General features: G+C 73.6%; 58 protein-coding genes (1 of these 58 running past the window's edge). 19 read left to right on the forward strand and 39 right to left on the reverse strand.

What is annotated here, in order from left to right:
• Window positions 1-423, forward strand: a 423-nt coding sequence (locus tag BN344_RS19885; RefSeq protein ID WP_040339092.1) for a CAP domain-containing protein, incomplete at its 5' end; no start/stop codon positions are given.
• Window positions 424-500: 77 nt separating this feature from the next.
• Here BN344_RS19885 and BN344_RS10595 read toward each other — a convergent pair.
• From BN344_RS10595 to BN344_RS10615, 5 genes are all read right to left on the reverse strand, one after another.
• Window positions 501-1,382, reverse strand: a complete 882-nt coding sequence (locus BN344_RS10595) for an endonuclease domain-containing protein (RefSeq protein WP_040338478.1) — start codon at window positions 1,380-1,382, stop codon at window positions 501-503.
• Between the two features lie 180 nt (window positions 1,383-1,562).
• Entirely contained in the window at window positions 1,563-2,777 is a 1,215-nt protein-coding gene (locus BN344_RS10600; RefSeq protein WP_040338479.1) for an NADP-dependent isocitrate dehydrogenase, read from the reverse strand.
• Between the two features lie 101 nt (window positions 2,778-2,878).
• Entirely contained in the window at window positions 2,879-3,832 is a 954-nt protein-coding gene (mdh, locus tag BN344_RS10605; protein ID WP_040338480.1) for a malate dehydrogenase, read from the reverse strand.
• Between the two features lie 70 nt (window positions 3,833-3,902).
• Window positions 3,903-4,208 carry a DUF3017 domain-containing protein gene (locus BN344_RS10610; RefSeq protein ID WP_040338481.1) on the reverse strand — a complete coding sequence of 102 codons (306 nt, stop codon included), beginning with the start codon at window positions 4,206-4,208 and terminating at the stop codon, window positions 3,903-3,905.
• A complete protein-coding gene (locus BN344_RS10615; protein WP_040338482.1) occupies window positions 4,205-5,074 on the reverse strand; it encodes a bifunctional methylenetetrahydrofolate dehydrogenase/methenyltetrahydrofolate cyclohydrolase in 870 nt (289 codons plus the stop codon). Before BN344_RS10615 ends, BN344_RS10610 begins: the two co-directional genes overlap by 4 nt.
• A gap of 99 nt (window positions 5,075-5,173) precedes the next feature.
• On the opposite strand from BN344_RS10615, the gene BN344_RS10620 reads away from it, so the two are divergent.
• Complete coding sequence (locus tag BN344_RS10620; RefSeq protein ID WP_040338483.1) at window positions 5,174-5,698, forward strand: hypothetical protein; 525 nt, start codon at window positions 5,174-5,176, stop codon at window positions 5,696-5,698.
• A gap of 115 nt (window positions 5,699-5,813) precedes the next feature.
• Here BN344_RS10620 and BN344_RS10625 read toward each other — a convergent pair whose 3' ends face one another.
• The 7 genes from BN344_RS10625 to sucC all read right to left on the reverse strand — a co-directional run bounded on the left by BN344_RS10625 (window position 5,814) and on the right by sucC (window position 13,162).
• Window positions 5,814-6,482, reverse strand: a complete 669-nt coding sequence (locus BN344_RS10625; protein WP_051515794.1) for a pentapeptide repeat-containing protein — start codon at window positions 6,480-6,482, stop codon at window positions 5,814-5,816.
• 9 nt (window positions 6,483-6,491) lie between these two features.
• Entirely contained in the window at window positions 6,492-8,045 is a 1,554-nt protein-coding gene (gene purH / locus BN344_RS10630; protein WP_040338485.1) for a bifunctional phosphoribosylaminoimidazolecarboxamide formyltransferase/IMP cyclohydrolase, read from the reverse strand.
• Window positions 8,042-8,656, reverse strand: a complete 615-nt coding sequence (purN, locus tag BN344_RS10635) for a phosphoribosylglycinamide formyltransferase (RefSeq protein WP_040338486.1) — start codon at window positions 8,654-8,656, stop codon at window positions 8,042-8,044. The genes purH and purN overlap by 4 nt, the downstream gene beginning before the upstream one ends.
• A 44-nt stretch (window positions 8,657-8,700) precedes the next feature.
• Window positions 8,701-9,894, reverse strand: a complete 1,194-nt coding sequence (locus BN344_RS10640; RefSeq protein ID WP_040338487.1) for a cell division protein PerM — start codon at window positions 9,892-9,894, stop codon at window positions 8,701-8,703.
• Between the two features lie 145 nt (window positions 9,895-10,039).
• Window positions 10,040-10,768 (reverse strand): hypothetical protein, encoded by a 729-nt coding sequence (locus BN344_RS10645; protein WP_040338488.1) that lies wholly within the window; start codon window positions 10,766-10,768, stop codon window positions 10,040-10,042.
• 270 nt (window positions 10,769-11,038) lie between these two features.
• Complete coding sequence (sucD, locus tag BN344_RS10650) at window positions 11,039-11,917, reverse strand: succinate--CoA ligase subunit alpha (RefSeq protein WP_040338489.1); 879 nt, start codon at window positions 11,915-11,917, stop codon at window positions 11,039-11,041.
• Window positions 11,918-12,001: 84 nt separating this feature from the next.
• Window positions 12,002-13,162, reverse strand: a complete 1,161-nt coding sequence (sucC, locus tag BN344_RS10655; RefSeq protein WP_040338490.1) for an ADP-forming succinate--CoA ligase subunit beta — start codon at window positions 13,160-13,162, stop codon at window positions 12,002-12,004.
• Between the two features lie 170 nt (window positions 13,163-13,332).
• Between sucC and BN344_RS10660 the strand changes: the two genes are divergently transcribed.
• Window positions 13,333-15,183 (forward strand): CocE/NonD family hydrolase, encoded by a 1,851-nt coding sequence (locus tag BN344_RS10660; protein WP_155858839.1) that lies wholly within the window; start codon window positions 13,333-13,335, stop codon window positions 15,181-15,183.
• 7 nt (window positions 15,184-15,190) lie between these two features.
• Here BN344_RS10660 and BN344_RS10665 read toward each other — a convergent pair whose 3' ends face one another.
• Both BN344_RS10665 and BN344_RS10670 read right to left on the reverse strand, forming a co-directional pair.
• Window positions 15,191-15,583 (reverse strand): cobalamin-dependent protein, encoded by a 393-nt coding sequence (locus BN344_RS10665; RefSeq protein WP_040338492.1) that lies wholly within the window; start codon window positions 15,581-15,583, stop codon window positions 15,191-15,193.
• Window positions 15,584-15,658: 75 nt separating this feature from the next.
• Window positions 15,659-16,600, reverse strand: a complete 942-nt coding sequence (locus tag BN344_RS10670) for a hypothetical protein (protein ID WP_051515909.1) — start codon at window positions 16,598-16,600, stop codon at window positions 15,659-15,661.
• Window positions 16,601-16,851: 251 nt separating this feature from the next.
• Between BN344_RS10670 and BN344_RS10675 the strand changes: the two genes are divergently transcribed.
• Window positions 16,852-17,748, forward strand: a complete 897-nt coding sequence (locus tag BN344_RS10675; RefSeq protein WP_040338493.1) for an alpha/beta fold hydrolase — start codon at window positions 16,852-16,854, stop codon at window positions 17,746-17,748.
• Between the two features lie 226 nt (window positions 17,749-17,974).
• On the forward strand, window positions 17,975-18,811 hold the full coding sequence (locus BN344_RS10680) for a M23 family metallopeptidase (RefSeq protein ID WP_231486721.1): 837 nt from the start codon (window positions 17,975-17,977) through the stop codon (window positions 18,809-18,811).
• A 78-nt stretch (window positions 18,812-18,889) separates the two neighbouring features.
• On the opposite strand, the gene pcrA is transcribed toward BN344_RS10680, so the two are convergent.
• Window positions 18,890-21,187, reverse strand: a complete 2,298-nt coding sequence (gene pcrA / locus BN344_RS10685) for a DNA helicase PcrA (RefSeq protein ID WP_040339095.1) — start codon at window positions 21,185-21,187, stop codon at window positions 18,890-18,892.
• 271 nt (window positions 21,188-21,458) lie between these two features.
• On the opposite strand from pcrA, the gene BN344_RS10690 reads away from it, so the two are divergent.
• Window positions 21,459-21,740 carry a chorismate mutase gene (locus tag BN344_RS10690; RefSeq protein ID WP_051515795.1) on the forward strand — a complete coding sequence of 94 codons (282 nt, stop codon included), beginning with the start codon at window positions 21,459-21,461 and terminating at the stop codon, window positions 21,738-21,740.
• An 87-nt stretch (window positions 21,741-21,827) separates the two neighbouring features.
• Here the strand turns inward: BN344_RS10690 and BN344_RS10695 are convergent, their stop codons facing one another.
• Entirely contained in the window at window positions 21,828-22,121 is a 294-nt protein-coding gene (locus BN344_RS10695; RefSeq protein ID WP_040338494.1) for a hypothetical protein, read from the reverse strand.
• 93 nt (window positions 22,122-22,214) lie between these two features.
• Here BN344_RS10695 and BN344_RS10700 point away from each other — a divergent pair, with 93 nt between their 5' ends.
• Genes BN344_RS10700 through BN344_RS10710 form a run of 3 tightly spaced genes read left to right on the forward strand, consistent with a single transcriptional unit; the run spans window position 22,215 to window position 24,411 of the window.
• Window positions 22,215-22,766 carry a carboxymuconolactone decarboxylase family protein gene (locus tag BN344_RS10700; protein ID WP_040338495.1) on the forward strand — a complete coding sequence of 184 codons (552 nt, stop codon included), beginning with the start codon at window positions 22,215-22,217 and terminating at the stop codon, window positions 22,764-22,766.
• On the forward strand, window positions 22,763-23,674 hold the full coding sequence (locus BN344_RS10705; protein ID WP_040338496.1) for an RNA polymerase sigma-70 factor: 912 nt from the start codon (window positions 22,763-22,765) through the stop codon (window positions 23,672-23,674). Before BN344_RS10700 ends, BN344_RS10705 begins: the two co-directional genes overlap by 4 nt.
• Window positions 23,671-24,411: a PIG-L deacetylase family protein gene (locus BN344_RS10710; RefSeq protein WP_081788544.1), complete on the forward strand. Its 741-nt coding sequence runs from the start codon at window positions 23,671-23,673 to the stop codon at window positions 24,409-24,411. Before BN344_RS10705 ends, BN344_RS10710 begins: the two co-directional genes overlap by 4 nt.
• Before the next feature lie 124 nt (window positions 24,412-24,535).
• Here BN344_RS10710 and BN344_RS10715 read toward each other — a convergent pair whose 3' ends face one another.
• Together BN344_RS10715 and BN344_RS10720 are read right to left on the reverse strand one after the other, a co-directional pair.
• Window positions 24,536-25,192 (reverse strand): response regulator, encoded by a 657-nt coding sequence (locus BN344_RS10715; RefSeq protein ID WP_040338497.1) that lies wholly within the window; start codon window positions 25,190-25,192, stop codon window positions 24,536-24,538.
• Window positions 25,189-26,385: an ATP-binding protein gene (locus tag BN344_RS10720; protein ID WP_040338498.1), complete on the reverse strand. Its 1,197-nt coding sequence runs from the start codon at window positions 26,383-26,385 to the stop codon at window positions 25,189-25,191. Before BN344_RS10720 ends, BN344_RS10715 begins: the two co-directional genes overlap by 4 nt.
• 123 nt (window positions 26,386-26,508) lie before the next feature.
• Here BN344_RS10720 and BN344_RS10725 point away from each other — a divergent pair, with 123 nt between their 5' ends.
• The 3 genes from BN344_RS10725 (at window position 26,509) to BN344_RS19070 (ending at window position 29,255) form a co-directional block, all read left to right on the forward strand.
• Window positions 26,509-27,441, forward strand: coding sequence for a PspC domain-containing protein (locus tag BN344_RS10725; RefSeq protein WP_040338499.1), 933 nt, complete (start codon window positions 26,509-26,511; stop codon window positions 27,439-27,441).
• Window positions 27,434-27,688, forward strand: a complete 255-nt coding sequence (locus BN344_RS10730) for a hypothetical protein (protein ID WP_051515796.1) — start codon at window positions 27,434-27,436, stop codon at window positions 27,686-27,688. The genes BN344_RS10725 and BN344_RS10730 overlap by 8 nt, the downstream gene beginning before the upstream one ends.
• A 79-nt stretch (window positions 27,689-27,767) precedes the next feature.
• Window positions 27,768-29,255, forward strand: a complete 1,488-nt coding sequence (locus BN344_RS19070) for an META domain-containing protein (protein ID WP_208091986.1) — start codon at window positions 27,768-27,770, stop codon at window positions 29,253-29,255.
• Window positions 29,256-29,324: 69 nt separating this feature from the next.
• Here the strand turns inward: BN344_RS19070 and guaA are convergent, their stop codons facing one another.
• From guaA to guaB, 3 genes are read right to left on the reverse strand one after another with little or no spacing between them, the layout of a single operon-like run.
• Complete coding sequence (guaA, locus tag BN344_RS10740; RefSeq protein WP_040338500.1) at window positions 29,325-30,887, reverse strand: glutamine-hydrolyzing GMP synthase; 1,563 nt, start codon at window positions 30,885-30,887, stop codon at window positions 29,325-29,327.
• The gene (locus BN344_RS10745) at window positions 30,887-32,023 is read right to left on the reverse strand and encodes a GuaB3 family IMP dehydrogenase-related protein (protein ID WP_040338501.1); all 1,137 of its coding nucleotides are present in this window, start codon (window positions 32,021-32,023) and stop codon (window positions 30,887-30,889) included. The genes guaA and BN344_RS10745 overlap by 1 nt, the downstream gene beginning before the upstream one ends.
• Window positions 32,023-33,537: an IMP dehydrogenase gene (guaB, locus tag BN344_RS10750; protein ID WP_040339100.1), complete on the reverse strand. Its 1,515-nt coding sequence runs from the start codon at window positions 33,535-33,537 to the stop codon at window positions 32,023-32,025. Before guaB ends, BN344_RS10745 begins: the two co-directional genes overlap by 1 nt.
• A 134-nt stretch (window positions 33,538-33,671) precedes the next feature.
• Here guaB and BN344_RS10755 point away from each other — a divergent pair, with 134 nt between their 5' ends.
• Window positions 33,672-34,070 carry a DUF5319 family protein gene (locus BN344_RS10755; protein WP_040338502.1) on the forward strand — a complete coding sequence of 133 codons (399 nt, stop codon included), beginning with the start codon at window positions 33,672-33,674 and terminating at the stop codon, window positions 34,068-34,070.
• A gap of 111 nt (window positions 34,071-34,181) precedes the next feature.
• On the opposite strand, the gene BN344_RS10760 is transcribed toward BN344_RS10755, so the two are convergent.
• Window positions 34,182-34,907: a response regulator transcription factor gene (locus BN344_RS10760; protein ID WP_155858841.1), complete on the reverse strand. Its 726-nt coding sequence runs from the start codon at window positions 34,905-34,907 to the stop codon at window positions 34,182-34,184.
• A gap of 353 nt (window positions 34,908-35,260) precedes the next feature.
• Here BN344_RS10760 and BN344_RS10765 point away from each other — a divergent pair, with 353 nt between their 5' ends.
• Complete coding sequence (locus BN344_RS10765) at window positions 35,261-35,560, forward strand: WhiB family transcriptional regulator (protein WP_040338503.1); 300 nt, start codon at window positions 35,261-35,263, stop codon at window positions 35,558-35,560.
• 164 nt (window positions 35,561-35,724) lie between these two features.
• Here BN344_RS10765 and groL read toward each other — a convergent pair whose 3' ends face one another.
• A complete protein-coding gene (groL, locus tag BN344_RS10770; RefSeq protein ID WP_040338504.1) occupies window positions 35,725-37,368 on the reverse strand; it encodes a chaperonin GroEL in 1,644 nt (547 codons plus the stop codon).
• Window positions 37,369-37,466: 98 nt separating this feature from the next.
• Window positions 37,467-37,775, reverse strand: a complete 309-nt coding sequence (gene groES / locus BN344_RS10775) for a co-chaperone GroES (RefSeq protein WP_040338505.1) — start codon at window positions 37,773-37,775, stop codon at window positions 37,467-37,469.
• 210 nt (window positions 37,776-37,985) lie between these two features.
• On the opposite strand from groES, the gene BN344_RS10780 reads away from it, so the two are divergent.
• On the forward strand, window positions 37,986-39,218 hold the full coding sequence (locus tag BN344_RS10780; protein WP_231486724.1) for a class I SAM-dependent methyltransferase: 1,233 nt from the start codon (window positions 37,986-37,988) through the stop codon (window positions 39,216-39,218).
• Window positions 39,219-39,242: 24 nt separating this feature from the next.
• Here the strand turns inward: BN344_RS10780 and tsaD are convergent, their stop codons facing one another.
• Genes tsaD through tsaB form a run of 3 tightly spaced genes read right to left on the reverse strand, consistent with a single transcriptional unit; the run spans window position 39,243 to window position 41,360 of the window.
• On the reverse strand, window positions 39,243-40,280 hold the full coding sequence (tsaD, locus tag BN344_RS10785) for a tRNA (adenosine(37)-N6)-threonylcarbamoyltransferase complex transferase subunit TsaD (RefSeq protein ID WP_040338506.1): 1,038 nt from the start codon (window positions 40,278-40,280) through the stop codon (window positions 39,243-39,245).
• Entirely contained in the window at window positions 40,273-40,707 is a 435-nt protein-coding gene (gene rimI, locus BN344_RS10790) for a ribosomal protein S18-alanine N-acetyltransferase (protein WP_231486727.1), read from the reverse strand. Before rimI ends, tsaD begins: the two co-directional genes overlap by 8 nt.
• Window positions 40,708-40,724: 17 nt before the next feature.
• Window positions 40,725-41,360, reverse strand: coding sequence for a tRNA (adenosine(37)-N6)-threonylcarbamoyltransferase complex dimerization subunit type 1 TsaB (gene tsaB / locus BN344_RS10795; protein WP_040338508.1), 636 nt, complete (start codon window positions 41,358-41,360; stop codon window positions 40,725-40,727).
• 108 nt (window positions 41,361-41,468) lie between these two features.
• On the opposite strand from tsaB, the gene BN344_RS10800 reads away from it, so the two are divergent.
• On the forward strand, window positions 41,469-41,882 hold the full coding sequence (locus BN344_RS10800) for a GtrA family protein (RefSeq protein ID WP_197022304.1): 414 nt from the start codon (window positions 41,469-41,471) through the stop codon (window positions 41,880-41,882).
• A gap of 9 nt (window positions 41,883-41,891) precedes the next feature.
• On the opposite strand, the gene BN344_RS10805 is transcribed toward BN344_RS10800, so the two are convergent.
• The 11 genes from BN344_RS10805 to rplM form a co-directional block, all read right to left on the reverse strand.
• The gene (locus tag BN344_RS10805; protein ID WP_040338510.1) at window positions 41,892-42,149 is read right to left on the reverse strand and encodes a hypothetical protein; all 258 of its coding nucleotides are present in this window, start codon (window positions 42,147-42,149) and stop codon (window positions 41,892-41,894) included.
• 107 nt (window positions 42,150-42,256) lie between these two features.
• Window positions 42,257-42,703, reverse strand: a complete 447-nt coding sequence (tsaE, locus tag BN344_RS10810; protein ID WP_040338511.1) for a tRNA (adenosine(37)-N6)-threonylcarbamoyltransferase complex ATPase subunit type 1 TsaE — start codon at window positions 42,701-42,703, stop codon at window positions 42,257-42,259.
• A complete protein-coding gene (locus tag BN344_RS10815; protein WP_231486730.1) occupies window positions 42,700-43,293 on the reverse strand; it encodes a uracil-DNA glycosylase in 594 nt (197 codons plus the stop codon). Before BN344_RS10815 ends, tsaE begins: the two co-directional genes overlap by 4 nt.
• Window positions 43,294-43,340: 47 nt before the next feature.
• The gene (locus BN344_RS10820) at window positions 43,341-44,516 is read right to left on the reverse strand and encodes an alpha/beta fold hydrolase (RefSeq protein WP_040338512.1); all 1,176 of its coding nucleotides are present in this window, start codon (window positions 44,514-44,516) and stop codon (window positions 43,341-43,343) included.
• A complete protein-coding gene (alr, locus tag BN344_RS10825) occupies window positions 44,516-45,661 on the reverse strand; it encodes an alanine racemase (protein ID WP_040338513.1) in 1,146 nt (381 codons plus the stop codon). The genes BN344_RS10820 and alr overlap by 1 nt, the downstream gene beginning before the upstream one ends.
• Window positions 45,658-47,169 carry a bifunctional ADP-dependent NAD(P)H-hydrate dehydratase/NAD(P)H-hydrate epimerase gene (locus BN344_RS10830; RefSeq protein WP_040338514.1) on the reverse strand — a complete coding sequence of 504 codons (1,512 nt, stop codon included), beginning with the start codon at window positions 47,167-47,169 and terminating at the stop codon, window positions 45,658-45,660. The genes alr and BN344_RS10830 overlap by 4 nt, the downstream gene beginning before the upstream one ends.
• Window positions 47,166-47,570 (reverse strand): holo-ACP synthase, encoded by a 405-nt coding sequence (locus BN344_RS10835; RefSeq protein WP_040339104.1) that lies wholly within the window; start codon window positions 47,568-47,570, stop codon window positions 47,166-47,168. Before BN344_RS10835 ends, BN344_RS10830 begins: the two co-directional genes overlap by 4 nt.
• 127 nt (window positions 47,571-47,697) lie before the next feature.
• Entirely contained in the window at window positions 47,698-49,575 is a 1,878-nt protein-coding gene (gene glmS, locus BN344_RS10840) for a glutamine--fructose-6-phosphate transaminase (isomerizing) (protein WP_081788546.1), read from the reverse strand.
• An 87-nt stretch (window positions 49,576-49,662) separates the two neighbouring features.
• Entirely contained in the window at window positions 49,663-51,006 is a 1,344-nt protein-coding gene (gene glmM, locus BN344_RS10845; protein WP_040338516.1) for a phosphoglucosamine mutase, read from the reverse strand.
• A gap of 11 nt (window positions 51,007-51,017) precedes the next feature.
• Window positions 51,018-51,437 (reverse strand): 30S ribosomal protein S9, encoded by a 420-nt coding sequence (rpsI, locus tag BN344_RS10850; RefSeq protein ID WP_081788547.1) that lies wholly within the window; start codon window positions 51,435-51,437, stop codon window positions 51,018-51,020.
• Entirely contained in the window at window positions 51,434-51,970 is a 537-nt protein-coding gene (rplM, locus tag BN344_RS10855) for a 50S ribosomal protein L13 (RefSeq protein ID WP_462475927.1), read from the reverse strand. The genes rpsI and rplM overlap by 4 nt, the downstream gene beginning before the upstream one ends.
• 157 nt (window positions 51,971-52,127) lie before the next feature.
• Between rplM and BN344_RS10860 the strand changes: the two genes are divergently transcribed.
• From BN344_RS10860 to BN344_RS10870, 3 genes are read left to right on the forward strand one after another with little or no spacing between them, the layout of a single operon-like run.
• Window positions 52,128-53,060: a fumarylacetoacetate hydrolase family protein gene (locus tag BN344_RS10860; protein ID WP_197022305.1), complete on the forward strand. Its 933-nt coding sequence runs from the start codon at window positions 52,128-52,130 to the stop codon at window positions 53,058-53,060.
• Between the two features lie 11 nt (window positions 53,061-53,071).
• Complete coding sequence (locus BN344_RS10865; RefSeq protein ID WP_231486732.1) at window positions 53,072-54,004, forward strand: MBL fold metallo-hydrolase; 933 nt, start codon at window positions 53,072-53,074, stop codon at window positions 54,002-54,004.
• A gap of 32 nt (window positions 54,005-54,036) precedes the next feature.
• Entirely contained in the window at window positions 54,037-56,019 is a 1,983-nt protein-coding gene (locus tag BN344_RS10870) for an acetoacetate--CoA ligase (protein WP_155858843.1), read from the forward strand.
• Here the strand turns inward: BN344_RS10870 and BN344_RS10875 are convergent.
• Window positions 56,016-56,142 carry the 3' portion of a beta-class carbonic anhydrase gene (locus tag BN344_RS10875; protein ID WP_040338519.1) on the reverse strand. It continues 359 nt past the right edge of the window, so only the last 127 of its 486 coding nucleotides appear in the window; its start codon lies off the right edge, out of view; it ends in the stop codon at window positions 56,016-56,018. The two genes, BN344_RS10870 and BN344_RS10875, sit on opposite strands and share 4 nt — an antisense overlap.

Raw genomic sequence — 56,142 nt, forward strand, 5'->3', positions numbered from 1 at the left:
AGTCCGACTCGGACGACCTCGGCCGGCACCCCCGCTCCGGCGCCGCCGGCCGGCGGGGACCGCGCGGCGCAGGTCCTCGCGCTGGTGAACCAGGAGCGAGCGAGCGCCGGCTGCCGCCCGCTCAGCGCCGACGGCGGCCTGGCCGCCGTGGCCGCCGCGCACAGCGCCGACATGCGCGACCGCGGCTACTTCGACCACGTCAGCCTGTCGGGACTGAGCCCCTTCGACCGGGCCGACGCCGCGGGTGTCTCCGCCCGGGCGGAGAACATCGCCCGCGGCCAGGCGGATCCGGCGGCGGTCATGGAGTCCTGGATGAACAGCCCCGGCCACCGGGCGAACATCCTCGACTGCAGCCTCACCCGGCTCGGCGTCGGCATCGCCGACGGCGGCGGCGGCCCCTGGTGGACCCAGCTCTTCGGCTGACCCGCCGGGCCACCTGGTGATCACCACCGCTGCAGCGGGGTCTCGATCCGTTCGAGGCCCCGCTGGACCGGTGGTGATCACTGAGCGAGGGCCGCGCCGATCCGGCGGACAAGGCGATCGGGTTCCCGCAGGTCCGCGGCGGTGACGTGGATGACCCTCCAGCCCGCCGCCACCAGGCGGTTGAGCCGTCGGCGGTCCTTGGCGAACTGGCCGGGTTCGGCGTGCCAGGCACCGTCGTACTCGATCGCCACCTTGAGCTCGGGATAGGCGAAGTCGACGCGCGCCACGAACCCCTCGTCGTCGAAGACCCGGTACTGCGCCGTCGGCACGGGGAGCCCGGCCCGCAGCAGCAGGAGCCGGAGCCGGGTCTCCTGTGGCGATCCCGCGAGCCCGTCGGCGAGTTCCGCGATCTCCCGGGCCAGTCGGCTGCCCCGACAGCGCGGGAGTGCCGCCACGGCGTCACGGACGTCGCGGAGGTGGACGACGCCGGCGGTCACGAGCCGGTCCAGCAGGACGATGCCGTCGTCCACACGCCCCCGTCGGACGAGGTCGACAGCCGTCCGCACCCGTGACGTGCGTGGCAGCCCCCGGGGTGGCCTGACCACGTCACCGTCGAGCGACGCCGTCCGCACCACCACCCCCGGGGACGGACGCCAGCGCACACCCGGGGGGACCACCACCTCCACCGGGACGTCGGGGTCGGCGAACGAGTCGCCGGCCCACAACGCCGCGGCGGTGAGCCCGCCGAAGACGGCCTCGGGAGGGGCGACGAGGTGGACACCGGTGGCCTGGACCAGGTGGGTGACCTCCCGACGCGCATCCACGTAGACGTCGCGCCGCAGCCGCCGCCACGCGGAGCTGCGGAGCTGGTCCTCGGAGAGCAGCCCGCGCCGCACCGCCCAGGTCCCGCGGAAGACCTTGCCCCGGAGGCGCTCGGGACTGGCAGGCGGGACGGGCACCCGCGGAGCGTGCCCGAATGCGGGCGAGCGCTGCGGACGCCGTCCACAACCATGATCAGCACCGCTCCACCGGGCCCTCAGCGCCACTGAGACCCCGCTGGACCGGTTCTGATCATGTGCCGAACGCGCAGCGACCCCCGCGCCCGAAGGTGCGGGGGCCGCCTGCGTTCGGCGCCTACGTCAGGCCATGGCCTTCTTGAGGTTGGTGTCGATGGCCGCCAGGAAGTCCTGGGTGGTGAGCCACGGGCTGTCCTTGGAGATGAGCAGCGCGAGGTCCTTGGTCATCTGACCGCTCTCGACGGTCTCGATGCAGACCCGCTCGAGGGTCTCCGCGAAGGCGGTGACCTCCGGGGTGCCGTCGAGCTTGCCGCGGTGGGCCAGGCCCCGCGTCCAGGCGAAGATCGACGCGATCGGGTTGGTCGACGTCTCCTTGCCCTGCTGGTGCTGGCGGTAGTGCCGGGTCACCGTGCCGTGCGCGGCCTCGGCCTCGACGGTGCGGCCGTCCGGGGTCGCGAGCACAGAGGTCATGAGGCCCAGCGAGCCGAAGCCCTGCGCCACGGTGTCGGACTGCACGTCACCGTCGTAGTTCTTGCAGGCCCATACGTAGCCGCCCTCCCACTTGAGCGAGGCGGCGACCATGTCGTCGATCAGCCGGTGCTCGTAGGTGATGCCGGCGGCGTCGAACTTCTCCTTGAACTCGGCCTGGAAGACCTCCTCGAAGATGTCCTTGAACCGGCCGTCGTAGGCCTTGAGGATCGTGTTCTTCGTGGAGAGGTAGACCGGGTAACCGCGGTCCAGGCCGTAGTTGAGCGAGGCCTTCGCGAAGTCCCGGATCGAGTCGTCGAGGTTGTACATCGACAGCGAGACGCCGGCGCCCGGGGCCTGGAAGACCTCGTGCTCGATGGGCTCGGAGCCGTCGGACGGCGTGAAGGTCACGGTCAGCGTGCCCGCGGAGGGGAACTTGAAGTCGGTGGCGCGGTACTGGTCACCGAAGGCGTGACGGCCGACGATGATCGGCTTGGTCCAGCCCGGCACCAGACGCGGGACGTTCTTCATGATGATCGGCTCGCGGAAGATGACGCCGCCGAGGATGTTGCGGATCGTCCCGTTCGGGGAGCGCCACATCTTCTTGAGGCCGAACTCCTCGACCCGCGCCTCGTCCGGCGTGATCGTGGCGCACTTGACGCCGACGCCGTGCTTCTTGATGGCGTTGGCGGAGTCGATGGTGATCTGGTCGTCGGTCGCGTCGCGCGACTCCATGCCCAGGTCGTAGTACTCGAGGTTCACGTCGAGGTACGGGAGGATCAGCTGGTCCTTGATGAACTGCCAGATGATCCGGGTCATCTCGTCGCCGTCGAGCTCGACGACGGTGCCCTCGACCTTGATCTTCGCCACGTGCGCGTTCCTTCTCTCTGCTGGTGGTGACCCTCTGGAACGGCCCCCGTCCCGGGGCCCGCCCCGAGCGTGCGAGGGGTGGGGAGGACGGGGGTCCTTCGTCAGAGGTCGGCTATGTCAGCCTGCTTGGCGCGCACGGCCTCGGCTGCTTCGCGCAGCCCGGCCAGCTCGCTCTCGGAGAGGTCGCTCTCGACGACCTTCCGCACTCCTTCTCGGCCGATCTCGGCCTCCACACCCAGGTAGACGCCGTTGATCCCGTACTCGCCGTCGACCCACGCGCAGACCGGCATGACGGCACCGGAGTCCTCGATGACCGCCTTGGCCATCCGGGCGGCCGCCGCCGACGGCGCGTAGTACGCCGAACCGGTCTTGAGCAGGGCCACCACCTCGGCACCGCCGTTGCGGGTGCGGTCGACCAGGTGGTCGATGCGGTCCTGCGCCATCACGTCGGACAGCGGCTTGCCGTCGACGGTGCAGCGCGAGGGCACCGGCACCATGGTGTCGCCGTGCGAGCCCAGGGTCAGGGTCTTCACCGAGGAGACCGGGACGCCGAGCTCCTCGGCCACGTTGTCGGTGAAGCGGGCGGTGTCGAGCATCCCGGCCTGCCCCATGACGCGGTTCTTGGGGAACTGCGTGGCCAGCTGGGCGAGCGCCGTCATCTCGTCGAGCGGGTTGGAGACGACGATGACGACGGCGTCGGGCGACGTGGCCGCGATGTTCTCCGCGACCTGCCGGACGATGCCGGCGTTGGTCTCGATGAGGTCCATCCGGCTCATGCCCGGCTTGCGTGGGATGCCCGCCGTGATGACGACGACGTCGGACCCCTCGGTGCCCTCGTAGGAGCCACCCCCGACGCCCACCACCCGGGTCTCGAAGCCCTCGATCGGGCGGGATTGGTTCATGTCGAGGGCCAGGCCCTCGGGCTTGCCCTCCACGATGTCGGTGAGGACGACTGTCTCGAAGATGTCGTACTCGGCGAGACGGAGAGCTGTCGTGGAGCCGTAGAACCCGGCGCCCACCACGGTGACCTTGCCGTTCCGAGGCTTGTCTGCCATGGCCGCCAACCTAGCGCCGGGGGCGCCACCTCGCCTCAGCGGGTGCACGGATCGCGTGCCGGGACCGTCCTCAGGCGGACGGGATGGCCACCGAGACGACGACGAGCGCGAGCCCGGCGCCGGACATGAGGACGACGTCCATCGGGCGGCTGCGGACGGCGAGGAAGCCGACCCGGCGCACCGGCAGGAACAAGCGCAGCAGCGCGCCGCCGACCAGCGCCAGCCCCATAACGATCAGACCCATGCGCCAGTGCTCGATGGTCACCAGCGCGAGCCCCACGGCCACCGCCGCCAGCACCGCCAGGAGCGGCAGCTGCCGGATCAGCCCGGCCAGGAAGGGCCGGCGGACGTAGAGGGGCGGGCGCGTGGTGGTCACGCGGAGAGGGCCTCGGTGGCGGCAGCCTGCTCGGCGGCCAGGACGACGTTCTGCAGCAGCATCGCCCGGGTCATCGGGCCGACACCGCCCGGGTTGGGGGCCACGAACCCGGCGACGTCGACGACGTCCTTCGCGACGTCGCCGGCGATCTTGCCGTCGACCCGGCTCACGCCGACGTCGAGCACGGCGGCACCGGGCTTGACGAGGTCCGCGGTGACCAGACCCGGCACGCCCGCGGCGGCCACGATGACGTCGGCCGTCCGGAGGTGCGCGGCGAGGTCCCGGGTGCCGGTGTGGCACAGGGTCACCGTGGCGTTCTCCGACCGACGGGTCAGCAGCAGCCCGAGCGGGCGGCCGACGGTGATGCCCCGGCCGACGACGACGACCTCGGCGCCGGCGATCGGCACCTCGTAGCGGCGCAGCAGCTCGACGATGCCGACCGGGGTGCAGGGCAGGGGGCCGGGGACGTTGAGGACCAGACGGCCGAGGTTGACCGGGTGCAGCCCGTCAGCGTCCTTCGCCGGGTCCATGGCCTCGAGGATCCTGCTCTCCTCGATGCCCGCCGGCAGGGGCAGCTGCACGATGTAGCCGGTGCAGTCGGGGTCGGCGTTGAGCTCGTCGACGACGGCGAGCACCTCGGCCTCCGTCGCGGTGGCCGGCAGCTCCCGCTGGATGCTGGCGATGCCGACCTGGGCGCAGTCGGAGTGCTTGGCGTTGACGTACCAGCGGCTGCCGGGGTCGTCGCCCACGAGCAGGGTGCCGAGCCCGGGGCGGTGCCCCGCGGCGGTCAGGGCGGCCACCCGCCCGGTCAGTTCGGAGCGGATCGCCGCCGCCGTCGCCTTGCCGTCCAGGATCGTCGCGGGCACGCGGACAGTGTGCCCGAGGACTGCCCACGACGGTCGGCACGGTCCTAGGCTCGGTCGTGGCGGGCGCTGCCGACGCCCCGCTCGAGCCGGAGGTGCGCCATGACCGAGCGCGATCAGAGCTTCGGAGGGGCGAGCGCCGCCTCCGGTCCCCCGACGGACACGACGACGCCGGTCTACTCGGCCGAACCGGTGGCGGTGCGCGGTCCCTCCAGCCTCGCTGGGCTGCTGCTCATCCTCGCCGGCATCGCGGCGGCGATCAGCCTCGTCCTCGACTGGGTGGACGGCGAGGACACCACCGCCCTGGACCTGGTGCGCGAGGGTTTCGAGGACCTCGGGGGGATCGTCGACAACGGGCTGTGGCAGCCGATGGCCGTCGTGCTGGGCGGCGGCGTGCTGCTCGTGCTCGGCATCCTGATGTGGCTGCCCGCGCGGTCGCACCGCTTCCTGGGCCTGCTCGGGCTGATCGTCAGCGGCCTGGTCACCTGGGCGGTGCTCGTGCCGCTGTACGAGGCCGACTGGGAGCTGGCCGTCTTCGGTCCCGGCTTCTGGTGCGCGATCGCCGTCGCCGTCCTCGGGCTGCTGGGCAGCCTCAAGGCCCTGCTCACCGGCAAGCGCTACCGATGACACCGTCGTCCTCCGGACGACACCGCATCCAGGAGCCGTCCCCCATCGGCGACGAGCGCGTCAGTCGCTCGATCGCGGGACCCTCCGGGCCCCACTCCTCACGACGCCGTTCCGGCTAGTCGGCCACCTGCGCCCCATGGGCGCGGGCGAACTCGACCGCCTGGGCGATGTCGAGCCGCACGCCGGTCAGCTCGAAGGACCGCCAGTTCACCTCGTCCATCGACGCGCCGCGCAGGTCGGCACCGCGCAGCTTGGCCGACTGCAGCCGCGCGCGGTCCAGGTCGGCGTTGGTCAGCGTCGAGCCCCGGAGGTCGGCGTCGGTGAGGTCCGCCTCGCGGAGGCGCTGACCGGACAGGTCCAGCTCGGCGAGGTCGGCGCCACGCAGGTTCGTGTAGCTCCAGTCGCACTCGGTCGCCGTCATGGGCCGCAGCACGGCACCGGGGAACTGCGAGCCGGTCAGCTTGCAGCCGTCCCAAGTGACGTCGACGAGCTTCGCGCGGTCGAACCGGCAGGACAGGAACGCCGAGCCGAGGTGGCGCGACCCGGCCAGCCGCGCGCCGGTCAGGACGCACTCCTCGAACACGCAGCGCCGGGTGACCAGCTCCTCGAGGGAGGCGTCGTCGAACCGGCACCGGGTGAAGGTGACGCCGTCGAGCTCGGCATCCCACCAGTCCACCCGCGCGAAGTCCTCGCCCTCCAGCACGGATCCCGCAGCCGGAGGCCGGACGTGCGGCTTCGGCCCCGTGTAGGGACCCGAGCCGAGCTTGCGAGGTGTGGGGGGCACGGGGTCCTTCTAGTGGGCGAAGTGGCGGGTGCCGGTGAGGTACAGCGGAACGCCCGCCGCGGCCGCCGCGGCGATGACCTCCTCGTCGCGCACGGACCCACCGGGCTGGACCACCGCGCGCACCCCGGCGTCGAGCAGGACCTGCAGCCCGTCGGCGAAGGGGAAGAACGCGTCGGAGGCCGCGACGGAACCGGCCGCCCGCTCCCCCGCCCGCGAGACGGCCAGCCGAGCGGAGTCCACCCGGTTGACCTGGCCCATGCCCACGCCCACGGTGGCGCGGTCGTGGGCCAGCAGGATCGCGTTGCTCTTCACCGCGCGGACCGCCCGCCAGGCGAACACCAGGTCGTCCAGGCCGGCCGCGTCCAGCGGCTCCCCCGTCGCCAGCGTCCAGGTCGTCGGGTCGTCACCGGCGGCGTCGATGCGGTCGGTGGTCTGGAGCAGCAGCCCGCCACCGATCGGGCGGAGCTCGGCGCCCGCGGCCGGCAGGTGCGGGAGGCGCAGCAGGCGGATATTCTTCTTGCCGGTCAGCACCTGCAGGGCGTCGTCGGTGAACGACGGCGCGACGACGACCTCGGTGAAGACCTCGGACACCTGCTCGGCCATGGTCAGGTCGATCTCGCGGTTGGCCGCGATGACCCCGCCGAAGGCAGACAGCGGGTCGCAGGCGTGCGCCTTGCGGTGGGCAGCGGCGATGTCCGGGCCGACGGCGATCCCGCACGGGTTGGCGTGCTTGATGATCGCCACGCACGGGTCGGCGTGGTCGTGCGCCGCCCGCCAGGCGGCGTCGGTGTCGACGTAGTTGTTGTAGGACATCGCCTTGCCGTGCAGCTGTTCGGCGTGGGCGAGGCCGGGCACGGCGGCGCCGCGGTACAGCGCGGCGCCCTGGTGCGGGTTCTCGCCGTAGCGGAGCACGTCGGCCCGCTCCCAGCTCGCGGCCACCCACTCCGGGAAGTCGCTCTCCGGGTCGGGGGCGAGGACGTTGCCCATCCACGACGCGACGGCGATGTCGTAGGAGGCGGTGTGCCGGAAGGCGGCGACGGCCAGCCGTTGCCGCTCGGCCAGCGTGAAGCCGCCGGCAGCGACGGCGCCCAGGACGTCGGCGTAGCGCGCCGGGTCGACGACGACCGCGACCGACGGGTGGTTCTTCGCCGCGGCCCGCACCATCGCGGGCCCGCCGATGTCGATCTGCTCCACGCACTCGTCCGGCGAGGCGCCCGAGGCGACCGTCTCGGTGAACGGGTACAGGTTGACCACGACGAGGTCGAAGGCGGCGATGCCGAGTTCCTCGAGCTGCGTCACGTGCTCGGGCCGGCGCCGGTCGGCGAGGATGCCCGCGTGCACGGCCGGGTGCAGCGTCTTGACCCGCCCGTCGAGGCACTCGGGGAAGCCCGTGACCTGCTCCACCGGCGTCACCGGGATGCCGGCGTCGGCGATGCGCCGTGCGGTCGCCCCGGTGCTGACCAGCTCCACGCCGGCCCCGGCCAGCCCGCGCGCCAGCTCTTCGATGCCGGTCTTGTCGTACACGCCGAGGAGGGCGCGACGGATCGGGTTGCGGTCGCTCATCGGAGCTCTCGTCCTCTCGTTCCGGTGGTCACCAGCCGGGCCACCGTCTCCACCAGGAGCTCGCGCTCCACGGCCTTGATGCGTTCGTGCAGTCGGGCCTCGTCGTCGTCGGGCAGCACCGGCACCTCGCGCTGCGCCAGGACCGGCCCGGTGTCGACCCCGGCGTCCACGAGGTGGACGGTCGAGCCGGTCACGGTCGCACCGGCGGCCAGGGCGTCGCGCACCGCGTGCGCGCCCGGGAACGCCGGCAGCAGCGCGGGGTGGGTGTTGATCAACCGGCCGCCGAAGGCGCCCAGGACGGCGGGTCCGACGATCTTCATGAAGCCGGCCGAGACCACGAGGTCGGGCTCGAACGCGGCGATCTCGGCGGCCAGCGCCCGGTCCCAGGCGGCGCGGTCGGCGTGCTCGCCCACCGGGCAGACGAACGTGGGCAGACCGTGGCGACGGGCGTGCTCCAGCCCGGCGGCAGGGCGGTCGGCGCCGACGGCGACGACGTCGGCGGGATAGCCGGGCTCGTCGGTCGCGGCGAGCAGCGCCGCGCAGAGCGATCCGGCGCCCGAGATGAGGACGACGACCCGTGCCCGAGAGGTCGATCGCCCGGGCCCGCCCACGCCGCGACACTATCCGCCGCTGCGGAGACCTCCGCGGGGCGGCATCAGCCGGGGTTCCGCCACCGGGTGACCGCGGCCGCCAGTGCCGCCGCGATGCCGGCCTGCGCCGCGATCGCCAGGCCCGTCGCGATGGGCGGTGCGCCGACGTCGGCGAGGGCGCCGTCGCCCAGCGAGCCGCCGGCCGCCCAGACCACGACGCCGCACACCACGCCGACGAGCACGCCGGCCAGGACGCCCGTCAGCCCGGCCACCACCGAGCCGCCGTCCCGCGCGGAGAACCGGCGGGCGACGGTGAACCCGGCGACGAGCCCGGCGAGCGCGGGCACCGCCTGCGAGGCGAACGCCAGCAGTGGCACCGCCTGGGTGTCCGGCAGCGCGGCCAGGAGCGGGAGTGCCGGCACCGGGCCGAGGGTCACGCCGTGGACCGAGATCAGCGTCCCGCTGCCCACGGTGAAGCCCGGGCCCGCGGCCAGTCCGAGCACCGCGGCCGCCGCGTTGGGCAGCAGCAGCACGCCCAGCAGGAGGAGACCGAGCGCGCCGGCGCCGGCGCCGCCGAGCTGTCCGGAGACGGCGGCGTACCCGCCCGCGTCCGCGGCGAGGGCGATCGCCACCACGGCGAGGCACAGGGCCAGGGCGGCCAGGACACCGGCGAGGACACCGCTCAGGAGCGGGCGGGTGGGGCCGGGCAGGCGGTCGAGAACCGCGTCCAGGACCCCGGACTCCCGGCCGACGCCCCATCCGGCCGACACGACCGCGAGCAGCGCGGCACCGCCCACCGCGCGGAGCAGTCCCACCTCGGCGCCGGGCCCGTCGACCGCCAGCGACGTGACCGCCGTGAGGGCGACGTGCACACCGGCGACGGCGCCGGCCAGGCGCAGCGCCTCCGCCGTCCCGAGCCCGTCGGCCCCGGCGACCGCCCGGCCGGCCCGGGACAGCCCCCAGGCGATCCCGAGGGTCAGCAGCAACGGGGCCAGCGCGATCGGACCGGACGAGACCGTGATGTCGGCGCCCTGGGCGAGCACCCACAGCCGGCCGGCGAGGGTCACCGATCCGCCGAGCGCCAGGCCCCCGGTCGGGTCGAGGGTGGAGACGACGCCGACGGCGAGCGAGAGGCCGGCGAGGCCCGCCGCCGTGACGGCCACCGCCGCCGCGAGCGCGAGCCAGACGCGCGGGATCGCGGGCCCCCCGTCGCCACCGTCGGCACCCCGGGAGGGCAGACGCGCGAGGAGGGAGACCACGGGCCCACTCTCCCAAGTCATGCGGCCCGGGGCCGGGCGTACGCGCCGGTGGACGCTCGGGCCCCGTCAACGCGCACCGGCGCGTCCCCACGCAGAGCGATGCGAGGGGACGCGCCGGGTTCGGACGCGCTCGTGCGTGGGGCGGTCAGACCCCGGTCGAGGGACCGGCCGGCGGCGGCGGGGGCGGCGGCGGGCCCTGCTGACCGTAGGTCTGACCAGGCTGTCCCGGCTGCCCGGGACCGGAGGCGGGCCGGTTCGCCCACTGCGCGGCTCCGCCCAGCGCACCGGGGAGCGCCGGCCCGTTGCGCAGTTCGGGCAGCAGCGACAGGACGGCGAACAGCAGGATGGCCGCCGCGGTAATCATGCCCAGCAGCGCGAAGACCGAGAACTCGTACAGCTCGTCGAAGGTGTCGAACCAGGCAAGCAGGGCGAAGAGGAAGCCCAGCGCCGCCAGGGCCACCGTGATCCACGACCGCGGGAAGCCCAGCTTGATGTCGGTGAACGCCGGGAGCACGGTCCAGACCGTGGCGAGGAGGAACAGGAAGAAGGCGAGCTTCACGTCGCCGTTAGCCCAGCCCCTGACGCCGAAGTCGCCACCGAAGAAGTCTGCATCGAGGGTGTACCACTTGAAGAGGCTGAGGACCAGGAAGAGCAGGGTCAGACCGGCGATCGCGTAGTCGGCCATCCTGAGCCGCTTGGCGTCGAACGAGACGCCCGATCCGCCGGTCCCGGCGGGCTGCCCGTGGGCACCCGGGCCCGGCGTGGGGGGCTGCTGCCCCGGAGGGGGGCCGTACCCCGCGGGCTGCTGCGGGGGCTGCTGCCCGTGCGGGGGCTGACCGCCCACGGGCGGCTGCGGAGGCTGGCTGGACGTCATCGCGGGGCTCTCCTCGCAGAGGGTCGGATTGGCGCGAGGCGCATGGTTCTCGCACCTGCCCGTCCAGCGCAACCACCCTGTGCGCCCCGTCACCCGCTCGTGATCATCCGTCACCCTCGGGCACGGAACAGCAGGGGTTTCCTCGCAGCGCGTCACTCGACCCGGTCAGCGGAAGCGGTCGACGCCGGCCAGCCGGCGGAGGAGGCCGGTCCGAGGAACGACACGGGCCCGGCCCCTCGAACGAGGGACCGGGCCACGTGGGCGGGGACGTCAGCCCCCGATGATCTCCCGCATGAGCTGCGCGGTCTCCGACGGCGTCTTGCCGACCCGGACACCGGCGGCCTCGAGGGCCTCCTTCTTCGCCTGGGCGGTACCGGCCGAGCCGGACACGATCGCGCCGGCGTGGCCCATGGTCTTGCCCTCGGGGGCGGTGAAGCCCGCGACGTAGCCGACGACCGGCTTGGTGACGTTGGCCTTGACGAAGTCGGCGGCCCGCTCCTCGGCGTCGCCACCGATCTCGCCGATCATCACGATCGCCTCGGTCTCCGGGTCCTCCTGGAAGGCCTGGAGGGCGTCGATGTGGGTGGTGCCGATGACCGGGTCACCACCGATACCGATCGCGGTGGAGAAACCGATGTCCCGCAGCTCGTACATCATCTGGTAGGTCAGCGTGCCCGACTTCGACACCAGGCCGATCTTGCCCTGCTTGGTGATGTTGGCCGGGATGATGCCCGCGTTGCTGCGCCCGGGGCTGATCAGGCCGGGGCAGTTCGGGCCGATGATGCGCGTCGCGCCACCCTGGGCGTGCGCCCAGAAGTAGGTCGAGTCGTGCACCGGGATGCCCTCGGTGATGACGACGGCGAGCCCGATCTGGGCGTCGACGGCCTCGATGACCGCGGCCTTCGCGAACGGCGGCGGCACGAAGATGACGCTGACGTCGGCGCCGGTCTCCTTCATGGCGTCGGCGACGTTGCCGAACACGGGCACGCTGGTGCCGTCGAAGTCGACGGACGTGCCGGCCTTGCGCGGGTTGACGCCACCGACGATCGCGGTGCCGGAGGCGAGCATGCGAGCGGTGTGCTTGCTGCCCTCGGAGCCGGTCATGCCCTGGACGATGACCTTGCTGTTCTCGTTGAGGAAGATCGACATTCTGGTGTCCTTCGAAAGGTTTTGGAGGCCCCCTCCAGGGGCCCGCCGCGAGCTTGCGAGTGGTGGGGAGGAGGGGGTCCTTCCTCAGGCGGCGAGTTCGGCGGCCCGGCGCGCGGCGCCGTCCATCGTGTCGACCACGGTCACCAGGGAGTGGTTGGCCTCGGCGAGGATCCGCCGGCCCTCCTCGACGTTGTTGCCGTCGAGTCGGACGACCAGCGGCTTGGTCGCCTCGTCGCCGAGGATCTCCAGGGCGGAGACGATGCCGTTGGCGACCGCGTCACAGGAGGTGATGCCGCCGAAGACGTTGACGAACACGCTCTTCACGGCCGGGTCGGACAGGATGATCTCCAGGCCGTTGGCCATGACCTCGGCCGAGGCGCCGCCACCGATGTCGAGGAAGTTGGCCGGCTTGACGCCGCCGAACTCCTCACCGGCGTAGGCGACGACGTCGAGGGTGCTCATGACCAGGCCGGCACCGTTGCCGATGATCCCGACCTCGCCCTCGAGCTTGACGTAGTTGAGGTTCTTCTCCTTGGCGCGCGCCTCGAGCGGGTCGGCCGCGGCCGCGTCCTCGAGCGCGGCGTGCTCGGTGTGCCGGAAGCCGGCGTTCTCGTCGAGGGTGATCTTCGCGTCCAGGGCGAGGACGGTGCCGTCCGGCGCCTTGGCCAGCGGGTTCACCTCGACCAGCGTGGCGTCCTCCTTGCTGAAGACGTCCCACAGCTGCACGGCAATCGCGATCACCTGGTCGCGCACCTCGGCGGGGAAGTTCGCGGCGTCGACGATCTCGGCGGCCTTCTGCGCGTCCACGCCGACGGAGGCGTCGACGCGGATGCGGGCCAGCGCCTCGGGGCGCTCGACGGCGAGCTGCTCGATCTCCATGCCGCCCTCCTTCGAGGCCATCGCCAGGAAGGTGCGGTTGGAGCGGTCGAGGAGGTAGGAGAAGTAGTACTCCTCGGCGATGTCGGACGCCTGGGCGACCATCACCTTGTGGGTGATGTGCCCCTTGATGTCCAGACCGAGGATGTCCTGGGCGCGGGCGCGCGCCTCGTCGGCGTCGGCGGCCAGCTTGACGCCGCCGGCCTTGCCGCGGCCGCCCACCTTCACCTGCGCCTTGACGACGACCTGCTGCCCGATCTCGCGGGCGATCGCCTCCGCCTGCTCCGGCGTCTCGGCGACGCCGCCGGGGAGCACGGGGACACCGTGCGAGGCCAACAGGTCACGGGCCTGGTACTCGAAGAGATCCACGATCAGGCACCGTAGCCCGCCCGTAACCGAGTTGCCCCCTCGGGCGTTGTACGAAGCAGGCAGGCGTGGGACGCATCACACGGTGCGTCACCCCATCGCGGCAGGTCCGGCCCCGTCCGGGTGGCCGCACCGGCGCCGGCCACCGCGTCCCGACGTCGAGGAGCCCACACGTGCGCCGAGCCATGACCGTCCTGGTCACGACCCTGCTGACCGCAGGGGGGATCGTCGCGTCGGCCCCGTCCGCGGTGGCCACGGGGATCGCCGTGCGCGACCTGACCATCACGGTGACGGGGATCGGCCCGGAAGCGCGGACCTGCCAGATCGACGCCGATCTCTACGTGCCCGCCGGCGTGAACCGGAAGAACCCCGCGCCGGCCCTCCTGGCCACGAACGGCTTCGGCGGGGAGAAGGGTGACCAGGCCGACCTGGCGCACGGCTTCGGCGAGCACGGCTACGTCACGCTCTCCTACACCGGGCTGGGCTTCGTCGACGGCGACCCGTGCCCGATCACCCTCGACGACCGCGAGCACGACGGGGAGGCGGCCAGCCAGCTGCTGCGCTTCCTGGGCGGGGACCCGGCCATCGAGGCCGTGGACGACGCCACCGGCGAGCGGGTCGTGGTCGACCAGGTGATCCGCGAGGACCGGCGCGGCAAGAAGACCTACGACCCGCAGGTCGGCATGGTCGGCGGGTCCTACGGCGGGCAGATCCAGTTCGCCGCCGCGGCCGTCGAGCACGCTGCCGGGACGAACCGGCTGGACGCGATCGTCCCCATGATCACGTGGAACGACCTCTCCTACTCCCTGAACCCGGACAACAGCGGCCTGCCCGGCGGCACGGCGCAGAGCGGCTCGATCGCCTCGGCCACCACCGGGGTCTTCAAGTACCAGTGGTCGCTGTTGTTCACCGCCCTGGGCCTCGCCAGCGGGCTGCAGGACCTGCCGGCCTTCTCCGACCCCGCCCAGGTGCAGAACGCGGCCCGCGAGAACTGCCTGAACTTCGACGCACCGGTGTGCCAGGCGCTCCTGGAGGTGGCAGCCGTCGGCTACGCGAGCCAGGAGTCCGTGGAGTTCCTGCGGTCCAACTCGGTGGGCAGCTACACCGAGCACGTCCGCGTGCCGACCCTGATCGCCCAGGGGCAGGCCGACACCCTCTTCAACCTGCAGGAGTCGGTGGCCACCTACACCGCGCTGAAGGCGCAGGGCACGCCGGTCTCGCTGGTCTGGCACTCCTGGGGCCACAGCGGCCTGGGTCCCCAGCCGGGCGAGTACGACCCGCGCCACCCCGCCGACTCCTACCAGGGCCGGCAGGTGCTGGCCTGGTTCGACCACTACGTCCGCGGCAAGGGCACGGCCCCGGAGCCCGTCTTCGAGTACTACCGCGACTGGGTGATGGAGGAGACCGGCGACGTCTCCGCGGCGTACGCCTCGGCGCCGTCCTACCCGGTGGGCCAGGAGCAGACGCTGCACCTCTCGGGCGGCGGGCTGAGCGAGGGCACGCTCGTGTCCGATCCGAACGCCGTCGCCCCGGGCGTCAGCTCCTACAGCAGCGTCGCGCCCGTCGGCCCGAACTACACCGAGACGGCGTTCCTCGACCAGTCGGGCCCGGTCACCGACCCGCCGGGGACGGCGATCCGGTTCGCGACGCCGCCGCTGGCGCAGCCGTTGGACGTCGTCGGCTCCCCCCGGCTGACGGTGCAGCTGGACGCGCCGTCCGTCGCGGCGACCCAGGGCACCGGCCCGGGCGGGCAGCTCGTGGTCTACGCGAAGGTCTACGACATCGGTCCCGACGGTGCCGTCGAGCTGCCGCACCGGCTGATCTCACCGGCCCGCGTCGCCGACGTGACCCAGCCGGTCACCATCGAGCTGCCGGGCATCGTGCACCGCTTCGAGGCGGGGCACCGGCTCGCCGTGGTCCTGGCCGGTGGCGACCTCGCCTACCGAGGCTCCACGCTGCCCCAGCCGGTGAGCCTGGCGACCGGCCCGGGCCGCACGCAGCAGCTCACCGTCCCGGTCGCCTGACGACCCCTCAGGCCGAGGTCAGCCGCCCGCGGAGCCAGTCGGCGATCTCGGTCGGAGCGGTACCGGGAGGGAAGACCCGCCCCACGCGCTCGAGCCCGGGCCGGTCCTCCTCGGGGACCGCGCCGCCGGCGAAGACGGCGACGTCCTCGACCCCGCGCTCGGCCAGCACCTCGACCAGGCGGGTGAGCCACGTCAGGTGCGCCGCGTCGGCGACCGCGACACCGAGGGCGTCGGCGTCCTCCTGGACCACGGTGGCGGCGAGCTGCTCCGGGGTCTGGTCCAGCCCGGTGTAGACGACCTCCATGCCGGCGTCGCGCAGGACGCGGGCCACCACCTCGGCACTCGGCTCCGGCCCGCCGGGGCCCGGTCCGGCGACGACGACCCGGATGCGCTCCTCCACGAGCCCACCGTAGTAAAGGGACCCCGCTGCCCCCACCACTCGCGAGCTCGCGGTGGGTCCCTGCAGCGGGGCCTTCTAGGTGCGGCGGCGGAGGCGCCAGGTCAGGGCGGTGAGCGCCACGAAGCCCAGACCGGCGACGAGCAGCCCGGCGCCGGGCAGCGTCCAGTCCAGGTCGTCGGAGACGACGGCGTCCCGGAGCCCCGAGAGCCCGAGGGACAGCACCGTGACGGCGATGGCGAGGAGAGCGCCCACGGCGGCCAGACGGGGGCGCAGCGACGGGGCGACCACCGAGCAGAGCACCAGCGCCCCGGCGAGCAGCAGTCCACCGAGGAGCGCCAGTCCGGGACGCTCCAGCAGCGCCTGCGGCCCCTCCCGGGTCACGACGACCTCGAGGCCACTGATCGGGTCGGTGACCAGGTCGTCCGGGACGTCGGCGGCCGGGAGCGTCAGGCAGAGCACCGTGCCCGCCCCCAGCAGGAGGGAGGCGCCGCCGAGCGGGCCGCGGACGGCGTCGAGCGCGCCGCCGTCGTCCATCACGGTGCGCCCCCAGACGGCGACGGCGACACCTCCGGCGAGCACCGTCAAGGCGAGCGCGACGACGCCGAGCACCCAGCCGGGCCCGATCTCGATGCCACTGGTGAGCACCCGCTCGCCGGCGAACACCTCCACCCCGGGGCGGTCGACCGAGCTCCTCCCCCGGTAGACCTCGATGAGCAGCTGCCCGAGGGCGAGGGCTCCGGCGACGGCGGCGTACGCCAGACCGAGCTTCGGGAGCACCTGGCGCGCGAGCGAGACACCCATCGCGGCCGTAACCACGGGCACGAGCAGCACGACCAGCGCCTCGCCGATGCTGCCGGCCTGGACCAGCGTGCGACCGCCCACCTCCAGGTAGGTGGGAAAGGCCGAGGCCGCACCCGCCAGCGCGGCGAGAACGAGGAGGATGCCGACCACCCGGACGCCTGGCGGCACGGTGCCGACGACGAGGCCTTCTCCGGCGAGGGTGCCGGACCGGCGCACGTCTGGACGGTTCTCCCGCCGTGCGGTCGCCGGCCGGCCGCTGCGCCGGGCCGTCGCGGTACGGACCTCGCGGGGCACGGTCCTCCCTTCAGTTCGGTCACGAACCGGCCTCGATCGGCCGTTCCCGGGGGGCGTTCATGTGACGCCCGCCACACCCGGGCATTACCGTCGGGTGAACGGACACAACCAGTGCAACGACACCGGCGCGGTCGAGCCCAGGCACCGCCGGCGGCACACACGGGGAGCAGGCCATGCAGCCGACGAACATCCGGGGCTCCGAACCAGCGTCGCACACCACGGCGGCTCCGGAGGGTGCGCCACGAGGGGCGCTGCGGGCCCTGTGCAGCCCCGCCGCGCTGGCCGGTGGACTCACCGAACTGGCCTGGGTGGGCGCACACGTCCTCATGTATCCCCTGGGCACCCGGACCGAGCAGTGGCGCCCCGATCTCAGGCATCGGCCCGGGGCGCAGTCCCCCGCCGTCCGGGCGCTCTTCGCCGCCGATCCGCTGGCCGCGCGCACTCCCGTCCTGCTCGTCCACGGCCTCGTGGACAACCGCTCGATCTTCGCCGTGATGCGCCGCAGCCTGCGCCGGCGGGGCTTTGCGTCGGTGTGCTCCTGGAACTACAGCCCGCTGCTGCGCGACGTCGGGCGTGCGGCCCAGGACCTCGGCGACCACATCGAGCGCATCTGCGCGCAGACCGGGCACGACCGCGTGCACGTGGTCGGGCACAGCCTGGGTGGCCTCATCTCCCGCTACTACGTCCAGCGCCAGGGCGGGGACCGGCGGGTCGACTCGCTGGTCACGCTCGGCACTCCGCACGGCGGGTCGCTGCTGGCCCACGCCCTGCCGACGCCGCTGGTGCGGCAGCTCCGGCCCGGGTCGCCGGTCCTCCAGGAGCTGGCCGAGCCCGTCGACCGGTGCGACACGCAGATCACCGCCGTCTACAGCGACCTGGACCAGATGGTGCTGCCGACGTCGGCAGGCCGGTGCGACCACCCCGACCTCGCGGCGCGGAACCTGCTCTTCCGGGGCGTCGGGCACATGTCACTGCCCATCCACCGGGGCGTGCTGGACGAGGTCGCCCTGACCCTGGCCGGGGCCGGTCGCAGCGTCGCGGAACGCTCGCCGGTGCACGCCGTCGCCTGAAGAAGCACCCCTTCCTCCCCATCCCTCGCAAGCTCGGGGCGGGCCCCTGGAAGGGGCCGCGACACGTGCCACGCGGTGCTTGGTGACGCCCTCACGCCCCGTTACGGTTCGGTCACGGCGCCGGTAATCACCGGCGGGCGACCGCTCCGCGACCGCCCCCGCCGCCCTCGCTCCCCCGACGGGCCGCCACGGACCACGGGGAAGCACTCGCCCGGGAAGGTGCGCCGTGTTCCCCACCAGTGCGCCCCCGCTCCTCGAGCGGCCGGCGAGCGGGAACGACACCGGCCGCGCGCGACTGCCGATCCCCGCCCCGCGCTCGGAGGCCGTCCTCGGCGACGACGTCGTGCGCCCCGAGCCCGTCGAGCAGGCCGAGCCCGCTGCCGGCCGCCGCCTCCCCGGGCTGTCGCGGCTCGCTCGGGTGCCGCACCCTCCTGGCCGCCGCGCACCGCTGTGGTTCGCCGCCCTGGTCGCCGGGGCCCTGGTGGCCGGCGCTCCCGCCGTCGTCGGCGGCCCCGACCCGGTCTCCGTCACCGCGTCCGAGCTGGGCCTGGGCGGCGCCGAGCACAGCTTCAGCGGTGGCCTGGACGACGCCGGTGTGCGTCGCGGCATCACCGAGGCCGAGGCGCAGGCCCGCCTGGGCGAGCTCGCCGCCTCGCGTGCCGCCCGCCAGCCGAAGACCGTCCTCCCGGTGAGCGGCCGGCTGACCACCTGCTTCTGCAAGCGCTGGGGCACGATGCACTACGGCCTCGACCTGGCGGCTCCCCTGGGCACGCCGATCTACGCGGCCTCGGACGGCGTCGTCATCAAGGCCGGGCGGGCCTCCGGCTACGGCAACGCCGTCTACATCCAGGACGCCGACGGCAACGTGCACATCTACGGGCACATGCGCTACTACAGCGTCGCGGCCGGCGACATCGTGCACGCGGGCGATCAGATCGCCAAGGTCGGCAACGAGGGCCAGTCCACCGGCCCGCACCTGCACTACGAGATCCACCGTGGCGGCATGGACGGCCGGCCCACCGACCCCAAGGTCTGGCTGGCCGACCGCGGCGTCAGCATCTGAACCCAGCGTTGAACCCCTGAGGCCCAGAACCTGTCCGGTTCTGGGCCTCAGGGGTTCAACGGTCCGGAGGAATGCTCCTCAGAGCTTGACCAGCGGGGCGTAGCGGAGGACGAGGCGCTTGGTGCCGCCGGAGCCGAAGTCCACGGTCGCCTGCGCCTTGTCGCCCACGCCGTTCACCTCGACCACCGTGCCCAGCCCGAAGGCGTCGTGGCTCACGCGGTCGCCGACGTCGACCGAGATGACGGCCCGGTTGCCGACACCGCCGCGCAGCCCGCCCGTGGACAGGCCTGTGGCCGCCACCCGGGACTGCGCCGACTTGTAGCCGGTCGACGGGGCCGGGGTCGGGTCGAGCCGCTCCCAGTGGATGGTCTCGGCCGGGATCTCGTCGAGGAACCGGGACGGCGGGTTGTAGGAGGGCTGGCCCCAGCTGGTGCGCACCTGGGCCCGGGAGATGAACAGCCGCTGCTGCGCGCGGGTGATGCCCACGTAGGCCAGCCGGCGCTCCTCCTCCAGCTCCCGCGGGTCGCCGAGTGCCCGCAGGTGCGGGAACACGCCGTCCTCGAGGCCGGTGAGGAAGACGACCGGGAACTCCAGGCCCTTGGCGGTGTGCAGGGTCATCATCGTGACCACGCCGGCGTCGTCGCCCGTGACGGGGATCTGGTCGGCGTCGGCGACCAGGGAGACCTGCTCGAGGAAGTCGGTGACCGTGCCGTTCGGGTTGGCCGCCTCGAACTCGGCAGCCACCGAGATGAGCTCGTTGAGGTTGTCGACCCGGCCCTCGTCCTGCGGATCGGTGCTGGCCTGCAGCTCGGTCAGGTAGCCGGTGCGGTCGAGGATGCTCTCGAGCAGCGCGGCCGGCCCGGAGCCGGTCTCGACCAGCTGCTCGAACTCCTCCAGCAGCGCGACGAACTCCTGGATCGCCTTCAACGAGCGGGTGGCGAGCTCGCCCACCTCGGCGCAGCGGCGCAGGGCTCCGGCGAACGGGATCCGCTCGCGGTCGGCGAAGTTCTCGATGCACGCCTCGGCCCGCTCGCCGATGCCGCGCTTGGGGGTGTTGATGACCCGGCGCAGGCTGACGATGTCGGTCGGGTTCGCGACGACCTTCAGATAGGCCAGGGCGTCGCGGACCTCCTTGCGCTCGTAGAACCGGACGCCGCCGACGACCTTGTAGGGCATGCCGACCCGGATGAAGACCTCTTCGAAGACACGGGAGGCGTTGTTGGTCCGGTAGAAGACCGCAATGTCCTTCGGCTGGGCCACGCCCTCGTCGACCAGCGCGTCGATCTGCTCGGCGACCCAGGCGGCCTCGTCGTGCTCGTTGTCGGCGACGTAGCCCTCGATCAGCTCGCCGTCGCCGGAGTCGGTCCACAGGTTCTTGGGACGGCGGCCGGTGTTCTTGGCGATGACCGTGTTCGCGGCCTTGAGGATGCGCTGGGTCGAGCGGTAGTTCTGCTCCAGCAGGATCGTCGTGGCCTGCGGGTAGTCGCGCTCGAACTCGTCGATGTTGCGGATCGTCGCGCCACGGAAGGCGTAGATCGACTGGTCGGCGTCGCCGACGACGCACAGCTCGGCCATCGGCACCGGCCCCTCGCCGGTGCCGACCAGCTCGCGCACCAGCATGTACTGGGCGTGGTTGGTGTCCTGGTACTCGTCCACCAGCACGTGCCGGAACCGGCGCCGGTAGTGCTCGGCGACGTCGGGGAACGCCTGCAGCAGGTGGACGGTGTTCATGATCAGGTCGTCGAAGTCCATGGCGTGCGCCTGGCGCAGCCGCTGCTGGTAGAGCGTGTAGGCCTCGGCCAGCACCTTCTCCGGCGCCGTCCCCGGGACGTAGCTCTCCTCGTCGATCAGCTCGTTCTTCAGGTTCGAGACCTGGGCGGCCAGGCTCCGGCCGGGGTAGCGCTTGGCGTCGAGGTCGAGGTCGCGGGCGACCATGGTCATCAGCCGCACCGAGTCGCCCTGGTCGTAGATCGTGAACGACGACTTCAGGTTCAGCTTGGCGGCCTCGGCGCGCAGGATGCGCACGCACATCGAGTGGAAGGTCGACACCCACATCGCACGCGCGCGCGGGCCGACGAGGGCGGCGACGCGCTCCTTCATCTCGCCGGCGGCCTTGTTGGTGAAGGTGATCGCGAGGATCTCGCCGGGCTGGGTGTTCCGGGCGCCCAGCAGGTAGGCGATGCGGTGCGCCAGCACCCGGGTCTTGCCCGAGCCCGCCCCGGCGACGATGAGCAGCGGCCCGCCCTCGTGGACGACGGCCTGACGCTGCGGGCCGTTCAGGCCGGCCAGCATCCGGTCGAGCTCGCGCCCCACCTGGCCCTTGGCCGATCGCTGGAGGGCGGCTGTTCCCGGCAGGGCTTCCTGGACGCTGCTCATGACCACATCACTGTAAGCCGGACGGGCGACACTCCCCCGCCGTCGTCCACGCCTGACCCACCTGTCCCAGGAGCGGACCTGGCGTCCTGGCCATGGCCTGTGGCAGACTCCCCGCCGTGCTCGCCACGGTTCGCTTTTTCTACGGTCACCGGGATCCGGTGTCCGTCACCGCTGGCTGAGCACACGCCGCAACAGACGCCCCGGGCCCGAGGAGCCCGGGGCGTTTCTCGTTCCCGGGGCCCGACGGCCACCCGCACCCGGAGGACGACCCATGAGCACCCTCACCCCATCCGCCGCCGTGACCGGTTCCCACACCGACCGGATCGGCGAGCTGCGCCAGGAGATCGACGCCTGCGACGCCGCGATCATCGAGCTCGTGCAGCGCCGGCTTGCCGTCTCCCAGGAGATCGGCGCGCTGCGTAAGGCCTCCGGCGGTACCCGCCTCAGCCTGGCGCGCGAGCAGCAGGTCATCGCCCGGTTCCAGGAGGCGCTCGGCCCGGACGGTGCGGCGCTCGGGATGTTCCTGCTGCGGCAGGGGCGCGGCCGACTCTGAAGAAGGACCTCGCTGCCCCCGACCACTCGCACGCTCGCGGCGGGTCCCTGCACCGAGGCCGTCAGAGACACGACTCGAGGCCTTCACTCAGAGCCAGGCGCGCCAGACCAGCGAGTCGTCGTCGCTCAGCGCCGCCGTCTCCAGGACGTCGCCCGGGCAGCGCTCGCCCAGCTCGTCCCCGAGCGCGTGCGCCTGCTGGAGCGCCGCCTCCAGGTCCGCGGCGTCGCACTCGGTGGAGGCGCGCAGCGCGGCGCGGTCCGGCTCGCGCCAGACCCGCAGCTCACCGTCGCCGGGGCGCAGCCCCGCGGCGACCGCGTCGACGGTGGTGTCGTCCACCGGCGTGGTGGCCCGCAGCACGGCGTAGATGGTGAAGGTCGGCACGCCCGGAGTCTGCCGGGCCGCCGGGTGATGTCACACCGGCGGGTGCTGCGTCGTCCTCATGGTCAGCATCCCGCCGACCGAGAGGTTCCGACCATGGCCCGCATCCCGCTCGACCCGCCCCGCTCGCTGTTCATCCGGCTGACGGAGTGGTACTCGCGCCGCACCTACGGCGCCGTCCTCGACCCGGGGATGGCCATCGCGCACAACCCCCGGGTCCTGCGCACCTACGTCCGGCACGAGCTGTCCGTGGCCCGCTGGAACCGGTTGGACGACACCCTGACGTCGCTGGCCGTCATGGCCTCCGCCGCCACCATCGGCTGCTCGTGGTGTCTGGACTTCGGCTTCTGGGAGAGCACCACGCGCGGCATCGACGCCGCCAAGCTGCGCGACGTCCCCCGCTGGCGGGACAGCGACCTGTTCACCGACCTCGAGCGGGACGTCATGGCCTACGCCGAGGCGATGACCGCGACTCCGCCGCAGGTGACCGACGAGATGGTCGCCGGACTCCGCCGGCACCTGGACGACGCGGAGCTCGTCGAGCTGACCATGATGATCTCCGTGGAGAACTCCCGGTCGCGCACCAACAGCGCCCTGGGCCTGACCAGTCAGGGGTTCCGCGACCGCTGCGAGATCCCGGCCCGATGAGCGACGTCCTCGACGTCTTCGGCCGTCACCGGAGGCTGCTGTTCTCGGTGGCCTACCAGATGCTCGGCAGCGTCGCGGACGCCGAGGACGCCGTCCAGGACGCGTGGCTGCGGTGGTCGGCCGCCGAGCGGAGCGACGTCGCCGACCCCCGCGCCTACCTGGTGCAGGTGATCACCCGGCTCGCGCTCGACCGGCTCGACTCGGCGCGGGCGCGGCGGGAGAGCTACGTCGGCCCCTGGCTGCCCGAGCCCCTGCTGACCGGCCGGCAGACCGTCGCGGCCGGACCGGCACCCGCGGAGCCGACCGACGTGGCCGAACTGGGCGAGCAGCTCTCGCTGGCGCTGCTCGTCGTCCTGGAGACCCTCTCGCCCGCCGAGCGGGCGGTCTTCGTGCTGCGGGAGGTCTTCGGGCTCCCGACGGCCGAGGTGGCCGCCGCTCTGGGCCGCACCGAAGCCGCAGTCCGGCAGACGGCGCACCGGGCGCGGGACCACGTGCAGGCCCGCCGCCCCCGCTTCGACACCGACCGCCGCGCGCAGCAGGAGGTGACCGAGCGGTTCGTCGCCGCCTGTGCCGGTGGGGACCTCGACGCCCTGCTGGCCTGCCTGGCCCCCGGCGCGGTGCTCGTGAGCGACGGCGGCGGCAAGGCGAGGGCCGCCCTGCGGCCCATCGTCGGAGCGGACAAGGTGGCCCGCTTCGCCGTGGGTGTCGCGGCCCAGGGCCTCGCCCTGCCCGACGTCCGGATCGAGGTGGCGGAGGTGAACGGCAGCCCCGGCGTCGCCGTCTGGGTGGGCGGCGAGCCGTTCCTCGCGCTGTCGCTCGTCATCGCCGGAGGCGCCGTCGAGCAGGTGCTCATGGTCCGGAATCCGGACAAACTCTCCGGCCTCCGCCCCCTAGAGTCGCGCGGGTGACCTTCCCGCTGCCCACGCAACCGGCCGAGCACGTCGACCGGGTGCTGTGCGTCCTCGCCCATCCCGACGACGTCGACTTCGGCTCGGCGGGCACGGTGGCGACCTGGACGGCGGCCGGCACCGAGGTCACCTACTGCATCGTCACCGACGGCGACGCCGGTGGCTTCGACGAGACGCCCCGCGAGCAGATGGGCCCACTGCGTCAGGCCGAGCAGCGCGCAGCCGCGAAGGAGGTCGGGGTCACCGACGTCCGGTTCCTCGGCTACCCCGACGGGCGGCTGGAGCTGACGCTCGACCTGCGCCGTGACATCAGCCGGGTGATCCGGCAGGTGCGGCCGCAGCGGGTGCTCACCAGCTCGCCGGAGCGGTTCTGGGAGCGCATCGGCGCCAGCCACCCCGACCACATGACCGTCGGCGAGTCGACGCTCCGGGCGGTCTACCCCGACGCCCGCAACCCGTTCGCCTTCCCCGAGCTGCTCGCCGACGAGGGCCTGGAGGCGTGGACGGTGTCGGAGGTCTGGCTGGGTGCCAGCCCGCGCGCCGACCACGCCGTCGACGTCACCGAGGTGGTGGAGCAGAAGTTCGCGGCGCTGAGCAGTCACATCAGTCAGGTCGGCCACTGGCCGCAGGGGCAGCTGCAGGAGTTCGTCGGCGGCTGGATGCGGCAGACCGCGCAGCGGTTCGGCCTGCCGGAGGGCCGGTTCGCCGAGGCCTTCCACGTCGTGCACACCGCCTGAGCCGATCAGTTCCGGCCGGCCACGCGGTCACTCCCCCGACGACAGGGACCGTCCGACGCCGACGAGATCTGCACACTCGCCCCCTTCAGACGCTGAGAAGGGGCGAGTGTGCAGATCTCGTCGGTCAGAGCAGGCGGTTGGTCGCCGCCCAGCGGGTGAGCTCGTTGCGGTTCGACAGCTGCAGCTTGCGCAGCACGTTGGAGGCGTGGGACTCGACCGTCTTCACCGAGATGAACAGCCGCGACCCGATCTCCCGGTACGTGTAGCCGCGGGCCAGCAGCTGCATGACCTCGCGCTCGCGGGCGCTGAGCAGGTCCAGCCCCGGGTCGGTGGCCTCCTCCTCGGCGGGCGCGGCCGGAGCCGGGCCGGCGGCGGAGAAGGCGTCGAGCACGAAGCCGGCCAGGCGCGGGCTGAAGACGACGTCGCCCTCGGCCACCCGGCGGACGGCGTCGAGCAGGTCCGGCCCGGAGATCGTCTTGGTGACGTAGCCGCGCGCCCCGGCGCGGATGACGGCGATGACGTCCTCCGCGGCGTCGGACACCGACAGCGCGAGCCACTTCACCTCGGGCAGCTCGGCGCGCAGCGCCTCGAGCACCGCGCGCCCGCCCCCGCCGGGCAGGTGGACGTCGAGCAGGACGACGTCGGGGCGGGTGGCGCGGATGCCGCTGATCGCGCTGTCGGCGTCCGCCGCCTCCCCCACGAACTCCACGGCGTCGCCGAGCTCGGCGCGCACGCCGGTGCGCACCATCGCGTGGTCGTCGACGATGAACACGCGGGTCACGTTCGGCTCCCTGGGTTGCTCCTGGGCAGTTCGAGCTCCACCTCGGTCCCCTCTCCCGGCGCCGAACGGATCTCCGCCGTCCCGCCCAGTCGGATGATGCGGCCGGTGACCGAGTCGCGCAGCCCCCGCCGGTCGGGCGGCACGGCCTCGACGTCGAACCCCCTGCCCCGGTCGCGCACGAAGACCGACACCCGCTGCGGCGTCACCTCCGTGTACAGGTCCGCAGCGGTGACCCCGGAGTGCTTGGCCACGTTGACCAGCGCCTCGCGGGTGGCCGCGCCGAGGGCGGCGAGGGCGTCGTCGACCGGGGCGTCGCCGACCACCACGGGATCGACGATCAGCGCGTGGTCGCTCTCGACCTCGGCCACCATGCCGGCGACCAGCCCGGCCCAGGTGCCGCCCTCCCGCACGACCTCGGGGTCGTAGAGCCAGGCGCGCAGCTCCCGCTCCTGGCTGCGGGCGAGGCGGCTCACCGCCTGCTGGTCGCCCGCGTGCCGCTGGATGAGGGCCAGCGTCTGCAGCACCGAGTCGTGCAGGTGCGCGGCCACGGCAGCCCGCTCCTCGGACCGCGCCCGGGCGGCGCGCTCCTCGTCGCGGGAGTCGACCAGGCGCCGCCACAGCGGGGCCGTGGCCAGGACGACGCCGGTCAGCACGACCAGGGTGGCCGCGAAGCCGTTGCGGGCGTTGGCGAACTGCCCCGTCGTCACCAGGAGGAACACGAGGCCGAAGCCGGCGAGCACGACACCGCCTGCCAGGGTCCAGCGGGTGCCCGCGACGGCGAGCGTGCGGTCGGTGTCCAGCTGCCGCCAGATCACGGCGAGGCCGGCGCCCACGAGGATCAGCGGCAGGACGACGTCGGAGCTGGTCCACCGGGTGAGCTGACCGAGCAGGCTGGCCAACACCAGGCCGAGGACGACCGTGGCGATCCACTGCCGCGCCCCCGAGGGCCGCCAGCCGGGGATGGGGGGCGCCTCGTCGTCGCCGGGCGCGGCCACCGGCATGGTCAGCCACAGCAGGGCGTACGCCACGATGCCGATGCCCGTCGTCGCCAGGACGGCGAACCCCACGCGGACCACCAGGGGGTCCTGCCGCAGGTGCGCCGCCGTGCCCGCGGCGACGCCGGCGATGGCGCGCCCGGAGCGGGGGCGCGCCAGCGGCGGGCGCGGCGGAGCCCCGGACACGGTGGCGGTCACGGAGCGATCGTCGCACCGTCCGATCCGGTGTCGGTACCGGTGATCACCCCGGAAGAGGAACCAGGGTCCGGTGGGGGCGTTCCCTGATGGTCCGCGGCCCAGGCGCTCGGCATCGTTGCTGCCATGACATCGGCAACTCCTCCGCCGCCGGCCCCGCCGCTCGAGCCGCCCGCCTGGCAGCCACCCCCGCCCCCGCCGGGGCCCGCCCCGCGCCCGCAGCTGCGCCGCAGCCGTTCCGACAAGGTGATCGGCGGCGTCGGAGGCGGCCTCGCCGAGTACAGCGGCGTGGACGCGCTGCTCTGGCGGGTGGGCTTCGTGGCCCTGGCCCTCGCGGGCGGGACCGGCGTCCTGGTCTACCTGCTGCTGTGGCTGCTCATGCCGGCCACCCCGGTCGGCGAACCCGGCGCACCGGCCGCACCGCGTCCGCCGGCCGGCCCCCGCTCCCCGGTGCCCGGCGTGACGATCGCCGGTCTGCTGATCGTGCTCGGCTCGCTCGCGCTGATCGCCCGGTTCAGCGACTGGGACATCCACCCCACCGCTTACATCGGCGGCGCGCTGCTGGTCGTCGGCGCCGGCCTGGTCGCCGCCGCCTTCACCGGCGGCCGCACCGCCCGCGGCGGCCTCATCGCGCTGGGCGCCGTCCTGTCGCTGGCGCTCATGGCCTCCGCAGCGGTGCCGTGGGACGAGGTGGACGGCGGGATCGGCGACCGCACGTTCGCGCCGACCAGCCCCGCCGAGGTCCGGGACCACTACGACGGCGGCGTGGGCAACATGACCGTCGACCTGTCCGAGATCGACGTCAGCGACCTCGACGAGCCGATCCGGACGTCGGTCGGCCAGGGGCTCGGCGACGTCGAGATCATCCTCCCCCGCGACGCCGACGTCCGGGTGAGCGTCGACTCCGGCCTGGGCGACGTGCGGCTGTTCGGCCGGAAGGGGCTCACCGAGGGCACCTTCGACGGCAGCGGCTCCGGCTCCTGGGTCGGCGACGACGAGGCCGAGATCTACCTGGACGTCGATGCAGGCATCGGGAACGTGGAGGTGAACCGTGGCTGAGAGCTGGGAGACCACGCCGCTGGAGACCGGTCCCGCGGAGACCGGGGACACGCAGCCCCGCCGCCGCCCGGACCTCGGTGCGCTCATCCCCGGGCTGCTGTTCATCGCCCTGGCGATCCTGCTGATGTCCCCGGCCGATCTCCCCCGGGAGCTGTTCGACGGGGTGCTGGTCTGGGCCGCCGTGGTGATCGCCGGTGTGGCGCTCCTGGTGAGCGAACTGCGCAGGGGGCGGCGCCGGCGTCGCTAGCAGCGGACGACGGAGGGCCCGGGAGGATCTGCTCCCGGGCCCTCCGTCGTGCCGGCGCCTGGAACCCGAGCGGGGCGCCGTGCGTCGAGGGAGTGTGCACCGCTTCGTGCTCCTCCTCGTCGGCATGCTGGCGCTCGCCGCCTGCGGCTCGGCTCCCGCCGGGTCGGGGCCTGTGGATCCGGCCACGGACGGCGAGTGGCAGCTGGTTGCCGGGACGGTCGACGGCCAGGACCTGGTCGCACCTCCCGGGGCCACCGCGACGCTCGACCTGGCCGACGGGGAGGCCCGCGGGATCTCCTTCTGCAACCACTGGTTCGCCACCTATCGCGCCGACGCGGCCGCACTCTCCTTCGACGGGATCGGCGGCACCGAGATGGGCTGCGACCCGGACGTCATGGCCGCCGAGAGCGCATTCCTGCGGGCGCTGGGCGAGGTGCGCGAAGCGGCTCTCGACGGTGAGGACCTGGTGCTCACCGGCGACCGGGTCGAGCTCCGCTTCTCCCCCGTCGCACCGGTTCCGGACAGCCCGCTCGCGGACACCCGCTGGGTGCTGGACACCCTGGTCGACGGCGAGGTCGCGAGCACGACGCTCGGGGAACCAGCTGTGCTGATGCTGCGGGCAGACGGCGGCCTCCAGGGATCCACCGGATGCCGGTCGCTCACCGGGAGCTGGCTGCTCGAGGAGGGGTCCCTGGCCGTCGACGACCTGCTGTCCGACGACGCCGCGTGCCCACCCGACGTCGAGCGCCAGGACGAGCACGTGACCGGCGTCCTCGCCGCCGGTCCGGAGGTCGAGATCCACGAGGACCGGCTCACCCTCACCGCCGACGCCCGGGGGCTGATCTACCGGGCCCAGCCCGGGACGGCCGACCTCCTCGGCAGCTGGGCGCTGGTCGAGGGCACCTCGGCCACCGGTCCCCTGCCCGTCCCGGACGGCGCCCGGGGCACGCTGACCCTCTCCCCCGGGTCGCTGGCGACCGGCATGGCGTTCTGCAACGGGTTCGGCGGCACCTACACCCTCGAGGGGAACGAGCTCCGCCTCGCGGACACGGCGCACACCCTGATGGGCTGCGAGGGGCCGGTCGGGGAGGCCGAGGGCCGCTACCTCGAGGTCCTGCTCGACCGGAGCCATCGGGCCCAGGTCGACGGCGACCGCCTCGTGCTCGTCAGCGACGCGGGGACGCTCGTCTTCGACCGGCTGCCGCCGGTCCCCCTCGCGGAGCTGACCGACCGTCGGTGGGAACTGGAGGCGGTGGTGCGCAGCACCGGTACGGCCGGCGCGGGCGCCCCCGCCGTCCTGGAGCTGCGGTCGGACGGGACGGCCACCGTGTCCACCGGCTGCCGCGAGTTCGAGGCGTCCTGGCGGACGGCCGGGGACGCCGTCCAGCTCGCCGACTGGCAGTTCGAGCTGCTCGACTGCCCGCCCGAGGTGGCCGACCAGGACGAGTCCCTGGTCCAGGTGCTGGGCGGGGCCTTCGGCGTGCACGTCGAGGGCGACGTCCTCACCGTCGGCGGCGTCGACACGCGCGGAGCCCAGACCCCGACCCTGAGCTATCGCGCCCGGTGACCTGCTGGAACGGCCCTCCTGCAGGGGCCCGACCCGAGCATCAGCGAGGGTTGGGGGGCAGGAGGGCCCTCATTCCCACTCGATGGTGCCGGGCGGCTTGCTGGTGACGTCGAGGGTGACCCGGTTGACCTCTTCCACCTCGTTGGTGATCCGGGTCGAGATCTTCGCCAGCACGTCGTAGGGCAGCCGCGTCCAGTCCGCGGTCATGGCGTCCTCGCTGGACACCGGCCGCAGCACGATCGGGTGCCCGTAGGTGCGCCCGTCGCCCTGCACGCCGACCGACCGGACGTCGGCCAGGAGCACGACCGGGCACTGCCAGATCTCGCGGTCCAGCTTGGCCGCGGTCAGCTCCGCGCGGACGATCGCGTCGGCCTTGCGCAGGATGTCCAGCCGCTCCTGCGTCACCTCGCCGACGATCCGGATGCCCAGACCCGGGCCCGGGAACGGCTGGCGCCACACCATCGCCTCGGGCAGGCCGAGCTGGATGCCGACCTCGCGGACCTCGTCCTTGAACAGCGTCCGCAGCGGCTCGACCAGCGTGAACTGGAGGTCCTCCGGCAGCCCGCCGACGTTGTGGTGGCTCTTGATGTTCGCCGTCCCGGAGCCGCCGCCGGACTCGACGACGTCGGGGTAGAGCGTCCCCTGCACCAGGAAGTCGACCTTCTCGCCGTGCTCCTTGGCGTCGCCGACGACGTCGAGGGCGGCCTGCTCGAAGACCCGGATGAACTCGCGGCCGATGATCTTCCGCTTCTCCTCGGGGTCGGAGACCCCGGCCAGCGCGCCCAGGAACTGCTCGCGGGCGTCAACCACCCGCAGGTCCACCCCGGTGACGGCGACGAAGTCGCGCTCGATCTGCTCGGTCTCGCCCTCGCGCATCAGCCCGTGGTCGACGTAGACGCAGGTGAGCCGATCGCCGATCGCACGCTGCACGAGCGCGGCGGCGACGGCGGAGTCCACTCCCCCGGACAGCGCGCACAGCGCCCGGCCCTCACCGACCTGCGCCCGGATGCGCTCGACCTGCTCCTCGACGACGTTGGCCATCGTCCAGGTCGGCTCGAGGCCGGCGATGTCGAACAGGAAGTGCTCGAGCACGGTCTGCCCGTGCGCGGTGTGCCGCACCTCGGGGTGGAACTGCACACCGGCCAGGCGCCGGTCGACGTCCTCGAAGGCCGCCACCGGCGCACCGGAGGAGGTGGCGGTGACGGTGAACCCGGGAGGTGCCGCGCTGACGGCGTCCCCGTGACTCATCCACACGTTCTGCTCGACGGGGAGATCGCCGAACAGCCGGCCCTCGGTCGTGACGGTCAGCGGGGTGCCGCCGTACTCGCGGTCGCCGGTGCGGGCCACCGTGCCGCCGAGCGACGCCGCCATCGCCTGGAAGCCGTAGCAGATGCCGAACGCCGGGACGCCGGACTCGAACAGCGTCGGGTCGACCTGGGGGGCCTCGGGCGCGTAGACGCTGGACGGGCCGCCGGAGAGCACGATCGCGGCGGGCTTGCGGGCCACGATCTCCTCGGCCGGGACCTCGCAGGAGACGATCTCGGAGTAGACCCCCGCCTCCCGGATCCGCCGGGCGATCAGCTGCGCGTACTGGGCCCCGAAGTCGACGACGAGGACGGTCGGGAAGTCCATCAGTCGCCGGCTCCCCCGATGACGAGGTCCACGCGCTGGAACTCCTTGAGGTCGCGGTAGCCGGTCTTGGCCATCGTCCTGGCCAGGGCGCCGAACAGGTTGGTGCGCCCGTCGGAGGACTCCGCCGGCCCGAGCAGGACCTGCTGGAGCGAGCCGGCGGGCTCGACGGGAGCGGAGGTGGCGCCGCGCGGCAGCCGGGGGTGCGCGGCCACGGAGTCCCACCAGATGCCACCGCCGGGCGCCTCGGCCGCCATGCGCAGCGGCTCCCCGAGCTGCACGGCGTCGGCACCGCAGGCCAGCGCGCGGGCGATGGCCCCGCTGGTCTCGATCCGGCCGTTGGCGATGACGTGCACGTACCGGCCGCCGGTCTCGTCGAGGTAGTCGCGGCGCGCGGCCGCGGCGTCGGCGATGGCGCTGGCCAGCGGCACCCGGATGCCCATGACGTCGTCGGTGGTCGAGTAGGTGTCGGCGCCGACGCCGACGATCACGCCGGCCGCGCCGGTGCGCATCAGGTGCAGCGCGGTCTGGTAGTTCGCCGCGCCGCCCACGATGACCGGGACGTCGAGGTCGGCGATGAACTCCTTGAGGTTGAGCGCGTCACCCTGGGAGGTCACGTGCTCGGCGGAGACGATCGTGCCCTGGATGACCAGGAGATCGACGCCGGCCGAGAGGACCGTCGGCGCGAGCCGCACGGTGTGCTGCGGCGAGACCCGGACGGCCGTGGTGACACCGGCGTCGTGCATCTCCTTGATGCGGGCGGCGACCAGGTCGGGCTTGACCGACTCCGCGTACACCTGCTGGAGCAGCGACACCGGCGGGGCCGCGGACCCCGCGGCCTCGCGGAGCTGCCGGTAGACCGGCAGCGGGTCCTCGTAGCGGGCCCACAACCCCTCGGCGTTGAGGACGCCCAGACCGCCGGCCTCCCCCACCGCGACCGCTGTCTGCGGGCTGACGACGGCGTCCGACGGGCTGGTGACCAGCGGAATGTCGAACCGGAAGGCGTCGATCTGCCAGGCGGTCGAGACGTCGTCGACGTCGCGGGTGCGCCGGGACGGGACGATCGAGACCTCGTCGAGGTCGTAGCCGCGGCGGGCGAAGCGGTTGAGCCCGATCTCGACGGTGTCGCGTGCGCTCATCAACGTCCCCGGTAGTTCGGTGCCTCGACGGTCATCTGGATGTCGTGCGGGTGGCTCTCGACCAGCCCGGCGGACGTGATGCGGGTCAGCTGACCGCGCTCCTTGAGGTCGGCGATCGTGGCCGCGCCCGCGTAGCCCATCGACGCCTGCAGGCCACCGACGAGCTGGTGGGCCACACCGGCCAGCGCGCCGCGGTAGGGCACCTGGCCCTCGATGCCCTCGGGGACGAGCTTGTCGTCGGAGAGCACGTCGTCGGCGAAGTACCGGTCGCGGCTGAACGACTGGTTGCCGCGCTTCTGCATCGCGCCCAGCGACCCCATGCCGCGGTAGGTCTTGTACTGCTTGCCGTTCATGAAGACCAGCTCGCCCGGGGCCTCCTCGACACCGGCGAACAGCCCGCCGATCATCACGGTGTCGGCGCCCGCGACCAGCGCCTTGGCGATGTCGCCGGAGTACTGCAGTCCGCCGTCGGCGATGACCGGGACGCCGGCCGGACCGGCGGCCAGCCACGCCTCGTAGATGGCACTGACCTGCGGGACGCCGACGCCGGCGACCACGCGGGTCGTGCAGATGGAGCCCGGGCCCACCCCGACCTTGACCGCGTCGGCTCCGGCGTCGATCAGCGCCTGGGCGCCGGCGCGGGTGGCGATGTTGCCGCCGATCACCTCGACGCCGTCCTCACCGCCGAAGTCCTTCTTGACCTGGGCGACCATCTCGAGCACGGCGCGCTGGTGTCCGTGCGCGGTGTCGACGACGAGGACGTCGACACCGGCGTCGACGAGCAGGCCGGCGCGCTTGTAGGCGTCCTCGCCCACACCGAGGGCGGCGCCGACGACCAGCCGGCCGTTCGCATCCTTGGTGGAGAGCGGCCACTGGTCGCGCTTGACGAAGTCCTTGACGGTGATCAGCCCGCGCAGCCGGCCGGCGTCGTCGACCAGCGGGAGCTTCTCGACCTTGTGCTTGGACAGCAGCTGCAGGGCGGTGTCGGCGTCCACCCCGACCGGGGCGGTGATCAGCGGCATCGGCGTCATGACGTCGCGCACGAGCCGGTTCATGTCGGTCTCGAAGCGCATGTCCCGGTTGGTGACGATGCCCAGCAGCACGCCGTCGGCGTCCACGACCGGGGCGCCGGAGATGCGGTAGCGGGCCGACAGCGCGTCGACCTCGGCGAGGGTGTTGTCGGGCGAGCAGGTGACGGGGTTGGTGACCATGCCGGCCTCGGAGCGCTTCACGAGATCGGCCTGGCTGGCCTGGTCCTCGGCGGCGAGGTTGCGGTGCAGCACGCCCATGCCGCCGACACGGGCCATGGCGATGGCCATCCGGGACTCCGTGACGGTGTCCATCGCGCTGGACAGCAGCGGGACGGCCAGGCGGATGCGCCGGGTGACCCGGCTGCTGGTGTCCACCTCGGCCGGGACGACGTCGGAGGCACCGGGCACCAGCAGGACGTCGTCGTAGGTCAGGCCGAGCGGGGCGAACTTCGCCGGCAGCTCGGGGACGAAATCGGGCTGCATGTGGGTCGCCACCCCTCCTGTATCGATTGCGGACTCCGTCCAACACCTCGACGGGCGCAGGAAGTCCGCCCCGATCGTATGCGGCGGCGCACAGGGGGCGGTGCTCCGCCCGCCGGGCCGTTACCGTGGACCCCGTGTCTGCGTTCGATGACGGCTCCGGCCCCAACTTCGGGGCGCCCGACCCGGACTTCGGCGCCGGCGACCACGCTCCCCCGCCCCTGACCATGGAGGAGCGGGCGGGCGTCCTCGACGACCTGGCCGAGCTCGAGGTGTTCCGCACGCTGCTCGAGCCCACCGGCATCAAGGGCATCGTCGTCGACTGCCCCGACTGCGACGAGGAACACCACGTCGACTGGCCGCTCATGCAGGCCAACCTGCGGCAGCTCCTCGAGGAGGGGCAGACCGGCCGGCACGAGCCGCCGTTCGACCCCGACCCGGACGACTACGTCAGCTGGGACTACGCCAGCGGCTACGCCGACGGGATCGCCGCGGCCGCCGAGAGCGACGAGCCCACCGGCCGCCACGCTCTCTGACATCGCGATCCTCCGGATCGCACCGCGGCCACGAGCCGTACCCCTGCTGCGCTGAGGGCGTCCCTCACGTCTGCGCGGGACCCTCCGGGCCCCACTCGGCGCGATCGGGCTTCAGGACATGACGCCGCGGCGGAAGCCGATCGCGACGGCCTCGGCGCGGTCCTTGGCGCCGAGCTTGCGGAACAGCCGGCGGGCATGCGTCTTGATGGTGTCCTCGGACAGGTAGAGCTCGCGGCCGATCTGGGCGTTGCTCTTGCCCTGACTCATGCCGGTGAGCACCTGCATCTCCCGCATCGACAGCGCGGCGGGCGCAGGGGTGTCGCGGACGGTCGAGCGCACCGTGGTCGGCGCGGATCCGGCCAGGGGCGCGGCGCTCCACGACGAGGAGCCGACCAGCTGGCCGTTCATCTGCTGCTGGGGAACACGCGCTCCCTCGGGACGGAGACCGGCGCGGGACAGCCCCAGGCCCATCTCGATGGCGCTGGCGTCCCAGCGCAGGTAACCGCGCGCACCGAAGGCGACCGCGGCCCGGACGCTCTCGGCGTCGTCGGGCGCACCGAGCACGAGCACGGGCAGGCCGGGGTGGGCGCGCAGCGCCTGAGTCGCGGCGGTCAGGCCGGTGTCGACGGCGCGCTGCGTCCCGACGATGAGGACGTCGGGCTTGCGGGTGTCCAGGCGGGACAGCAGCGAGGCGGGGTCGCCCACGACCTCGACGCGGCCGACGAAGGGCAGCGCGACCAGGCGCGAGGCGACGTCGTCACGCACCCGACGGCGCTCGTCGTACACCCAGACGGTTGCACCGGGGTTCCCGGTTCCGCGCATCCTGTCGTCGATCACGGCCTGCTCCTCGCTTCGCCCGACGGGTCAGTGCCGGGTCCGGACCAGCCGGGGCTCGCCCGGCCGGTTGTCGCTCGGGCGGGGGCTCCCCGAGGGGGAGCCCCGCGCCTCCGCGCTGGTCGCACCGGGGTTTCCGGGTTTCTCCCCCTCCCGGTTCCGGCACGACGCAGATTCACTGTGATCGAGGCGCGGGACCGGCAACAGCGGCCCTCACCCCCGGGGGTGAGAGGGGCCGGAGAGGCCGCCGGCGCCAAAAGTTGCGATCACGCCGTGTTTGACCATGCGAGGCCTCGGGCACGTGGGCCTTGCAGCCGGACAGCCCCCCTCCGGCTCGATCGAGTCCTGGAGGAGACATGGCCGACATCCGCAGACTCCCGACGCCCGTCGCCGAGGTCTGGGACTGGCAGCTCCACGGTTCCTGCCGTGGCGAGAACACGTCCCTCTTCTTCCACCCGGACGGTGAACGCGGACCGGCGCGGGCGCGGCGGCAGGCTGCGGCCAAGGCCGTCTGCGGTCGGTGCCCGGTCGTCGACGCCTGCCTCAAGCACGCGCTGTCGGTCCGCGAGCCCTACGGGGTCTGGGGCGGCATGAGCGAGGAGGAGCGCGCCCGGCTGATCGCCGCCGAGCCGGCCGCGATCGCCGCCGGGGTCTAGCCACACCCCCACGAACGCCGACGAGGGCGGGTTCCGGATCATCCGGAACCCGCCCTCGTCATGCGTTCACGGGAGGTCCTCCCTCACCGTGCGGCGTCCTCCCCCACCGCGGACGGCGAGGGAGGACGCGCCGGGATCAGGTCACCTGATCCCGGCCGCGCGCATCAGTGGGAGTGGCCGTGGCCGCCGTGCGAGTGGCCGTGGGTGTGGTGCCCACCGGCGTGCTCGTCCTCTTCCTCCGGCGCCTCGACGACGGCGGAGTCGGTCGTCAGGATCATCGCGGCGATCGAGGCGGCGTTGCCGAGCGCGGCCTTGGTGACCTTGACCGGGTCGATGACGCCCTGCGCGGCCAGGTCGCCGTACTCACCCGTCGCGGCGTTGAAGCCCTGACCCTTGCCGGCCTCGCGGATCTTGCTGACGACGACCCGCCCCTCGAACCCGGCGTTCTCCGCGATCTGCACCGCGGGGGCGTCCAGGGCCGTGCGGACGGCGCGGGCGCCGGTCAGCTCGTCACCGCTGAGGTCGAGGGCGTCGATCGCCTCGGCCGCGTGCACCAGCGCCGAACCGCCGCCGGGGATGACCCCCTCCTCGACCGCCGCGCGGGTGGCCGCGATCGCGTCCTCGATGCGGTGCTTGCGCTCCTTGAGCTCCACCTCGGTGGCCGCGCCGACGCGGATGACGCCGATGCCGCCGGCCAGCTTCGCGAGCCGCTCCTGCAGCTTCTCGCGGTCCCAGTCGGAGTCGGTGGCGTCGATCTCCCGGCGGATCTGCGCGACGCGGTCGGCGATGGCGTCCGAGGCGCCGCCGCCGTCGACGATCGTGGTGGTGTCCTTCGTGACGGTCACCCGGCGCGCGGTGCCGAGGACCTCGAGGCCCACCGACTCCAGGGACAGGCCGACGTCCTCGCTGACCACCTGACCACCGGTGACGACGGCGAGGTCGGTCATGAACGCCGTGCGACGGTCACCGAAGAAGGGCGACTTCACCGCGACGACCTTGATCGTCTTGCGGATCGAGTTGACGACGAGCGTGGACAGCGCCTCGCCCTCGACGTCCTCGGCCACGATGAGCAGCGGACGGGCGCCGGAGCCCAGCACCTTCTCCAGCAGCGGGAGCAGGGTTGCCAGCGCGCCGATCTTGCCGCTCACCAGCAGCACGAGGGCGTCGTCCAGGACGGCCTCCATGGCCTCCTGGTCGGTGACGAAGTACGGCGAGAGGTAGCCCTTGTCGAACTGCACGCCCTCGGTGACGTCCAGGTCGGTCTCGAGGGTGTTGCTCTCCTCGACGGTGATGACGCCGTCCTTGCCGACCCGCTCCATGGCCTCGCCGATGAGCTCACCGACGGTGGCGTCCTGCGCGGAGATGGTGGCGACGCCGGCGATCGCGGCGCGGTCCTCCACCGGGATGGCGGCGGCGTCGAGCGCGGCGTGCACGGCGTCGACGGCGGCGCGCATGCCCCGGCCCAGCGCCATCGGGTTGGCGCCGGCGGCGACGTTGCGCATGCCCTCGTGGACCAGTGCCTGCGCCAGCACGGTGGCGGTGGTGGTGCCGTCACCGGCGACGTCGTTGGTCTTGGTGGCGACGTTCTTCGCCAGCTGGGCGCCGAGGTTCTCGTAGGGATCCTCGAGGTCGATCTCGCGGGCGATCGTCACGCCGTCGTTGGTGATGGTCGGCGCGCCGAACTTCTTGTCGATGACGACGTTGCGGCCGCGCGGGCCGATCGTCACCCGGACGGCGTCGGCGAGCTTGTCGACGCCGCGCTCGAGTGCCCGGCGGGCGTCCTCGTTGAACTTGATGATCTTGGCCATGACGGACCTTTCGATCAGGAATGCGGGGCAAAGACGACCGCCCCGGGGCCCGAGGATTCGGGACGCCCGGGGCGGTCGGAGTGCTTCGTGGAGAAGGGCTACTTCTCGACGACGGCGAGGAGGTCGCGGGCGGAGAGCACGAGGTACTCCTCGCCGCCGTACTTGACCTCGGTGCCGCCGTACTTCGAGTAGATGACCACGTCGCCGACGTTCACGTCGAGCGGGACGCGGTTGCCGTTGTCGTCGATGCGGCCGGGGCCGACGGCGACGACGGTGCCCTCCTGGGGCTTCTCCTTGGCGGTGTCCGGGATGACCAGACCGGAGGCGGTGGTGGTCTCGGCCTCGTTGGCCTGGACCACGACCCGGTCCTCCAGCGGCTTGATGCTGACCTTGGTAGCGGTCGTCACGTCGGTGACGCCCCCTTCGGTGTCGGACGGCTGGTGGATGTGTTGCTGTGGTGCTGATGCTGTGGCACGGGATCCGGGCACCCGCCGTCGCGGGGGTCGGGCGCCAGCCCGTGTCGGTTGGCACTCTACCTATGAGAGTGCCAGCCGCTCAACCCGGTCCCCGTCCCGGGTGACGACGGGCCCCGTCCGCCCGTAGGCCACGCTGTGCCGGTGCACTCCTCCGAGGACCAGGCGGCCGAGACGGTGCGCCAGCTGCGGGCGCTGACCACGCCGGAGGGGGCGGCAGCCCTGACCCGGGCAGCCGCTCTGCTCGACGCCGGTGCCGACGCGGTCGCCGGGCTGACCCGGCTGCGCGCCGAGGTGGGAGCAGACCTCGCCGGACCCGCCTGGGGCATCGCGCGCCAGCGCCAGAAGGCACGGGCGACGTTCGGCGCCGAGGCCGACCGGCTGCTCTTCACCGCCGACACCCTCGAGCAGGCCGGACGCCCCGAGCTGGCCGCCCGGCGCGCGGCCCGCCTGCTGGCCGGGGGCGCGGACTCGGTCGCCGATCTCGGCTGCGCCGCCGGGACCGACACGATCGCGCTCGCCCGCGCCGGTGCCCGCGTGCTGGCGGTCGACGTCGACCCGGTCGCCCGTGAGCTCACCGCCGCCAACGTCGAGGCGCTGGGGCTGGCCGACGACGTCTGGGTGCTCGCCGGGGACGCCGTGGAGCTCGTCGCCGCGGCACGCGGTGGCGAGGTGGCCGGGTGCTCCGCCGCCGTCCTCGATCCCGCCCGGCGTGCCGGTGGCAAGCGGCTGCTGAACCCCGACACGTGGTCGCCGCCCTGGTCGACGGTCACCGCGCTGCTCGAGAGGGTGCCGACGTCGGTGGTGAAGGTGGCGCCCGGCCTCGACCACGACCGCGTGCCGGACGGGGTCGAGGCGGAGTGGGTGTCGGTCGGCGGCTCGATCGTCGAGGCGCTGCTGTGGGGGCCGGCACTCTCGACGACGTGGCGGCGGGCGACGGTGGTGCGGGACGGCGAGGTGCACGAAGTCACCGCGGACGCCGATCCAGGGCACGCGCCGGTCGGGCCGGTTCGGGGATGGCTGCACGAGCCGGACCCGGCTCTGATCCGCTCGGGCCTGGTGTCGCTCGTGGCCGCCGACCTGGGTGCCTCGCTGGTCGACCCGACGATCGCCTACCTGAGCTCGGACGCGGCCGCGGACTCGCCCTGGGTGAGCTCCTACCGGGTCGACGAGGTTCTGCCGTTCAACCTGAAGAAGCTCAGGGGGCTGCTGCGCACCCGCGGCGTCGGCCGGGTGGTGGTGAAGAAGCGGGGCTCCCCCATCGAACCGGAGTCGCTGGCCCGGCAGCTGCGCACGGACGCCCGAGGGACGGCGACCGTCGTCGTCACCCGGGTGGCCGGCGCACCGACCGTCCTCGTCTGCGACCTCACCACCTGAGGGCCACGATGGCCATCGTGGCCCTCAGCGGCTGACGACGGTGATCGGCAGGGCGCTGTCGGCACCCAGGTCGGGGGCCGAGGGTGCGACGCCGGCGGCGACCAGGCGGGAGCCGAGCGCGGCCACCATCGCGCCGTTGTCGGTGCAGAGCTTGGGACTCGGCACCCGCAGCACGATGCCGGCCGCGGCGCACCGCTCCTCGGCCAGCGCGCGCAGCCGCGAGTTGGCCGCCACTCCCCCGCCGAGCACCAGGTGGTCGACGCCGTGGTCGCGGCAGGCGCGCACCGCCTTGGCCGTGAGCACGTCGGCGACCGCCTCCTGGAACGACGCGGCGACGTCGGCCACGGGCACCGGCTCACCGGCCCGCTCCCTGGCCTCGATCCACCGGGCGACGGCGGTCTTCAGCCCGGAGAAGGAGAAGTCGTAGACCGGGTCGCGGGGGCCGGTGAGCCCGCGCGGGAACGCGATGGCGTGCGGATCGCCCTCGCGGGCGGCCCGGTCGATCGGCGGGCCGCCCGGGAACGGCATCCCGAGCACGCGGGCCACCTTGTCGAAGGCCTCGCCCGCGGCGTCGTCGATCGTGCGGCCGAGCGGCTGCACGTCCTGCGCCAGGTCGGGGACCAGCAGCAGCGAGCTGTGCCCGCCGGAAACCAGCATCGCGATCGAGGGCTCGGCCAGCGGGCCGTGCTGCAGCTCGTCCACGGCGACGTGGGCGGCCAGGTGGTTGACGCCGTAGAGCGGCTTGTCGAGCGCCAGCGCGTAGGCCTTGGCCGCCGCGACGCCGACCAGCAGCGCCCCGGTCAGCCCGGGGCCGCTCGTCACCGCCACCGCGTCGACGTCGGACGCCCGCACGCCGGCCTCGGCCAGGGCGCGGTGCACCGTCGGGACCATCGCCTCCAGGTGCGCCCGCGAGGCGATCTCCGGGACGACCCCGCCGAACCGCTCGTGCTCGGCCATGGAGGTGGCCAGTGCGTCGGCGAGCAGGGTGTGCCCGCGGACGATGCCCACGCCGGTCTCGTCGCAGGAGGTCTCGAACCCCAGGACCAGTGGCTCGTCAGCCACGGAGCACCTCCCTCCTCATCACGACGGCGTCGGTGCCGCTCGGTTGGTAGTAGCCCCGGCGCCGGCCGATCTCGGCGAACCCGCGCCGCCGGTACAGCTCCTGGGCCTGCTCGTTGTCCGCGCGGACCTCGAGCAGTACCACGGGGCTGCGCCGCCGGTCTGCCTCGGCGAGCAGCGCGTCGAGCAGCTGGGCGCCGATCCCCTCGCCCTGGCGCGCTCCGGTGACGCCGATGGTGGCCACGTGCGCCTCGTCGTCGTAGGCGATCAGCCCGGCGTAACCGACGACCCGCCCGCCCTCCTCGGCCACCAGGTAGTGCCGGGTGTCGGTCCGCGCCAGCTCGTCGCGGTACATCGCCGCCGTCCAGGTGTCCGGCGCGAAGAGCTCCTCCTCGAGCTCCATGACGGCGGGCAGGTCGGTGAGGCGCATCGGACGCAGGCTCGCCGTCATGACGGGGACACCGGCTTGATCGACGTCGGCGGGACGGCGTCGGGACGGCGCAGGTAGAGCGGCACGAGCGGCGCGGCGGACGCCGGGGCGTCGAGCTGGGGCGTGGCCGTGCGGAGCAGCCCCGCCGTCGTCACCTCCGCGCGCTCGACCGGCTCACCCAGTCGCCCCTCGAAGGCCGGGTCCCCGACGAACGGGCCGGACCGCCCCAGCTCCTCGGGCCGGACCACCCCTGGCCCCTCGATGCGGTTCCCCGCGCTGTCGTAGGCGGCCCAGTAGACCTCCTTGCGCCGCGCGTCGGTGACGACGGTGCGCGCACCGGACCCGACCGCGTCGAGCGAGCAGACCCCGATCACGGGGAGTCCCCGGGCATCGGCCAGCGCCGCGGCGGTCACGATGCCGACCCGCAGCCCGGTGAACGGGCCGGGCCCCAGACCGGTGACGACGGCCTCGACGTCGGCCAGCGTCAGCCCCGCGTCGGCGAGCACACCCCGGATCGCCGGGGTGAGCAGTTCGGCGTGCCTGGTCCCGGAGGGGACGGCGCGCTCGGCCAGGACGTCGCTGCCCTCGGACGACCAGCGGGCCACGCCGGCGACGAGGGTCGGCGTGGCGGTGTCGAGCGCGAGGACGAGCACGGGAGGCCAGCGTAGTGCGCTCCGGCGGACGGGAGAGAATGCCGGGACCGGCGCGGGAGCCGGAGCCGGGATCGCGGTCCCGGATCGGCACATCGGGAGGACGTGGTCGTGGCCCAGGACGACGCGGTGGCACCGGCCCGCCCCGGACTGCTGACCCAGCTCGTCCGGTTCGCGCTGGTGGGCGGCTTCAGCGCGGTCGTCGACCTCAGCGTGTACTCGCTCGGGCTGCACCTCGGCCTCGCCACCTACGTGGCGCGCGCGGTCAGCTTCGTCGCGGGCACGACGACGGCCTACGCCCTCAACCGGCGCTGGGCCTTCCAGGTGACGGGCGGAGCACGCCGGGCGGGGAGCTTCGCCCTGCTCTACGGCACGACGTTCTTCCTGATCCTGGGCGTCAACGCCCTGGCGCTGCTGGTGCTGCCGGAGTCCTCGTGGCGCATCACGCTGGCCTGGGCGATCTCCCAGGGGCTGGGCACGGCCTGGAACTTCGTGATGCTGCGGCTGGTGGTCTTCCGCGACTGAGCGGCGGTCTCAGAGGAAGGGCTGCGGCCGGTCCGGCTGCGCGTCGTCGTCGCGGGTGACGAAGGTGCCCAGGGAACCCTTCTCCGAGAAGGCGGCCCAGGTGTTCAGCGCCGTGATGCCGACGCCCGCGCACCAGAACACCAGGAAGGCGAGTCCACTGCCCTCTGCGTCCCTGAAGGCCGTGATGCCGAACACGAGCATCCCGATGCCGAAGACGATGCCCAGGGCAGCGGCCGGCTTGCTGGGTTTGTAGTTCGTGCGGCGCATGGCGGCGGGGAAACCCTTCGTGACGGCACGTCCTGCCTGGTCAGGCGGGCGTCGGGCCTCCCGCCAGCGGTCATCCTGCACCGCGCCGGCCCGGTCCGCACCCGGGATCAGCCGATCCGCTCCTCCCAGCCGGGGCCGTGCGGGACCAGCAGCACGGCTCGGACGTCGTCGTCCCGCCGCTCCAGCCGGACCTCGAGGTGCTCGTCGGCCAACTGCTCCACCAGGCCCTGACCCCACTCGACGACGGTCACCGAGTCGGCGACGGTGACGTCGAGGTCCAGGTCGTCGACGTCGGCCATCCCGCCGAGGCGGTAGGCGTCGACGTGCACCAGCGGGAGCCGGCCGCCGTCGTGCACCCGGGCGATCACGAACGTCGGCGAGGTGACCGGCTCCCGGACACCCAGCCCCCGGCCGATGCCCCGGGTCAGCGCGGTCTTGCCGGCCCCGAGCGGACCGACCAGGACGACGAGATCGCCGGGGCGGAAGAGGCCCGCCAGCTGGACCCCCAGCTGCTCGGTGTCCTCGACGGTCGGGAGGTCGTGGGCGGCCTTCACGGAGCACCTCCGAGCGAGCCGGCGACGGCGGTGAGATCGGCGAGCAACCCGGCCCGTGGCGCTCCCCGCGGCCCGAACCGGATGGCCGCCGACGGGTGGTAGGTCGCCCAGACCGCCCGGCCGTCGACCTCGTGCGGCCGTCCGCGGACCGCGGCCAGCACCGTCCGCGGGCCGAGGAACCACCTGGCCGACGACAGGCCGAGCGCGACCACGACGGGAGCGTCGAGGAGGTCGAGCTGGCGGCGCAACCACCCGCTGCAACGCGCGACCTCCGGCGCCTTCGGGGTGCGGTTGCCCGGCGGGCGGCACTTGACGATGTTCAGCACGGCCGCCGTGGCGCGGTCGAGACCGGCCTCCCCCAGCAGCTGGTCGAGCAGCATCCCGGACCTGCCCACGAACGGCCGGCCGGTCTCGTCCTCGGTCGCTCCCGGGGCCTCGCCGACCAGGACCAGCCGCGGCCTGCCCGAGGCCGGCACGTCGCCGACGACGACGTGCTGTCGCGTGGCCGCCAGCTCGGGGCAGGCGACGCACGCCCGGGCGGCCCCGGCCAGGGCGGTCCAGTCGGCCGCGGCCTCAGCGGTGCGCGCCACCTCCTCGGCGGACGCGTCCAGCCGCGGCGGTCGGGGGGCGGCCACCGTCAGCGGCCCGCCGGCTTCGCGGCGGCCACGCGCCGCACCAGGGCGGCCAGCGCCTCGCTGACCTCGTCCGGCCTCTCCAGCAGGACCATGTGCCCGGCGTCCGGGACGACGACGAACTCGGCGCTGCCGCCTCCCTCCCGGGTGAGTCGCTCGAGGATCAGCTCGCTGTGCTCCTTGGGGATCATCCGGTCGGCGTCCCCGGTGAGCACGAGGGTCGGGATCGCGCGCAACGGCTCCAGCGAGCCGGTCTCGTCGAGGCCGGCCAGGGCCGGGTAGAACTCCGCGATCACGTCGACCGGCGTCCCGGCGATCATCGCGTCGACGTAGTGCACCAGCGCGGGGTCCACGTCGGCCGAGGCGAACGACAGCGAGCGGGTGAGGACCGAGACGAGGTCGGCGGCCACCCGCCGGGTGCGCTCGGCGAAGGCCGGACGCCGGCGCATCGTCCACGCCGCGAGGGGCAGCGTCACCGCCCGTACGCGCGTGAGGAACTCGGGCATGCCGAAGTTCAGGTCGGCCAGGTTGCCGCTGGAGGTCGAGAGCAGCGCCGCGCCGACGACGCGGGTGCCGAACAGCTCGGGGCGCATCGCCGCCAGGCCCATGATCGTCATGCCGCCCATGGAGTGGCCGACCAGGACCACCGGGCCACGGGGTACCCGCGTCGCGAGCACGGTGGCGAGGTCGCGGGCCAGCTGCTCGATGGTCGAGTGCCCGCTGCTCCCGCGCCCCGACGCCCCGTGCCCGCGCTGGTCGTAGAAGACCAGCCGGGCGGTGGGCCGGTGCCCGTTGGCGGTGGCGAGCCGGGCGCCGAGCGTGCGGCGCTGGAAGGCCCACGAGTGCATGGACAGCGTGTAGCCGTGCACGAAGACGACGGTCAGCGGAGCGTCCCGGGGGCCGACCTCCTCCACGTGCAGCAGCACGCCGTCGTCGGCCCGGACGTGCGCCGTGCGGTCGGCGCGCCGGGCCTCGGCACCTAGGGGGTCGCTGGCCAGCAGCTCCGCGTCCGGCACCGCCGCGAGGTCCGCGGGCCGGGGCCCGGCCACGTCCAGCCGGCGGCGGGCCATCCGGGTGAGCGCCACCCCGGCCGCGGTTCCCGCCGCGGCCAGACCGACGACGGCGCCCACGACTCCGACGGCGTGCGCCGTGTGGTGGGCACGCTGTGGTGCGCGCGCCATCAGACCGCTCCGGCCGTGCCGACGTACCGCCGGACGAACCGCCCCCCGACGCGGGTGACCAGCTCGTAGTGGATCGTGTCGGCGGCATCGGCCCACTGCTGCGCGGTCGGCTCCCCCGCGTCGCCGGGGCCCCACAGGACGACCTCGTCGCCGGCGGCGATCGCGTCGTCGCCGATGTCCAGAACGAACTGGTCCATGCACACCCGGCCGGCGATGGTGCGCTGCGCTCCCGCGGCCAGCACCGGCGCCCGGTTGCCGAGCGATCGGGGCACGCCGTCGGCGTACCCGACCGGCACCAGGGCCAGCGTGGTCTCCCGGTCCGGGGAGTAGGTGTGCCCGTAGGAGACGCCGACGCCCGCCGGCACCCGCTTGGTGAGCGCGACCTGGGCGCGGACCGTCATCGCCGGCCGCAGGCCGTGCCGCGCCGGGTCCCCGCCCATCGGGTCGAGCCCGTACAGGGCGATGCCGGGGCGCACGAGGTCGTACCAGGTGTCGGGCAGCGCGAGGGTCGCCGCCGAGTTGGCCAGGTGCCGCCGGGCGTCGGTGAGCCCGGCGGCGCGCGCCACGGCGACCGCCTCCTCGAAGACCCGCACCTGGGCGCCGATCGTGGGATGCGTGGGTGCGTCGGCGTAGGCCATGTGGCTCCACAGCCCCACGACGGCGACGTCCCCGTCGGCCTGCGCGCGCGCCGCAGCCGCCACGAGGTCGGGCCACTCGTCGGGCGGAGCCCCTTCGCGGGACAGCCCGGTGTCGACGGCCAGGTGCACGCGGGCGGTCCGTCCGGTGCTGCGGGCGGCGGCGGCGACGTCGGCCAGCCCCCATCCGGCGTTCACCGACACCTCGACGTCCGCCGCGAGCGCGGCCGGGTAGTCGGCGTCCGGGCCGTTCAGCCAGGCGAGGACCGGGGCGGTCACCCCGGCCGCGCGCAGCGCGAGCGCCTCGTCGATCACAGCCACACCCAGCTCGTCCGCGCCGCCGGCGAGCACGGCGCGGGCGGCGGGCACCAGGCCGTGCCCGTACCCGTCGGCCTTCACGACGGCCATCAGAGGGCGGGCGACCCGTTCCCGCAGCACCGCGGTGTTCGCGGCGATCGCGTCGAGATCGACCACCACCTCGGCACGGCCGGCCCCCGGATCTGTCGTCACGCGCCCGAGTCTTCCAGCCCGGGCGGCAGCAGCCCCCGCACCCGGCCGATCGCCTCGGGCAGGCACCGCACGAGATCCCCGGCGACGAGCGGCCCGGTCCGGGCGGCGAGCCGCCCCGCCAGGCCATGCAGGTGCGCAGCCACGGCGGCTGCCGCCGCGGTGGACAGCCCCGTCGTCCCCTGCGTCGCCAGGACGGCCCCGGCGATCCCGCTCAGCACGTCGCCGGTGCCGGCGGTGGCCAGCCAGGCGGTGCCCGTGCCGTTGACGAACGTGGTCCCGTCCGGATCGGCGACGACGGTGGCGTCGCCCTTGAGCAGGACGACGGCGCCGAGGTCGGCGGCGAGCGTGCGGGCCGCCGCGATCCGGTCCCCGCCCACTCCGTGTCCACCCGCCCCACCGCCCCGAGCGTCCACGAACCGCTCGAACTCGCGGTCGTGCGGGGTGAGCAGCGTGGGTGCCGACCTCCCGCGGACCAGCGCCGGGTTCCGGGCCAGCAGCGTGAGGGCGTCGGCGTCGACGAGCACCGGGACGTCGCTGTCCAGGACCTCGGCGAGCGCCTCGCGCGCCGCGTCGTCGGTGCCCATGCCCGGCCCGACGACCCACGCCTGCACCCGCCCGGCCTCCGAGGGGCGGCCCTCGGTCACGATCGCCTCCGGCCATGCCGCCCGCACGCCGTCGGCCGCACCGCCGGCGTAGCGGACGAGGCCGGGCCGGGTGCGCAGCGCGGCACCGGTGCAGAGCACCCCGGCCCCGGGGTAGGTGGCCGATCCGGCGACGACGCCGACGACGCCCTGCGAGTACTTGTCGTCCCCGGCCGAGGGCGGCTCGAGCCGGGCGGCGACGTCGGCGTCGGTGAGCTGCCACGCGGTCGCTGCGGGCAGGTGCGGGCCCAGCCCGATGTCGATCAGGTGGACCTGCCCGGCGTGCCCACGGCCCTCGCCCACGACCAGGCCGCGCTTCACCGCTCCGAACGTCACCGTGTGCATCGCGGGGAAGGCCACGCCGTCGACCTCGCCGGTGGAGGCGTCGATCCCGCTCGGGACGTCGACGGCCACGGTGATGCCCGCGCCGTCCGCGGCGGCCCAGGTCAGCTCGACGGCGTCGCGGCGCAGGCCACCGCGCCCGCCGATGCCGAGCATCCCGTCCAGGACGAGGTCGGCCCGGGCGACCAGGTCGTCCACCCCTTCCTCCCCCGCGGCGACGACGCGGCCGCCCGATCGGCGCAGCGCGACGAGCCCGGGCCCGTGCGCCCGGTCGGGGTCGAGCAGGACGGCGGTGACCCGCGCCCCGCGGCCGGCCAGGTGCGCTCCGGCGAACAGCGCGTCGCCGCCGTTGTTGCCGGTGCCGACCAGCAGCGCGACCTGGCGACCGTAGACGGAGCCGAGCAGCCGGCCGCAGACGGTGGCCAGGCCGGTGGCGGCACGCTGCATGAGCGCGCCCTCCGGGGTGGCGGCCAGCACCGGCTCCTCGGCGGCGCGCACCTCGTCGGCGGTGTACAGCCCGATCATCCGTCGTCCCCCCGCGCCTCGTCCGCCCGCTGCACGCCCTCGGCCACGACGACCGCCGAAGCGATCCCGCCGTCGTGGCTGAGCGAGACGTGCCAGGTGTTCACACCGAGCTGGGCCGCGCGGCCCGCGACGCTGCCGCGGACCTCCAGGTGCGGCCGGCCGTGCTCGCCGACGCTGACCTCGGCGTCGTGCCAGTGCAGATCGCCGGGGGCGCCGAGGGCCTTGGCGATCGCCTCCTTGGCAGCGAACCGGGCGGCCAGGGACTCACCGCTGCGGGGCGCTCCCGAGGGGGTGACCTGCTCGGCGGCCGTGAACAGCCGGTCGCGCAGCCCCGGCGTGCGGGTCAGTGACAGCACGAACCGCTCGACCGGCACGACGTCGATCCCGACCCCGATGATCATCGGCTCAGTCTGCCGCGCCACCGGAACCAGCGCCCGACGCCGTCCACCCTCGCCGCAGCGCGTCCTCCCTCACCGCCCACCACGAGGGAGGAGGCGCTGGGATCAGGTCCGCTGATCGTCGCCCCAGCTACTCGACGGTGACGGACTTCGCGAGGTTGCGGGGCTGGTCGACGTCCAGGCCCCGGGTGTCGGCGATCTCGCAGGCCAGCACCTGCAGCGGCACCGTGGTGACCACCGGCGCGAGCAGCGTCGGCGTGCGAGGCACCCGGATCAGGTGGTCGGCGTAGGGGACGACGTCCTCGTCGCCCTCCTCGGCGATCACGATGGTGAGCGCCCCACGGGCCCGCACCTCCTGGATGTTCGACACGACCTTGCCGTGCACCGACTCGCGGCTGCGCGGAGAGGGCACCACGACGACGACCGGCGTGCCCTGGTCGATGAGCGCGATCGGGCCGTGCTTCAGCTCGCCCGCGGCGAAGCCCTCGGCGTGGATGTAGGCGAGCTCCTTGAGCTTGAGCGCGCCCTCCAGCGCGACGGGGAACCCGACGTGCCGGCCCAGGAACAGGATCGTGTCCGCGTCGGCGAGCGACCGGGCGAGCTCGCGCACCGGCTCCATCTCCGCCAGCACCTGGGCGACGGCGTCGGGCAGCTTCCGCAGGTCCTCGACGATCGAGGCGACCTCGTCCTCGAACTTCATCCCGCGCACCTGGGCGAGGAAGAGGCCCACGAGGTAGCAGGCCACGACCTGGGTGAGGAAGCCCTTGGTGGAGGCGACGGCGATCTCGGGGCCGGCGTGGGTGTAGAGGACCGCGTCGGACTCGCGCGGGATGGTCGACCCGTTGGCGTTGCAGATCGCCAGCACCCGGGCCTTCTGGTCGCGGGCGTGGCGCAGGGCCATGAGCGTGTCCATCGTCTCGCCGGACTGGCTGATGACGACGACGAGCGTCGAGCGGTCCAGCACCGGGTCGCGGTACCGGAACTCGCTGGCCACCTCGACCTCGACCGGGATGCGCGTCCAGTGCTCGATGGCGTACTTCGCGATGAGCCCGGCGTGGTAGGCGGTGCCGCACGCGACGACGAAGATCTTGTCGATGTCACGCAGCTCCTGGTCGGACAGCCGCACCTCGTCGAGCACCAGCTCGCCGTGGGCACCCAGCCGGCCCAGCAGGGTGTCGGCGACCGCCTGCGGCTGCTCGGCGATCTCCTTGAGCATGAACCAGCCGTACCCGCCCTTCTCGGCGGCGGCGGCGTCCCAGTCGACGGTGTAGGCCACCGGCTCGGCGGCGGCACCGCCGAAGTCGGTCACGGACACGCCGCGGGTGCGGTCGATCTCGACGACCTGGTCCTGGCCCAGTTCGAGGGCGTTGCGGGTGTGCCCGATGAACGCCGCGACGTCGGAGCCCAGAAAATACTCAGCAGTACCGTCCGCAGTCCTTCCAGAGCCGACGACGAGAGGACTGCTGCGCCGCGCGGCGACGAGGGTGTCCGGCTCGGCGACGTGCGTGGCGACCAGGGTGAAGGCACCCTCCAGACGACGGCAGACCGCGCGCATCGCCTCGGCCAGCCGGCCCTCGCCCTCGGGCGCCTCGCGGTAGGCGGCCGCGAGGAGGTGCGCGGCGACCTCGGTGTCGGTCTCCGACAGGAACTCGATACCGGTCGCCTCGCACTCGGCGCGCAGCGAGGCGAAGTTCTCGATGATGCCGTTGTGGATGACCGCCACGCTCCCGTCGGCGGAGACGTGCGGGTGGGCGTTGCGGTCGGTCGGCCCGCCGTGCGTGGCCCACCGGGTGTGACCGATGGCCGTGGTGGCCGACGGCAGCGGCGTCTCGGCGAGCACCTTCTCCAGGTTCGCCAGCTTGCCGGCCTTCTTCGCCGTCGCCAGCGAGCCGTCCGCCAGGACTGCGATGCCCGCGGAGTCGTACCCCCGGTACTCCAGCCGGCGCAGCCCCTCCAGGACGACGTCCCGGGCGTCCTGCGGGCCGACGTACCCCACGATTCCGCACATTCGTCCGAGCGTACCGGGGGGAACGGCGCGACCGAGCAAAGCGCGGACGCAGCTCGCCCCTCCGGGGCAGGCGATCCGCGCCGGACGTCAGCTGACGTGCGCGACGATCTCGGCCAGCCGGCCGGCCACCGCGTCGGCCTGCTCCTGGGTGGGCGCCTCGACCATCACGCGGACCAGCTGCTCAGTGCCCGAGGGCCGCAGCAGGACCCGGCCGGTGTCCCCGAGCTCCGCCTCCTCCGCGGCGACCGCCTCGGCCACCTCGGCGCTCCCGACCACGGCGTCCCGGTCGGACACCGGGACGTTGACCAGGATCTGCGGCAGCTTGCGCACGACGCCGGCCAGCTCGGCCAGCGGGGCGCCCGTGGCCGCCATCCGCGACATCAGCGCCAGACCGGTGAGCAGCCCGTCGCCGGTGGTGGCGTGGTCGAGGAAGACCAGGTGCCCGCTCTGCTCGCCGCCCAGGCTCAGGCCGCCGGCACGCAGCGCCTCGAGCACGTAGCGGTCGCCCACGGCCGTGGTCTGCACGGCGATGCCGGCGTCACGCATGGCGTGGTGGAAGCCGAGGTTGCTCATGACGGTGGCCACGACCGTCTCGTCCTTGAGCGCGCCCCGCTCGTGCAGGCCCAGCGCGCAGACGGCGAGGATCTGGTCGCCGTCGACGACCTCACCGGCCGCGGTCACGGCCAGGCAGCGGTCGGCGTCGCCGTCGTGGGCGAGCCCCAGGTCGGCGCCCCGCGCGCGGACCGCCGCGATCAGCGGCTCCAGGTGGGTCGAGCCGATGCCGTCGTTGATGTTCCAGCCGTCGGGCTCGCAGCCGATGGCGTGCACGGTGGCACCGGCTCGGCGGTACACCTCGGGTGCGACGCCGGCGGCCGCGCCGTGCGCCCCGTCGACGACGAGGGAGATGCCGCGCAGCGGACGGTCGACGACGCCCAGCAGGTGGTTGACGTAGTCGTCGACCGCACCGGCCAGCGGGCGCACCCGGCCGATTCCGGCGCCGGTTGGCCGGAAGCCCGTGGGATGGCCGTCGGCCACCGCTTCCTCGATCGCCGCCTCGACGGCGTCGGGCAGCTTGTGCCCACCCCGGCTGAACAGCTTGATGCCGTTGTCGGGCATGGGGTTGTGGCTGGCCGAGATCATGACGCCCAGGTCGGCGCCGGTCGATCCGGTCAGGTGGGCCAGGGCAGGCGTGGGCACGACACCGGCGAGGAGCACCTCGGCCCCTGCGCTCGACAGCCCCGCCACGACCGCGGCCTCGAGCATCTCCCCGCTGGCCCGGGGGTCGCGGCCGACGACCGCGACGGGACGCGAGGTCCCGTCGCGGTCGGCGAGCACGCCTGCGGCGGCACGAGCCACCGAGAGCGCCAGCTCCGGCGTGAGGTCGGCGTTGGCACGACCCCGGACGCCGTCGGTCCCGAACAGGCGACCCACGGAGGTACCGGTCAGCGCTTGGAGTACTGGGGCGCCTTGCGGGCCTTCTTCAGCCCGTACTTCTTGCGCTCCTTGACCCGCGGGTCACGGGTGAGGAAGCCGGCCTTCTTGAGGGCCGGGCGGTCCTCGGCCTCGATCTCGATGAGGGCGCGGGCGATGCCGAGGCGGAGCGCGCCGGCCTGCCCGGTGACGCCGCCACCCTTGAGGAGCGCGATGACGTCGTACTGCTCGGCCTTCTCGAGGGTCACGAACGGCTCACGGATGAGCTGCTGGTGCACCTTGTTCGGGAAGTACTGCTCGAGCGTGCGGCCGTTGAGGGTGAACTGGCCGGTGCCGGGCACGAGGCGGACGCGGACGACGGCCTCCTTGCGGCGACCGACGGTCTGGATCGGACGCCCGTCGGCGTCGGTCACGGTCAGAGCGCTGGTCACTGGGCCACCTGCTTGATCTCGTAGTTCTGGGGCTGCTGCGCAGCGTGAGGGTGCTCGGGGCCCGCGTAGACCTTGAGCTTCTTGAGCATCTGACGGCCCAGGCTGTTGTGCGGCAGCATGCCCTTGACGGCGCGCTCGATGACGCGGTCGGGGTGCGTGCGCAGCTGGTCGCCGACGTTGATGGTCTTCAGACCACCCGGGTGGCCGGAGTGCCGGTAGGCCACCTTGTCGTCCCGCTTCGACCCGGTCAGAGCGACCTTGCCGGCGTTGACGATGACGACGAAGTCGCCGACGTCCACGTGCGGTGCGTACTGGGGCTTGTGCTTGCCGCGCAGGAGCTGCGCGGTCTGGCTGGCCAGTCGACCGAGCACCACATCGGTGGCGTCGATGACGAGCCAGGCCCGGTCGACCTGACCGGGCTTAGGGGTGTACGTGCGCACGGCGCTCGTGTCCTCCGTCGTCGTCGGGATGCTGGTGGTTCGCCTCGCCGAGTACGGGAGACGGATCTGCACGCGCGGCACCAGCCGGCACACGCGCCAACCGTGCACCTTACCAGCCCGCCGGCACCCCTCCGCCGGCGCGGACGGGGCGGCTCCCGCCCGGCGGGCCGGACGTTGACAGGCCGCCGTCCCGAGGATGCGATGAGCCCTCGGCCCCGGGACGAGAGGCGGACGGGACATCGTGCGGTGGGTGACGTACCGGTCGGCAGTCGACGGGTCCGATCGGGTCGGGCTGGTGGACCAGGGCGAGATCCGGGGGCTCCGGCAACCGGTCCGGCTGATCGACCTGCTCGGGGACGACGGCGAGCGACTGGCGCGCGCGGCCAAGGACGCCCGGCGCGACCCGGTGGAGGTCGTGCCGCTGGCGAGCGCGACGCTGCGGGCTCCGATCCCGGTGCCGCCGTCCGTCCGCGACTTCATGGTCTTCGAGGCGCACGTCCGCAACGCCCGCGGCGGAGCCGAGCTGGATCCGGCCTTCTACGACGCGCCGGTCTTCTACTTCACCAACCCGGCCGCCGTCCTCGGCCCGCACGACGACGTGCCGGTCTCGCCCGGCTCGGCCGCCTTCGACTACGAGTTGGAGCTCGGCGCGGTCGTCGGACGCGCCGGCGCCGACCTCGACCCCGCCGAGGCCGAGGAGCACATCGCCGGTTACCTGATCTTCTGCGACTGGAGCGCCCGCGACCTCCAGCGCAGCGAGATGCGCCACGGGCTCGGCCCGGCCAAGGGCAAGGACGGCGCCACCACCCTGGGCCCTGCGCTGGTCACCCCCGACGAGCTGGCGCCCCACCGGCGGGGCAAGGGCTTCGACCTGCAGGCCTCCGTCACCGTGAACGGCCGGACCTTCACGACGTCGAGCGCCGCGGACCCGCTCTGGTCGTTCGGCGAGATGCTGGCCTACGCCTCGCGCGGCACCCGGCTGGTCCCGGGGGACGTCATCGGCAGCGGCACGGTCGGCACCGGGTGCATCCTCGAGCTCTCCGCGCTGCACGGCGCCGAGGCCTACCCGTGGCTGCGGCCGGGCGACGAGGTGCAGGTCGCCGTCGACGTGCTCGGGGAGCTCCGGGTCACGGTCGTCGAGGGCGCACCCGTGCGACCGCTGGCCCGGCCCGCCGGGCACTGAGAGGAGCCGACGTGTCAGGACACGGGATGGACGGCGCCCTGCCGGATCCGCGGCTGGAGGAGGTGGCGGACGGGGTCCACGCCTACATCCAGCCCGACGGCAGCTGGTGGATCAACAACACCGGCTTCGTCGTCGGGAGCTCCCGGGTGTTCGCCGTCGACGCCTGCTCGACCGAACGGCGCACCCGCGGCCTGCTGACGGCGATGCGGCGCGTCACCGACGCCCCGGTGCGCACCCTGCTCAACACGCACCACCACGGGGACCACACGTTCGGCAACGGCTACTTCCCCGAGGCGACGATCATCGGCCACGAGGAGACCCGCCGGCTCATGCTCGGCCAGGAACCGCCGCCGAACGGCGTGATCTTCGAGCCGGTCGAGTGGGGGGACCTGCCGCCGGCGCCGCCGTTCCTCACTTACCGGGACGGCGTCGACGTGTGGGTGGACGACCGCCGGGTGGAGGTCCGCCACATCGGCACGGCCGCGCACACCACGAACGACTCGATCGCCTGGCTGCCCGAGGACGGGGTGCTGTTCACCGGGGACCTGGTGTTCAACGGTGGCACGCCGTTCCTGCTGGCCGGCTCGATCGCCGGAGCGCTCGACGCGCTGGACCGGCTGAGGGCGCTCTCGCCGCGGGTCGTCGTCCCGGGCCACGGGGCGGTGTGCGGGCCGGAGATCTTCGACCGGACCGAGGGCTACCTGCGGTTCGTGCAGCGCACCGCGGAGCAGGCGAGGGCCGCCGGGGTATCCGCGCTGGACGCCGCCCGCCAGACCGACCTCGGCGAGTACGCCGAGTGGCTGGACTCCGAGCGGATCGTCGGCAACCTGCACCGGGCCCTCCTGGAGCTCGACGGCGGCGCACGCGGTGCGGAGCTCGACATCGTCGCCGCGCTGCGCGACATGGTGAGCTTCCACGGCGGCCCGCTGCGCTGCTACGCCTGACGGCCCCACCGGCACCGAGGAGAGCGACCCCCATGACAGAGCTGAGCGGTGAGCACCCCGCACCCGGTGAGGTGCTGTGGCGGCCGACGCCGGAGCGGGTGGAGAACTCGCAGCTCACCGCCTTCGCCCGGGGTGTCGAGACGCGGCACGGGGTGCGCTTCGAGGACTACGAGTCGCTGTGGCGCTGGTCGGTCGAGAACCTCGAGGACTTCTGGGCCGAGGTCTGGAGCTTCTTCGACGTCGCCCCTGGGACGTCCTACGAGACGGTGCCGGCCGACCGCACCATGCCCGGCGCGACCTGGTTCCCCGGCGCGCGGCTGAACTACGCCGAGCACGTCCTCCGGAAGGGCGCGGGCCGCGGGAACGATCCGGTGCTGGTCGCGGTGGGTGAGGACGGCGAGAGCTACGAGCTCACCTGGGACGAGCTCACCGCGCAGGTCGGCGCGGCCGCCGCGTGGATGCGACGGCTGGGGGTGCGCGCGGGCGAGCGCGTCGTGGGGTACCTGCCCAACGTGCCGGAAGCGGTCGTGGCCGTCCTCGCCGCAGCCAGCATCGGTGCGGTGTGGTCGGCGTGCGGGCCGGAGATCGGCCTGCGCAGCGCGATCGACCGGTTCGGCCAGCTCGAGCCGGTGCTGCTCATCGCGACCGACGGCTACCGCTTCGGCGGACGAACCCACGACCGCCGGGAGCTGGTCGACGAGCTGGCAGCCGCCCTGCCCACGCTGCGTGCCGTGGTGCGGGTGCCGGTCGTCGGTCCCTCCGGCACGGGCACCCCCTGGGCGGAGCTGGTCGCGGAGCCGGCCGAGGTCGAGCCGGTCCAGCTGCCCTTCGACCACCCGCTGTGGATCGTCTACTCCTCCGGGACCACCGGCCTGCCCAAGGGGCTGGTGCACGGGCACGGCGGGGTCCTGCTGATGGCGCTGGCCCAGGGCGGATTGCAGGGCGACCCGCAGCCCGGTGACCGCGGCATGTCCTACACCTCCACCACCTGGATCATGTGGAACGGGATGGTCAGCGGGCTGCTGCACGGTGGCACCGCGGTCCTCTACGACGGCAACCCGATGCACCCCTCGGTCGACCGGCTGTGGGAGCTGGCCGCCGAGCACCGGCTCACCAGCCTCGGGGTCAGCCCCGGCTACCTGGCCGCCTGCGCCAAGGCGGGACTGCATCCCGGGCGGGACCACGACCTGTCGAACCTCCGCTCGATCGGGGTGACCGGCTCCCCCCTGCCGGCCACCTCCTACCGCTGGGTCTACGACGAACTGGGGCCGGACATCCTGCTCCGGGTGTTCAGCGGTGGCACGGACTTCGCTGCGTCGCTGGTCGGCGGCGCACCGTGGCTACCGGTGTACCTCGGCGAGATGTCCGGGCGGCAGCTCGGTTGCCACGTCGAGTCCTGGGACGCCGAGGGCCGGCCGGTGGTCGACGAGGTCGGCGAACTGGTCATCCGCTCGCCCATGCCGTCGATGCCGCTGCGCATCTGGGGGGACGACGACGGCCGCCGGTACCACGAGGCGTACTTCGACACCTATCCCGGCGTCTGGCGGCACGGCGACTGGCTGACCGTCACCGGTCGCGGCACCTGCATCATCAGCGGCCGCTCGGACTCCACGCTCAACCGGCACGGCGTGCGCATGGGCAGTGCGGACATCTACCAGGCGGTGGAGGCGCTGCCGGAGGTCGCCGAGGCCCTCGTGGTCGGCGTCGAGCAGCCCGACGGCGGCTACTGGCTGCCGCTGTTCGTGCGGCTGGCCGAGGGCGCCGTCCTCGACGATCCCCTGGTCGACCGCATCCGCGAGGCCGTCCGGACCCAGGCCTCGCCACGGCACGTGCCCGACGACGTGCTCGCGGTGCCGGCGATCCCGCACACCACCACGGGGAAGAAGCTCGAGGTGCCGGTGAAGCGGATCATGTCGGGCGTCCCGGTCGAGAAGGCCTGCAAGCTGGACGCCGTCGACGATCCGGCCGCGGTCACCTGGTTCGCCGACCTCGCGGCCCGGCGGCGGTCGGGCTAGGAGACTTCCCGCAGCAGACCCGTCGTGACGTCGTAGACGAACCCCCGAACCTCGTGGGAGAGCAGGTAGGGGCTCTCCTTGATCAGCATGATCGACTCGCGCACGTCGGCGTCCACGTCGGTG

This window comes from Candidatus Blastococcus massiliensis AP3 (assembly GCF_000582785.1).
GTDB lineage: Bacteria > Actinomycetota > Actinomycetes > Mycobacteriales > Geodermatophilaceae > Blastococcus > Blastococcus massiliensis.

Excerpts from the sequence above, each read along its gene's own strand:
- BN344_RS10620 (WP_040338483.1), top strand. The coding sequence starts at position 5,174 with ATGACCGAGCGCGATCAGAGCTTCGGAGGGGCGAGCGCCGCCTCCGGT.
- guaA (WP_040338500.1), bottom strand. The coding sequence starts at position 30,887 with ATGGACTTCCCGACCGTCCTCGTCGTCGACTTCGGGGCCCAGTACGCG.
- BN344_RS10690 (WP_051515795.1), top strand. The coding sequence starts at position 21,459 with ATGAGCACCCTCACCCCATCCGCCGCCGTGACCGGTTCCCACACCGAC.
- pcrA (WP_040339095.1), bottom strand. The coding sequence starts at position 21,187 with ATGAGCAGCGTCCAGGAAGCCCTGCCGGGAACAGCCGCCCTCCAGCGA.
- BN344_RS10745 (WP_040338501.1), bottom strand. The coding sequence starts at position 32,023 with ATGAGCGCACGCGACACCGTCGAGATCGGGCTCAACCGCTTCGCCCGC.
- BN344_RS10870 (WP_155858843.1), top strand. The coding sequence starts at position 54,037 with ATGACAGAGCTGAGCGGTGAGCACCCCGCACCCGGTGAGGTGCTGTGG.
- guaB (WP_040339100.1), bottom strand. The coding sequence starts at position 33,537 with ATGCAGCCCGATTTCGTCCCCGAGCTGCCGGCGAAGTTCGCCCCGCTC.
- BN344_RS10765 (WP_040338503.1), top strand. The coding sequence starts at position 35,261 with ATGGCCGACATCCGCAGACTCCCGACGCCCGTCGCCGAGGTCTGGGAC.
- BN344_RS10725 (WP_040338499.1), top strand. The coding sequence starts at position 26,509 with ATGACATCGGCAACTCCTCCGCCGCCGGCCCCGCCGCTCGAGCCGCCC.
- glmS (WP_081788546.1), bottom strand. The coding sequence starts at position 49,575 with ATGTGCGGAATCGTGGGGTACGTCGGCCCGCAGGACGCCCGGGACGTC.
- BN344_RS10700 (WP_040338495.1), top strand. The coding sequence starts at position 22,215 with ATGGCCCGCATCCCGCTCGACCCGCCCCGCTCGCTGTTCATCCGGCTG.
- BN344_RS10830 (WP_040338514.1), bottom strand. The coding sequence starts at position 47,169 with ATGATCGGGCTGTACACCGCCGACGAGGTGCGCGCCGCCGAGGAGCCG.
- rimI (WP_231486727.1), bottom strand. The coding sequence starts at position 40,707 with ATGCGCCTCACCGACCTGCCCGCCGTCATGGAGCTCGAGGAGGAGCTC.
- sucD (WP_040338489.1), bottom strand. The coding sequence starts at position 11,917 with ATGTCGATCTTCCTCAACGAGAACAGCAAGGTCATCGTCCAGGGCATG.
- BN344_RS10645 (WP_040338488.1), bottom strand. The coding sequence starts at position 10,768 with ATGACGTCCAGCCAGCCTCCGCAGCCGCCCGTGGGCGGTCAGCCCCCG.
- groL (WP_040338504.1), bottom strand. The coding sequence starts at position 37,368 with ATGGCCAAGATCATCAAGTTCAACGAGGACGCCCGCCGGGCACTCGAG.
- mdh (WP_040338480.1), bottom strand. The coding sequence starts at position 3,832 with ATGGCAGACAAGCCTCGGAACGGCAAGGTCACCGTGGTGGGCGCCGGG.
- purH (WP_040338485.1), bottom strand. The coding sequence starts at position 8,045 with ATGAGCGACCGCAACCCGATCCGTCGCGCCCTCCTCGGCGTGTACGAC.
- BN344_RS10805 (WP_040338510.1), bottom strand. The coding sequence starts at position 42,149 with ATGCGCCGCACGAACTACAAACCCAGCAAGCCGGCCGCTGCCCTGGGC.
- BN344_RS10835 (WP_040339104.1), bottom strand. The coding sequence starts at position 47,570 with ATGATCATCGGGGTCGGGATCGACGTCGTGCCGGTCGAGCGGTTCGTG.
- BN344_RS10705 (WP_040338496.1), top strand. The coding sequence starts at position 22,763 with ATGAGCGACGTCCTCGACGTCTTCGGCCGTCACCGGAGGCTGCTGTTC.
- BN344_RS10675 (WP_040338493.1), top strand. The coding sequence starts at position 16,852 with ATGCAGCCGACGAACATCCGGGGCTCCGAACCAGCGTCGCACACCACG.
- BN344_RS10820 (WP_040338512.1), bottom strand. The coding sequence starts at position 44,516 with ATGGCGCGCGCACCACAGCGTGCCCACCACACGGCGCACGCCGTCGGA.